Below are 43,258 nucleotides of genomic sequence, written 5' to 3'. Positions count from 1 at the left end.
GGGTCCGGGTCGCCGGTCGCCGGGCTGCCGGGGGTTCTGCCGCCGCGGACCGGGTTTCTGCGCGACCGGCTGCTGCGGGTTCGAGGGCTGCGGGTTCGGCTGCTGCGGGTTCGACTGCTGCGGACTCGGCGGCTGCGTACTCGACTGCTGGGGGTTCGCCGACTGCGAGCTCGGCGGCTGCGTACTCGACTGCTGGGGGTTCGGCGACTGCGAGCTCGGCGACTGCGAGCTCGGCGGCTGCGTACTCGACTGCTGGGGGTTCGTCGGCTGCGAGTTCGGCGATGGCGAGCTCGGCTGCTGCGGAGTCGACCGCTGGGAGCTCGCCGACCGCGGGTTCGCCCGCCGCGGGGCCGATCGCGGGGTGCTCGGCCGCAGCGGGTTCGAGTACCGAGCGGTCCGCCCCTCCGGATCCGAAGGCTGCGGCGAACCTCCCGCCCCCGCACCCGGCCGTCCGCCGGACGCCACCGTCCGCATCTTCCGCGTGCGCAAGGCCGCGAGCGGCCCGGGCGGCGGCGGAGGCGGCGTCGGGGCGGGCCGGTACACCGGCATCCGCGTCGTCGCCAGCTCCGACGTGCGGAAGAAGCCGGACTGGTGCGCCCCGGCCCACGGCGGCGGCGCCACCTGCGGCAGCGGCCGGCGCTGGAAGAACGCGTTCCGCGCCACCCGCATCAGCCCGAGGATCGCGTCCCGCCGCGAGTGGAACAGCTCCACCGGGATCGTCGCCCGCGTCGCGTGGTCGTGCAGCAGCGCGAGTTCCGTGGCCGCCAGCTGGTAGTCCGCCATCGCCCGCGCCCCGGGCAGGCCCGCCTGCATCCGCGCCCAAGTGCGCGCCCGCCTGCGCCCGTTCATCGTCGCCAGCATCCGCACGTCCACGTCGTGCACCAGCCCGCTCGGGATGTAGGGCGGCAGGTGGGTGCCGATCAGCCCGATGAGCCGCTGCCGGTCCCGGATCACGACCAGGACCAGCGCCACCAGCACGCCGAGCTCCACCAGGTACGCCAGCGCCAACCCGCCGTAGCCGAACGTCGAGGAGAAGTTCCACAGCGCGTGCAGCAGCACCGCCGCCACCCAGCCGCCGACCACGGCGAACCCGCGACCGGCTCCCCTGCTGCGCGCCGCGTAGGCCACGCCGAGCCCGGTCATCGCCGTGTAGATCGGGTGCCCCAGCGGCGCGATCACCCCGCGCACCAGCACCGTGCCCGCCACCGCGGACCCGTTCTCCAGCAACCCGGTCTGGTAGTAGAGAACGTTCTCCACGAACGCGAAGCCGAGCGCGCACAGCCCCGCGTACACCAGCCCGTCGGTCGGCCCGTCGATCTCGAACCGGCGGAACCACAGCATCAGCAGCAGGAAGAAGCCCTTGAAGCTCTCCTCCACCACCGGCGCGATCACCGAGGCGGTCAGCACCCGGCCCAGTTCCGGCCCGTACACCGGGTGCAGCAGCGACCCGCCGAGCGTGTTCACCAGGAACGAGCCGACGATGGCGACTCCGGCGCCCCACGCGAACGCGAGCAGCAGGTTCACCCGCGGTTCCGGTTCCAGCCGGTCCATCAGCAGCACCAGCGCCACCAGCACCACCACCGTCGGCAACGCCAGCAACCCGCTCAGCACCGTGCTGAGCACGCCGCCGGTGAGCAGGTAGTAGGCGACCGCCAGCAGCGTGCACAGGCCGCACCCGATCAACCCGATGATGAACGGGAGCGGGACGCGGTCGCTGCTGCGGCCTTCGAGGATCGACCTGGGACTCAGCGCGGGCATGTCCGGCAGAGTAGAAGATCGTCGCGTTCGGGGTGGCCCGCACCCGCTGATCGGGCGCGGTCGTTCAACCGCGGTGCACCGCGCTCTGCCGGGGGATTTCGACGGGGCCCGGTTCTCCGCCGCCCTGCTCGCCCGTCCCGCGGCCCGCGGTGAGAGCCTTGACGGCGGCGGAGGTGCGGTCGGCGACCTCCAGCTTGGTGAACACGGCCCGCAGGTGGTTCTTCACGGTCCGCTCGGAGATGCCCAGCGACCGGGCGATCTGCCGGTTGGAGCTGCCGCGGACCAGGTGCCCCAGCACTTCGTGCTCGCGCGGGGTGAGGCGCTGCAGCAGCGGTGCCGCCTGCGAGCGCGGCTCGCCGCCGACCCCGGCGCCGGCCGCGCGCTGCAGCGCGTCCCGGTAGACCTCGCCCGCGACGAGCCCGTTGTGGCCCAGGCGCACCCGCAGGGTCACCAGCTGGTTCACCTGCCCGAGCACCTGCTCCAGCGCCGCGGAGTGCTCGATCGCCTCCCGCATCATCGCGGTGATCGCGGTGTCCAAGGCTCGCCGGTACGAACTGGCCATCAGGTGACTCCCACAGGTTCGGTGACATCGGCCGCGCCACCGGGCACACGGGTGCCCCGGACGACGCGAGATCGTTCCGGCGCAGGACCGGGACATCGCGGCGCACCACCGCCATGACCAGGTCTTCTTCGAGCACCGTCGCAGGCCGACGCTTCACCACCGGGCAAGGCCTTCCCACCTGCACCGGACCGGTCGCTGCCTCCACTGGCTATGTCGTCAGGAGCCCCCGCAGAAGTGACCGACCGGCCACCGATTTCCCCCGGATGCCGCAATCAAGGACACGTTCGAGCGACCGCGGAGGTGCCATTCGGAGGACCAGGTCCGGCGGAGCAGGCCTTTGTGACCATGTTTGCCGCCGCCGAGCGGGGCCTAGGTTTCGAAACGTCGCACGTCCCAATCCCTCCCGCTGCACTCGGCTGCGAGGCCACCTGAGTTCGCAGCCCCCAGTGAAACCACGTCGCAGTCCCCCTCAAGGAGGTCTTCGCCATGTCGTGTCCGCAGGCGGCAAGCCGGGCGAGCGCACCACCCACGACGACCGCGCGACCGCCGGGAGCGATGCCCAGCAAGGGCTGGACCGCCTCGGCGGCGGCCAACGCGGTCCGGATCAAGCTCCGGGAGGACATCGCCCCGGCGTCGAACCTGGCCACGTTCCTGACCAGCTCCGTCGAACCGGAGGCCGAACGGCTCTTCAGCGACTACCTGCCGTACAACCTCATCGACCGGGACCAGTACCCGGGCGCCACCGAGCTGGAGCGGCACTGCGTGCAGACCCTGGCGGGGCTGTGGAACGCGGACCTGTCCACCGCCGTCGGCACCGCCACCACCGGGTCCAGCGAGGCCGCGCTGCTGGCCGGCACCTCGCTGCTGCGGCGGTGGCGGCACCGCGGGGACACCGGCGGGCGGAAGCCGAACCTGGTGCTGGGCTCGAACGCGCACGTGTGCTGGCACAAGTTCTGCCGCTACTGGGAGGTGGAGCCGCGCATCGCCCCCGCGCAGCAGGACCGGCTGCACCTGACCGCGCAGCAGGCGGCGGAACGCTGCGACGAGGACACCATCGGCGTGGTCAGCATCCTGGGGTCCACGATCGACGGCAGCTACGAGCCGATCGCCGAGATAGCCGCCGCCCTCGACGATCTCGCGGCGGAGTCCGGTGTGGACGTTCCGATCCACGTGGACGCCGCCTCCGGCGGTTTCATCGCGCCCTTCCTGGATCCGGGGCTGGCGTGGGACTTCCGGCTGCCGCGGGTGCACTCGATCAACGCGTCGGGGCACAAGTACGGCATGGTCCCGGCCGGGCTCGGGTGGATCGTGTGGCGGGACCCTGAGGCGCGCACGAACTGGCTCAGCTTCGACACGAACTACCTGGGCAGCACGCGCGCCAACCACGAGCTGAGCTTCTCCCGCTCGGCGGCGCCGGTGGTGCTGCAGTACTACAACTTCCTGCGGCTCGGCTTCGACGGCTTCCGCGAGCTGCACGCCCGCAGCCGCGCCACCGCCACCGCGCTGGCCGACGCGCTCGGCGGCATGGGCCCGTTCCAGGTGCTCGGCGACGGCCGCGAACTCCCCGTCGTCGTGCTGGCCCAGCGCGAAGGCGCGCACCGCTGGACGTTGCGGGAGCTGGCCGCGCACCTGGGCACGCACGGCTGGTCGGTCCCGGTCTACTCGCTGCCACCGGACCGCCAGCAGACCGACGTGCTGCGCATCGTGGTGCGCACCGAACTCACCGCGCGGCACGCCGAGGACCTGCTCGACGCGGTGCGCGGCTACCTGTCCGGCGCCATCGCCACCCCCGCGTGAAACCCGTTCCCCACCCCTGCAGAGAGGACGAACCGTTGCGCCCCATCCGCATCGCCAGCAAGCTCACCAAGCCCGAACCCCCGCAGCCCGGCACCGGCGTGCGCCTCGCGCTGTTCCAAGGCGAGAACCCGGTGGGCACCCCGGAAGCGGTGACCGCGAACCTCTCCCGGATGCGGGAGGTCGTCGAGGTCGCCGCCCGCTACCAGGCCCAGCTGTGCGCCTTCCCCGAGTGCTACACCACCGGCTACTCGCTCGGCGCCGCCGAAGCCCGCGCCCTCGCCCAGCCTTCGGACGGCACCGCCGTGCAGGCCGCCCGGGAGCTCTCGGCCGCGCACGACGTGGGGATCGTGGTGCCCTACGTGGAGCTCGACCGGGACGCGGGCACCGTGCACGACTCCATCGCGCTGGTCCTCGGCGGTGAACTGGCCGCGAACTACCGCAAGACCCACCTGTACGGGGCGGCGGAGCGGATCAACTTCACGGCGGGCACCGAGCTGCCGCCGGTGGTGAAGGTGAACCAGTTCCCGGTGGGCCTGCTCAACTGCTACGAGTGCGAGTTCCCGCCGCTCTACCAGAGCCTGGTGGGCCGCGGGGCTCGGCTCGTGGTGGGTCCGACCGCCGCCGACCACCACTTCACGCTGCACGACGGCAACCCCACCCAGGTGCCGTACCCGGACGCGACCGAGCACATCATCCCGGCGATGGCCTCGGTGTGGCGGGTGTTCGTGGCGTACGTGAACCGGCGCGGCTGGGAGACCTCGGAGCGCGGGCAGTGGCAGTACCGCGGCAACTCCGGGGTGTGGGCGCCGGACGGCACGCCGATGATCGCCGCCGGGCCGGACGAGCGCAGCGACGACACGCTGCTCGTCGCCGACTGCGTGCCGGACGAGGTGGCGCCGTTCAGCCCGGAGGGCGACCACTTCACCGACAACCGTGTCGCGCTGCGCGAGGAGCTGCTGCCCGTGAACTGACCCGGGTGCCGGGCCGGAGCACCTCGTCCGGTCCGGCCCCGATCACGCCGGTGCGGTCGCCGCCTTCCCCATCGCGGGGGCCGCACCGGTTCCCCGCGCCGCCAGGACGTCCCGCATCGGGGCGAGCCGCACGCCCGCCGCGCTCAGCGCGTCCCGCACCGCGCGCGCCACCTCCACCGCGTTCGGGCGGTCGCCGTGCAGGCAGATCGAGTCGGCCGCCACCGGGACGTCGGTGCCGCGCACCGAGGTCACCGAGCCGCGCAGCACCGCCAGCGCCTGCTCCGCGCAGGCCAGCGGATCCTTCGCGACCGGGTTCGGTTCGATGATGATCCGCCCGGTCTCGTCGTAGTCCAGGTCGGCGAACGCCTCCCGCACCACCGGCACGCCCCGTTCGGCCACCCGGTCGGCGGTCGCACCGGCCAGCAGCACCACCGGCACGCCCGGCGCCGCGGCGGCGACGGCCTCGCCGACCGCCGCGGCCACGTCCGGTTCCCGCGAGGTGAGCCCGTAGAACGCGCCGTGCGGCTTCACGTGGGTGATCGGCACGCCCAGCTCGTCGGCCAGCGCCCGCAGCGCGCCGAACTGGTACAGGCACGCGTCCGCCGCCTCCCGCGGGCTCAGCGCGAGCGCGCGCCGCCCGAACCCGGTCAGGTCGGGGAATCCGGGGTGCGCGCCTGCGGCCACGCCCGCGTCGCGTGCGATGCGCAGCGACTCCCGCATCGTCGCCGGGTCGCCCGCGTGCCAGCCGCAGGCGATGTTCACCGACGTGACCAACGGGATCACCCGTTCGTCGTCACCGAGCTTCCACCGGCCGAAGCTCTCCCCCGCGTCCGCGTTGAGATCCACCAGTTCCTGCACCGGACCCACCTCCCGCAGCTGCCGACCGCGACCCGACGGGGTGTGCCCTGCGGTGATCCCCGGCCGCGCGCCGATGGTCAGAGCCATGTTCCCGCACGCCCCCGGACCGCGCAGTGCTCCTTTCGGTTGTCCTCGCCGTTCCTTTCCCGATCTACGCGGGTCCTTTCGGCCCATTCCGGTGCGTGCGTTCGCGCGTACCGATCTTCGTGGTGCGCGGGCTATGGTGACCCGAACGTGCGATTTTTTTCGTGCCGTCCAACGAGTTCTCAGCTCAGGTTCTGCGCCGGGAATCACTTCGGCGCATGCTCTGGTCCACGGCAGATCACCTCCGTAACCGGTTGAGGAGGTCGACATGGCAGCGACTACCACGCACCTGCCTCCCGCTCGGTACGAGTTCGGCGGCGATGAATTCGTCTTCGTCGAACTCGATCAGGAAATGAGCCTGGAAGCGAATTTCAAGGCGATGGCGATCACCGGCGCGCTGCGCGAGCAGGGCATCGACGGCGTCGTCGACATCTGCCCGTCCAACGCCTCCTACATGGTCCGGCTCGACCCGGACCGCCTGCACCCGGCGGAACTGGTCGACGAGCTGCGCAGGCTGGAGATCACCGCGGGCGACCTGCCGGAAGACCACGTGGTGCCGACCCGGATCGTGGACGTGCCGATCCTCTTCGACGACCCGTGGACCCGGGAGACCCTGCTGCGCTTCCGGGACCACCACCAGGACCCGTCCGGCACCGATCTCGACTACGCGGCGCGGATCAACGGGTTCCGCGGCGTCCCGGAACTGATCGACGCGATCACCGGTGCGCCGTTCATCGTCACCATGCTCGGATTCGTGCCCGGATTGCCGTTCTGCTATCAGATGGTCCCGCGCGAACGGCAGATCGAAGTTCCCAAGTACGTGCGGCCGCGCACCGATACTCCGGAACGCGCCTTCGGATACGGCGGTGCGTTCTCGGTGATCTACCCGGTTCGCGGCGCGGGCGGATATCAACTCTTCGGGATCGCGCCCGCGCCGGTGTTCGACCTCGCGCAATCGCTGCCGGATTTCGCCGATCACATCGCGTTCCCGAAACCGAGCGACATCCTGCACTACCGCGCGATCGACCGCGCCGAGTACGACCGCATCCGGGCCGACGTGGAAGCGGGCACCTTCCGCTACCGCACCGCCGAGGTCGAGTTCTCCCCCACCGCGTTCCTCGCGGACCCGGACGGCTTCAACCGGAACCTGCTGGAGGTGCTGTGATGAGCGAGGTCATCGTGCGCTCCGGAGGGCTGTACACGACGGTGCAGGACGCCGGGCGCGACGGCTGGTACGCCATCGGGATGCCGCCCTCCGGCGCGCTCGACCAGTACTCCTTCCGCGTGGCCAACCTGCTGGTGGGCAACCCGGAGGGGGCCGCCGCGCTGGAGGCCACCTACATCGGGCCGGAGCTGGAGTTCACCGACGAGCGCCGCATCGCCGTCACCGGCGCCGACGCCCCGGCCCGCGTCAACGGCGAACCCGTCCCGCTGTGGGAGGCGATCGCGGTGCGCGCCGGGGACGTCCTGTCCTTCGAGATGCTCACCGCGGGCGCCCGCCCGTACGTGGCCGTCAGCGGTGGGATCGCGGTACCGGAGTACCTGGGTTCGCGCTCCACCTACACGCTCACCGGCATCGGCGGCTTCCACGGCAGGGCGCTGCGCGCGGACGACCGGTTGCCGCTGGGTTCGCCGCCGGTGTCCGGGCCCTCCCCCGGTACCTCGGTGCCCGCGGGGCTGCGGCCGGCCCTCGGCGGACCGGCGCAGCTGCGGCTCGTGGTGGGGCTGTGCTCCTACCGGCTCACCGAGACCGCGATGGAGTCCTTCGTGGACACCGAGTGGAAGGTGACCAAGGACGCCGACCGCGTCGGCTACCGGTTGCGCGGCGGCACCATCGACTTCGTCGACCGCGAGCCACCGTTCGGCGCGGGCAGCGACCCGGCGAACGTCGTCGACCTCGGGTACCCCATCGGCTCGGTCCAGGTTCCCGGCGGGGACGAACCGATCGTGCTGCTCGGCGACGCGGTCACCGGCGGCGGCTACGCCACCGTCGGCACCGTGATCTCCGTCGACCGGGACCGCATCGCGCAGGCCCGCACCGGCGACCGGGTGGCGTTCACCTCGGTCGACGTCGACGCCGCGATCGCCGCCCGCCGGGACCGCGGGATCCGGCTGGAGAAGGTCCGCGCCGCCGTCAGCTAGTCCCGCACCCCCAAGTTACGGAGGAGGCCACCATGTCGACCGTCAACGCCGCGCTCCCCGGCGTCTTCTACCGACGTCCCGCGCCGGACCAGGAACCCTTCGTGGAAGTCGGCGCGATGGTCCAGGAAGGGCAGACCATCGCGCTCATCGAGGTGATGAAGACCTTCAGCGAGGTGAAGGCCGAACAGGCGGGCACCCTCGGCCGGTTCCTGCTCGACGAGGGCGACGAGGTGGAGGCCGGTCAAGGCGTCGCCGAGGTCGTGGCACCATGACCGGCCCGAGCAGAGTCCTCGTCGCCAACCGGGGCGAGATCGCGGTGCGCATCATCCGCGCCTGCCACGCGGCCGGGGTCGAGGCGGTGGCGGTGTACTCCGACGCCGACAAGAACTCCCGCTGGGTGCAGCTCGCCGATCACGCGGTGCACATCGGCGCCTCCCCCGCATCGAAGTCCTACCTGAACGCGGCCGCGGTGCTGGAGGCGGCGCGCAGCACCCACGCCGACGCGATCCACCCGGGGTACGGCTTCCTCTCGGAGAACTCGCGGTTCGCGCGGGCCGTGCAGGACGCCGGGCTGGTGCTGGTCGGCCCGCCGCCCTCCGCGATCGAGCTGATGGGCGACAAGGCGACCGCGCGCGCCACCGCGCAGGCCGCCGGCGTCCCGGTGATCCCGGGCAGCGCGCCGGTCACCGACCTGGCGTCCGCGCAGGCGGCGGCGGACCAGCTCGGCTACCCGGTGCTGGTCAAGGCCGCCGCGGGTGGTGGTGGGCGCGGCATCCGCCCGGTGTCCTCGGCGGCCGAGCTGGCCGACGTGCTGCCCGCCGCACAGGCCGAAGCGCGATCCGCGTTCGGCGACGGCACGTCCTACCTGGAGCGGGCGCTGGCCCGGCCGCGGCACGTCGAAGTGCAGCTGCTGGCCGACGACCACGGCGGCGCGGTGCACCTGTTCGAACGGGACTGCTCGGTGCAGCGGCGCAGGCAGAAGCTGCTGGAGGAGGCCCCGGCGCCGGGCCTGCACGAGGAGACCCGGCAGCGCATCGGCGAGGCCGCGGTCCGGCTCGCCCGCCACGTCGGCTACCGCAACGCCGGGACCGTGGAGTTCCTCGTCGACGAGGACCAGCACTTCTACTTCATGGAGATGAACACCCGCATCCAGGTCGAGCACCCGATCACCGAGGTGATCAGCGGCGTGGACCTGGTCGCCGAGCAGCTGCGCATCGCCGCGGGCACACCGCTGTCCTTCACCCAAGACGACCTGGTGCCCACCGGCGCGGCCATCGAACTGCGGATCAACGCCGAGGACCCGGACCGCGGGTTCGCCCCGTCCCCCGGCGAGGTCACCACGTTCGACCTGCCCGGCGGCCCGGGCGTGCGGGTGGACACCGGACTGGCCCGCGGCGACCGGATCAGCCCGTTCTACGACTCGATGATCGCGAAGCTGATCTGCTGGGGCACCGACCGCGACCAGGCGTACGCGCGGGCCGAGCAGGCGCTGCGGGAGTTCCGCATCGAAGGCGTGGCGAGCACGATCCCGCTGCACCGGCGGCTGGTCGGCAACGACAAGCTGCGCAGCGGCCCGGTGCACACCACTTGGCTGGAGGAGCAGCTGGAGTGACTCAGCGGCCGACGACCTCGTCGCGCAGCACGCTGTAGCGCACGCAGTCCCGCCACCGCCCGTCGCGGAACAACCAGCCGCGCAGCACGCCCTCCCGGGTGAACCCGGCCTTGGTGAGGGCGCGCTGCTCGGCGAGGTTGTCCACCTCGGTGCCCGCCTCCACCCGGTTCACCTGGGTGTGGGCGAACAGGTACGCGACGAGCTGCCGCTGCGCGTCGGTGCCGTGACCGCGGCCGCGCGCCTCCGGCAGCAGCGTGATCCCGATGTTCCAGCAGTACGAGGTCTGCCCGGTCGGGTTCTTCGCCCACGACACGAATCCGAGCCGGCGCTGCGGGTCCTGCTCGGCGACGACCAGCAACACGCCCTCGTCCCGGTCCAGCAGCCCGGATTCCGCCCAGCGGCGCCGGAAATGCCCCGCTCCGTGGTAGCCGAACCAGTTGTAGGGATGGGTGGCCTCGCGGGTGTTGAGCATCCGGTCGAGATCGGTCAGGTCGTCTTCGAGCACCGGCCTCAGCAGCACAATGGTCCCCACATCGCGACCGTAGACCGATCACGCTCCGCTGCACATGCTCTGTTCCGGTGGTCGGGGCCGGTCCGGATCGGTCAGGAGATCGGGCGGCGGCAGGTGTAGATCCGCGCGGGCGGCACGTTGCGCCACACCGTCCGGCTGGTGAGGACCTCGTCGAAGGCGAGGTCCAGGCGGTTGCGGAACGCGCGCGCGCCGGACATGCCGAGCGCGTGCACGTAGGCGAACGTGGTGAACGCGCCACCGGGGACGAGCACCTGGCCGACCTCCGCGAGGATGTCGCGCTGCAGCTCGCCGGGGAAGATCGACCACGGGAGCCCGCTGATCACCGCGTCGACCCGGTCCACCCCGTGGTCCACCAGCAGGGTCCGCAGCTTCGCCGCGTCGCCCTGCACGACCTCCAGCCAGGGCAGGTCGGCGCGCAGGTGCTCCACCATGCCGCTGTCGAGTTCGATCGCCAGGTGCCTGCCGCCTTCGGGCAGCCGGTCGCGGACGGCGCGGCTGAGCGCGCCCGTGCCAGGGCCGAGTTCCACGACGACCGGTCCGGTCTCGGACGCGGTGCGGGGAACGATCGAGGCCATCTCGCGGGCGAGGTGCGGCGAGCTCGGCGCCACCGCCCCCACCAGTCCGGGCTTGCGCGCCGCGCGGGCGGCGAACTTCCGGTAGTCCGCGAACACCGATGCGGGCCGTCCGGTCTGGGGCCGTTGCCGGGATGTGGTCACAGCTGCCTTCCGCGTTCGTCGGGCGAGGTCCCGGTCACCCTATCGGTCGCGGGCGGGCAGCCGTCGTCGCCCGAGCCGCCGAGGCCGGGTGCGCGTGCAGGTGATTTCACCGCCGCGGACGCCGCTCGGGCCGTTCCGCGGTCCCGGGGGACAGCCATTCGACAGCGGCACGATAAAGCGCGCGGCAATTCACTCGAACAATGTGTAACGCGGTGAGAAAGTGCGGCGATAAGGGTCGGCACATGCGCAGGGCTTGTCCGGTCCGGACAAGCCCGTTGCGCCGCGTTCAGGCAGGTTGCTGGACCATCGCACCCGTCGGTTCCACCGCCGGGACCTGCTCAGCGGGCTGAGCGGGAGTGTTCAGCGCAGGCTTGTTCACCCACCTGACCGCCACGCCTGCCACCGCCAGCAGCACGATCGCCTCAATTGCGAGAGCCACCCACACCATTGCCACTTTCCTTGCCTCCTTTCTGCTGACCTCCCCGTCTTCCGAGCGCGCGAACGGGCGCACGCGCTTGCCCGCGCTTGGTCTCGCGATCGAAAGAGGTTCGGGGCCGAACACCCACTTGCACCCCGATACTAGGACCTCGTTTCCGATGCGTTAAGGAGGGGTCGCGGTGGTGTGCGTCGCACCCTTGCGGACCAATCCCCGGGTGTTCGACACCACAGCCGGTGAGGGACGTCCGCGGCGGCCGCGGGCGTTCCCACCGGTGTGGAGCACGAGGTCGACGTGGTCGTGATCGGGGCCGGGCAGGCCGGGCTGAGCAGCGCGCACCACCTGCGGCGCACCGGGACCGGGTTCGTCGTGCTGGACGCGGGCACCGGCACGGGCGGCGCGTGGCGGCACCGCTGGCCGTCGCTGCGGCTGGGCGGGGTGCACGGGATCCACGACCTGCCTGGCCTGGCGCTGGCGGAGAAGGACGGGGCGCGGCCCGCCTCCGAGGTGCTCGCCGAGCACTTCGCCCGGTATGAAGACGAATTCGAGCTGCCGGTGCGGCGGCCGGTGCAGGTGCGGTCGGTGCGGCGCGGACCCGACGAGCGGCTGCTGGTGGAATCCGGCGCGGACACCTGGGCGGCGCGGGCGGTGATCAACGCGACCGGGACGTGGACCAAGCCGTTCGTACCGCACTACCCCGGCCAGGAGTCGTTCACCGGCAGGCAGCTGCACGTCGCGGACTACCGCGGCGCCGAGGAGTTCCACGGGCGCCGGGTCGCGGTGGTCGGCGGCGGGATCTCCGCGGTGGAACTGCTCACCGAGATCGCCGAGGTGGCCACCACGACGTGGGTGACGCGCCGCCCGCCGGTGTTCGGCGACGCCGAGTTCACCCCGGACGCGGGGCGGCGCGCGGTGGCCGAAGTGGACCGCCGGGTCCGCGCCGGGCTGCCCCCGGGCAGCGTGGTGAGCGCGACCGGGCTGCCGCCGACGCGGGCGGTGCTGCGCGCGCGGGATTCCGGGGTGCTCGACCGGCACCCGATGTTCGAGCGGATCACGCCCGGCGGCCTGCGGTGGGCCGACGGCACCGAGGTCGAGGTGGACGTGATCCTCTGGGCCACCGGGTTCCGCGCCGCCTTGGACCACCTGGCACCGCTGGGCGTGCGCGAACCGGGCGGCGGCATCCGGATGGACGGCACCCGGGTCGTCGCGGAACCGCGGCTGCACCTGGTCGGCTACGGCCCGTCCGCCAGCACCATCGGCGCGAACCGCGCCGGCCGCGCCGCCGCCCGCGAGGTCCACCGCCTCCTGCGGTCGTCCACCACGTCCCGCTGAAGCGGCCGCGGCTCCCGCGGCGACCCCGACGGCGGTCAGTCCCGGGCGGGGGCGAAGGCGCGGAGCAGGTGGTAGCCGATCAGGACGATCAGGGTGCCGAGGGAGATGCCGCTGAGGCTCAGGCTCGGCGTGAAGGTCAGCGACACCCCGCCGATGCCGGCGATCACCCCGGCGGCGACCGGGAGCAGGTTCACCGGATCGGCGAAGTCGACGCGGTTCTGCACCCAGATCTTCACACCCAGCAACCCGACCATGCCGTACAGCACGACGGTGATCCCGCCGAGCACCCCACCGGGCACGGCGGCCACGATCGCACCGAACTTCGGGCACAGGCCGAATCCGATGGCCACCAGCGCCGCCACCCAGTACGCCGCGGTCGAGTACACCCGGGTGGCCGCCATGACGCCGATGTTCTCCGCGTAGGTGGTGGTCGGCGGGCCGCCGAGCGCGCTGGAGAGCGTGGTGGCGAACCCGTCGGCGAACACCGCCCGACCGAGGCTGCCCTGCAGGTCGGTGCCGGTCATCTCCTCGACGGCCTTGACGTGCCCGGTGTTCTCGGCCAGCAGCGCGATCACCGCGGGCAGCACCACGATGATCGCCGAGGCGGAGAAGGACGGCGCGTGCACCTCGGGCAGCCCGAACCAGGCCGCGTCCGCGACGCCGCTGAGGTCCACCCGCGGGTGGGTGCTGACCACCCCGTCGGAGCCGGGCGCGGTGATCGGGCCGAGCAGCACGTCGAACGCCCAGGACAGCAGGTAACCGCCGGCGAGCCCGAGGAACACCGCGATGCGGCCCCAGAACCCGGGCAGCAGCACGCTGCCCGCCACCACGATGATCATCGTGAGCAGCGCGGTCCACTGGTCCTGCGGCCAGTACGTCTCGGCCACCACCGGCGCGAGGTTGAACCCGATCAGCAGCACCACCGCCCCGGACAGCACCGGCGGCAGCAACCGCTGCACCACCCCCGGCCCGGCGAAGTGCACCACCACTCCGACGGCGGCGAGCACCGCGCCGGATACCAGGATCGCGCCGGTGACGGTCGCGGTGTCCCCGCCGCCCGCGCGGATCGCGGTGACGGCGCCGACGAACGAGGCGCTGCTGCCCAGGTAGCTGGGGATCTTGCCCTGCACCACGAGCAAGAAGAGGATCGTCGCCCCACCGGACACCATGATCGCGAGGTTCGGGTCCAGTCCCATCAGGACCGGGAACACGAAGGTGGCGCCGAACATCGCCACCACGTGCTGGGCGCCGAACCCGATGGTGCGGCCCCAGGTGAGCCGTTCGTGCGGGGCCACCGACTCGCCGGGGCGCGGCGTGCTGCCGTCACCGTGCAGTGCCCACCCGAAACCCGTTCGCCCTCGCATGGCGGACAGTCTGCCCCGGCGGCGGCCCGGTCGTCCGTGGTGGTCGCGCCGATGTGACCTGGTCGGCGCGCCGGCGCGGAGCGGGTCCGGGTTCACCCAGCCGGTGCGGTGGGCCTACGCGTTAGCGCGTGGCGAACTCCGGAGCGGTGGCGCGCGGGATGATCGCCCGGCCGTACTCCTCCACCGTGGACTCGACGGCGTCGTGCATGGCGTAGGCGGCGAACTGGTGCACGCCCGCCGCGCGCAGTTCGGCGAGCTTGTCCAGGTGCGCCTCGGGCGGCCCGAGCAGGCAGAACCGGTCCACGATCTCGTCGGGCACGAAGTCGGTGCTGGGATTGCCCGCGCGCCCATGGTGGGAGTAGTCGTAGCCCGCGCGGCCGCGGATGTAGTCGGTGAGCTCCGCGGGGATCTCCGCCGAGCCCGAACCGTAGCGGCGCACCAGGTCGGCCACGTGGTTGCCGACCATGCCGCCGAACCACCGGCACTGCTCGCGGGCGTGCGCGAGGTCCGCGCCGACGTAGGCGGGTGCGGCCGCGCACACGGTGATCGCGTCCGGGTCGCGCCCCGCGGCCTCGGCCGCGTCGCGGACGTGCCGGACCATCCACCGGACCAGCAGCGGGTCGGCGAGCTGCAGGATCACGCCGTCGCCGACCCGACCTGCCAGATCGAGGGCCTTCGGCCCGTACGCGCCGATCCACACCGGCAGGCGCCCGCCGCGCACCCACGGGAGCCGGACGGCGGTGCCGTCCACCTCGGTCTCGCGCCCTTCCGCGAGGTCCCGGATCACGCCGACCGCGCGTTCCAGCACCGCGAGGGTGTTCGGCTTGCCACCGGTGACGCGCAGCGCCGAGTCGCCGCGCCCGATGCCGCAGACGGTGCGGTCGCCGAACATCTCGTTGAGCGTGGCGAAGGTGGACGCGGTGACGCTCCAGTCCCGGGTGGCCGGGTTGGTGACCATCGGCCCGACGACCATCCGCTCGGTCGCGGCGAGGATCTGGCTGTGGATCACGAACGGCTCCTGCCACAGCACGCAGGAGTCGAAGGTCCAGCCGTGGTCGAAGCCGAGCGCTTCGGCGCGCCGCATCAGTTCCACGACCGACCAGGCCGGGGGGTCGGTTTGGAGCACGAGCCCGAACCGCATGCGCACCTCCGTGGTGTCAGGTCAGGTATCCGCAGGTGTCCCGCCGCAGGAAGCGCCCGTGGCCGGGACGGCCGCGGTACTCGTCCCCGTCGAGGATCACCCGGCCGCGGGAGAGCACGGTGCGCACCGCACCGGTGACGGTCCGGCCCTCGTAGGGGTTGTAGTCGACGTTCATGTGGTGCGTCCCGGCGGACAGCACGTGTTCGGCGCGCGGGTCGTAGAGCACGACGTCCGCGTCGGATCCGGGCGCGATGGTGCCCTTGCGCGGGTGCAGGCCGAACATCCGCGCCGGGGTCGTGCTGGCCAGTTCCACCCAGCGGCGGCGGGTGAGGCGGCCGTCCACCACCCCTTGGTGCAGCAGGTCCAGCCGATGCTCCACCCCGGGCATGCCGTTCGGGATCTTCGAGAAGTCGCCGAGCCCGAGTTCCTTCTGCGAGACGAAGCAGAACGGGCAGTGGTCGGTGGCCACGACCGACAGGTCGTCGGTGCGCAGACCGCGCCACAGCTCCCGCTGGTGCTCCTCGGGCCGCAGCGGCGTGGAGCAGACGTACTTGGCCCCTTCGAACCCGGGCCGGGACAGCTCGTCGACGGTGAGGAACAGGTACTGCGGGCAGGTCTCGCCGAACACCGGGATCCCGGTGTCGCGGGCGCGGACGAGTTCGTCGAGCGCTTCGGCCGCCGAGACGTGCACGACGTAGAGCGGGGCTCCCGCGACGCGGGCGAGCTGGATCGCGCGGTGGGTGGCCTCGGCCTCCAGCAGCGGGTGGCGCACCCGGCCGTGCTCGCGGGGGTCGGTGCGCCCGGCGGCGAGGGCCTGCTGGACGAGCACGTCGATGGCGATGCCGTTCTCGGCGTGCACCATGGTCAGCGCCCCGTTGCCCGCGGCCCGCTGCATGGCGCGCAGGATCCGCCCGTCGTCGCTGTAGAACACGCCGGGGTAGGCCATGAACAGCTTGAAGCTGGTGACTCCTTCGCCGACCAGCCCGTCCAGCTCGGCCAGCGAGCCGTCGTGCACGTCGGACAGGATCAGGTGGAACCCGTAGTCCACCGCGCAGTTCCCCTCGGCCTTCGCGTGCCAGGTGTCGAGCCCTTCCCGCGCGGATCCGCCGATGGACTGGATGGCGAAGTCGATGATCGTGGTGGTGCCGCCCCACGCGGCCGCCCGGGTGCCGGTCTCGAAGGTGTCGGCGGAGGAGGTGCCGCCGAACGGCATCTCCATGTGGGTGTGCCCGTCGACGCCGCCGGGGATGACGTAGAGCCCCTCCGCGTCGAGGACCGCGTCGGCGCCGGGCAGCCACTGCTCGGCGAGTTCGGGGGTGCCGAGCGCGGCGACCTGCTCGTCGACCACGAGCACGTCGGCTTCGACCTCCTCGGTCGCGGTGATCACCAGTCCGCCGCGGATCACCGTCCTGGTCATGGCCGCTCCCCCGCTCTGCCCAGCGCGTCGACCAGGATCGCGGCGCCCTCGCGGGCCTCCTGCTCGGTGAGGCTCAGCGGCGGGGCGATGCGCAGCACGTTGCCGTCCAGCCCGCCCTTGCCGATGAGCAGCCCGTCGCGGCGGGTGTGCTCCAGCACCGCGGTGGCGGCGGCCGGGTCGGGGGCGCCGGTGCCGGGGTCGGCGAGTTCCACGCCGAGCATCAGCCCCTTGCCGCGCACGTCGGCGACGAGCGGCAGTCGCGGCCGGGCCTCGTCGATGGCCGCGCGCAGCACGGCGCCGACGCGCAGCGCGTTGCCCTGCAGGTCGTGCTGGAGCAGGTGTTCCAGATTCGCCAGCGCCCCGGCGGTCGTGACCGGGCTGCCGCCGAAGGTGGACAGCGAGTTCACCCCGATGCTGTTCATGATCTCGGCGCGGGCCACGACGCCGCCGATGGACAGCCCGTTGCCGAGCCCCTTGGCGAAGGTCACGATGTCCGGCGCTCCGCTGCCGCCGTGCGCCTGCCAGCCCCAGAAGTGCTCGCCGGTGCGGCCCCAGCCGGTCTGCACCTCGTCGCTGATCCACAGGATGCCGTGCCGGTCCAGCACCTCCTTGAACCGGGCGAACAGCCCGTCCGGTGGGACGGCGAACCCGCCGACGCCCTGGATCGGTTCGGCGATCAGGCAGGCCACGTTGCCGTGCAGCTGCCCGAGCACGTCCTCCAGGTCCTGCACGCAGGCGTCGGTGAACTCCGCGTCGGGCAGGTCGGCGAGCGGGGTGCCGCGCCGCCTGCTGCCGTGCACGTAGCTGGTCTGCACCGGGGACAGGCTGGTCGGCGACCACGCCCGGTTCCCGGTGATGGCCAGCGCCGAGAAGGACCGGCCGTGGTAGCTGTTGCGCAGCGCCAGCACCTGGTTGGAGCCGCGGTACCCGGTGGCCAGCAGCAGCGCGGTGTCGTTGGCCTCGGTGCCGCTCGCGGTGAAGAACACCCGCGGGTCGTCGATGCCGGACAGCTCGGCGACGCGTTCGGCCAGCTCGACCATCGGCCGGTTCAGGTACAGCGTGGAGGAGTGCAGGATGCGCCCGGCCTGCTCGGAGACGGCGGCGGTGACCTCGGGCAGCGCGTGCGCGGTCATCGTGGTGAGGATCCCGCCGAAGAAGTCCAGGTACCGGTTCCCCTCGGCGTCCTGGACGTGGCGGCCCTCGCCGCTGACCAGGTCGATCGGCTGCTCGTAGTAGGTGGACAGCCAGTCCGGCAGCACCGCCCTGCGCCGCTTCGCCAGCTCTTCGTGCATGCCCTCGTCGGTCATGGCCGTCCTTCCTCTCCAGCGGGTCCGGAACGGGTGTCGGTCAGGGCGCGGTGAGCGGCCCGTAGGCGTCCGGGCGGCGGTCCCGGTAGAAGGCCCACTTGGCGCGGACCTCGTCGATCAGGTCGAGGTCGAGGTCGCGCACCACGAGTTCCTCGTCGCGGTCGCCGGCGACGTCGCCGACGAACCGGCCGTACGGGTCGACGAAGTAGCTGCTGCCGTAGAAGTCGTTGTCCCCGTACTCCTCCACGCCGACCCGGTTGATCGCGGCGACGAAGTACTCGTTGGCGACCGCGGCGGCCGGCTGCTCCAGCCGCCACAGGTAGGAGGACAGGCCCCGGCTGGTCGCGGACGGGTTGTAGACGATCTGCGCCCCGGCGAGCCCGAGGGCCCGCCAGCCCTCCGGGAAGTGCCGGTCGTAGCAGATGTAGACGCCGACCTTGCCGACCGCGGTGTCGAACACCGGCCAGCCGAGGTTGCCGGGGCGGAAGTAGAACTTCTCCCAGAACCCGGGCAGGTGCGGTAGGTGGTGCTTGCGGTACTTGCCGAGGTATTCGCCGTCGGCGTCGATGACGGCGGCGGTGTTGTAGCAGAAGCCGGGACCGTCCACCTCGAAGATCGGCACGACGATCACCATCCGCAGCTCGCGGGCCAGCGCGCGCATCCGCTCGGTGGTGGGGCCGTCGGGGACGGCTTCGGCCCACCGCTGGTGCTCGGTGTTCTGCACCTGGCAGAAGTAGGGGGCGTTGAACACCTCCTGGAACCCGATCACTTGCGCGCCCTGCGCGGCGGCGGCGCGGGTGTGCTGCTCGTGGACGTCGATCATGGACCGGGCGTCGCCGGTCCACTTCGCCTGGACCAGTGCGGCGCGAACCAGGTTCGGCATGGCGGCACCTCTCGGACTGTGACCGGCCGGGGACGCTCCGAACATATGGCGCGGTACCGGGACCTGCAATGACCGCGCGGCCCAGGATCACCGGCGCTGAGCACCACCGGCGCCGCGGGCGCGGTCGCTCGCTGCGGGAACGGGTGCGGCGGGCTCCCGGCGCGGGGCCGCGGGTTCGCTCGGAAGGAGGAAGCGCCGGTGTGTCGGCACCGGTGGACGCGGTGCGGCGGACGGCGGTCCGGCGGCCGCCGGGCGGGCGATCAACTCCCGAGGCCGATCCCGTGCCGGTCCAGCAGCCGCAGCCACCACCCGCGCCGGCCCGCGGTGGCGTCGGCGCGGGCCAGCGCCCGGTGGGTCAGCCGCACCAGCGGCCAACGCAGCGGTTCCGGCGGGTACAGCAGTGGCCGGGTCCGCGCCAGGGCGGAGCGGGTGCGCCGCGTCTCGGCGCCCGCCAGCAGGTCCAGCGCGACCTGCGCGCCGAACCGGGAGGCGGCCACGCCGAGCCCGGTGAAGCCGGTGGCGTAGGCGACGCGGCCCGCGCAGGCCGTGCCGAACACCGGGGTCGAGCGGGTGGTGGCGTCGATGGGCCCGCCCCAGCGGTGGGTGAACCGGGTGCCCTCCAGCTGCGGGAACGTCGCGAAGAACCGGGCCGCGAGCCTGCGGTGCACCTCCGGCCGGTCGGCGAAGCGGCCGGAGGTGCGCCCGCCGAAGAAGTACTCCGGCGCGCCGCCGCCCCACAGGACCCGGCCGTCCGGGGTGGGGCGGAAGTAGTGGAACAGGTTGTGCGAGTCGGTGACGCCCTGGCGTTCGCGCCAGCCCAGGGAGTCCCACGCCGCCGCGGACAGCGGTTCGGTGACCAGCACGTGGTCCCAGACGGGCAGCACCCGGCGGCGCAGCCCGCGCAGCGGGGCGGGGAACGCGTTGGTCGCGAGCACCACCCGCCCGGCCTCGACAGTCCCTTGTGGACACCGAAGTCGCACGGCCGCCGAACCGGCGCGCACCGAGCGGACCGGGCTGCCCTCGTGCACCCGCACCCCGGCCCGCTCGGCGGCCGCGAGCAGGCCGCCGACGAGCTTCACCGGGTCGACCAGTCCCCCGGCCTCCGGCAGGCGCAGTCCGGCGCGGAACGAGTCGGAGCGCAGGTCCGCCCGGACGCCGCCGGCGCCCTGGAAGAGCGCGGTGAACCCGTGCTCGCGGTAGAGGTCGGCCTCGTCCCGCAGCTCGCCGACCTGGTGCGGTTCGGTGGCCACGGCGGTCTTGCCGCACCAGCTCAGGTCGGCGTCGATGCCCTCCGCGTCGAGGAACTCCCCGATCTCGCGCAGGTTCCGCCTGCCCAGCTCCACCAGCCCGCCGATCTCGGCCGGCCACAGCCAGGTGCCGTGGGCGAGGCCGTGGGTGAGGGACTCGGACAGGAATCCGCCGCTGCGGGCGCTGCCGCCGGACCCGGCGCGGCCCGCGTCCAGCACGAGCACGTCGAGGCCCGGGTCGCGCTGCTTGGCCAGCACCGCCGTCCACAACCCGGTGAGCCCGGCGCCGACCACGGCGAGGTCGGCCCGGCTCGGACCGGGCAGCGGCGGGCGCGGCGCGATCGGCGAGCGCTGCGGCCAGAACGCGACCGGTTCCGCGTCGGCGAGCGCGGAACGCGGGACGGTCAGTGCCACCACGGGCGGAACCCGGTGCCGTGCTTGCCGGCCCGCTCCACGTCCTTGCGCACCTGCCGGGTCTCGCGGGCCAGGCCGGGCGGATGGCCGTGCTTGATCGACCGGTGCTCGCACGCCTCCCCCATCAGGTACAGCGAGCAGAACAGCCCCACGAACAACCCCATCCCGATCGTGCTGAGCCGCAGGTCCAGCGGCCCGGGCAGCAACAGCAGCAGCAGGCAGAACGGCGCGAGCTGGGTCAGCGCGCGGGCCACGTGCCGCAGCGCCCAGGTCCGGCAGGTCACGTCGTGCAGCACCCATTCCGCGCAGCGCGCGGGCAACCGGCCGCCGAACGCGTACCAAACCCACTGCGCCGGGTTGGGCCGCCCGGAGACCGGCCGCGGTGAAGGTGGCCGAGGTGTCCGCACCCGCCTAGATTAGTGGTCCCGGCGGAACTCCCGAAGGGTGCGGGTGACCGCGTCGCGCGCGTCACCCGGACGCCCCGTAACGATCATGGCCGGTCGACGATGATCCAGGTGAAAGGGGTTGTGTCGATATGTTCGCTGTTGTCGTGGTGATGTTGTTCGTTCTCGTGGTGGGCGCGGTGATGTTCACCGACGTCCTGGACGACGGTTTCCGGGGCGCCGGTGCCGCTCTGGTGCAGCGGCTGCGCGGGCCGCGCACGCATCCCTGACCGTCCTCAGTGGACTGATCCGGTCGTGGACCCGGCCGGATCGGTCCCCGTGCCTCCCGATGCGGCCCACCCCGCTCCCCGGTTCCGGCGCCGAGCGCTCCTAGAGTGGACGCCGTGAGCGAAGCGGACCCGAAGACCTCCGAGCGGCACGACGGCTGCTGCGCGCCCGGGCGCACCCGCGAAGCCGGCGACGCCCCGGCCGTGGCGCCGGGCGCCGCGGCCGAGACCGTCGAGCACCGGTGGATCGCGCTCGACGGCGGCGCGTTCCTGATGGGCACCGCCGACGCGGACGGGTTCCCGCAGGACGGCGAAGGCCCGGTGCGCGAAGTGCGGGTGAGCCCGTTCGAGATCAGCGCGCTCGCCGTCACCAACGCCGAGTTCGCCCGCTTCGTCGCCGACACCGGGTTCACCACCGACGCCGAGCGCTTCGGCTGGTCCTACGTCTTCGCCTCGTTCCTGCCCGGTTCGCTGCGGCGCTCGGCGCCCCGGCCGGAGCAGACCCCCTGGTGGTGCGGTGTGGAAGGCGCGACCTGGAACCGGCCGGAAGGCCCCGGTTCCGACGTCGACGACCGCGCCGACCACCCGGTGGTGCACGTGTCCTGGCACGACGCGGTCGCGTACTGCCGGTGGGCGGGGGCGCGGCTGCCCACCGAGGCGGAGTGGGAGTTCGCGGCGCGCGGCGGCCTGGAGCAGCGCCGCTACCCGTGGGGCGACGAGCTCACCCCGGACGGCGAGCACCGCTGCAACATCTGGCAGGGCTCGTTCCCGGTGAAGAATCTCGCCGAGGACGGCCACCGGGGCACCGCGCCCGCCGACGCGTTCCCGCCGAACGGCTTCGGTCTGCACAACGCGGCGGGCAACGTGTGGGAGTGGTGCGCGGACCGCTGGGGCACCGAGCACGCCGCGGCGGGCGCCACCGATCCGCAGGGGCCCGCCGAGGGCGAGAACCGGGTGATGCGCGGCGGTTCCTACCTGTGCCACGACTCGTACTGCAACCGCTACCGCGTCGCGGCCCGCACCTCCAACACCCCGGACAGCTCCGTCGGCAACCTCGGGTTCCGCTGCGTACGGCACTCAGGACACGCTGGGTGACCGGCCTTGCTCCCGAATGGTGAACGTTCTGTTGCTCCGGGTGGTGCAACGGTTAGGCTCGCCGCCATGATCCGCTTAGTGGAGCGCCGCCACGTCGACCTCGTGCGCGTGACCGCGTCCGCTTGTCGCACTCGCTGATCTCCTCGCGAGGCCGTTGAACCGCGGCCACCCTCCTCTCGGCCCGCCGCCGCGCATCCGCCGCGGGGGCCTCGTCCGCACGCTCGATCTCGACGCGTCCGCGTCGTCACACCGTGGAGTACTCATGTCCGCTGACGTCCCCGCCCAGAACGAGTCGCCCGAGGCGAACTGGTCGTTCGACACGCTCCAGATCCACGCCGGGGCGCAGCCCGACCCGGCGACCGGCGCCCGCGCGACGCCGATCTACCAGACCACCTCGTACGTCTTCCGCGACACCCAGCACGCGCAGGACCTCTTCAGCCTGGCCGAGCCCGGCAACATCTACACCCGCATCACCAACCCCACCCAGGACGTGCTGGAGCAGCGCGTCGCCAAGCTGGAGGGCGGGGTCGGCGCCGTCGCGGTGTCCTCCGGGCAGGCCGCGGAGACGCTGACGGTGCTGACCCTGGCGCAGGCCGGGGACCACCTGGTCTCCAGCTCCTCGCTGTACGGCGGCACCTACAACCTGTTCCACCACACGCTGCCGAAGCTGGGCATCGAGGTCACCTTCGTCGACGACTTCGACAACCCGGAAGCCTGGCGGGCCGCGATCCGCCCGAACACGAAGCTGCTGTTCGCGGAATCGCTGGGCAACCCGCGCAGCAACGTGCTCGACGTGCGGGCGATCGCCGACATCGCGCACGAGGCCGGGGTGCCGCTGGTCGTGGACAACACGGTCACCACCCCGTACGTGCTGCGACCGCTGGAGCACGGCGCGGACATCGTGGTGCACTCGGCGACCAAGTACCTCGGCGGCCACGGCACCGCGGTCGGCGGCATCGTGGTGGACGGCGGCACCTTCGACTTCGGCGCCGACCCGGAGCGCTTCCCCGGCTTCAACGAGCCGGACCCGAGCTACCACGGCCTGCGCTACTGGCCCGCGCTCGGGCACGGCGCGTTCGCCGCGAAGCTGCGGGTGCAGGGGCTGCGGGACCTCGGTCCGGCGATCTCGCCGTTCAACGCGTTCCTGATCTTGCAGGGCCTGGAGACGCTGTCGCTGCGCATCGAGCGGCACGGCGCGAACGCCCTGGAGCTGGCCCGCTGGCTGGAGGAGCGGGACGAGGTGGCGAAGGTGCACTTCGCGGGCCTGCCGTCGAGCCCATGGCACGAGCTGGGCAACCGCTACCTGAACAACGGCTTCGGCGCCATCGTGTCCTTCGAGCTGCGCGGCGGGGTGTCGGCCGGCCGGAAGTTCGTGGAGGGCGTGTCGCTGTTCAGCCACCTGGTCAACATCGGTGACGTGCGCAGCCTCATCGCCCACCCGGCGAGCACCACGCACAGCCAGCTGACCGAGCAGGAGCAGTTGGACGCGGGCGTGACGCCCGGCCTGGTGCGCCTGTCCGTCGGCATCGAGAACGTCGACGACCTGAAGGCGGACCTGGAGTCGGCGTTCCGCGCGGCGAAGGCCGAGCTGGAGAGCTGAGCGGATGAACACGCGGTCCCTTCCCGCCACCGGTGCCTGGCGGGAAGGGGATCCGCCGGGGCGGCGGCGGTTCCTGCACCTCGATCGGCCACGGCTGGAGTCGGGTGCGGTGCTGCCCGGCGCGCGCCTGGCGTACGAGACGTGGGGTTCCCTCGACCCCGACGGCGGCAATGCGGTGCTGGTGCTGCACGCGCTCACCGGTGACGCGCACCTGCGCGGACCCGCCGGGCCGGGGCATCCGGCCGCGGGCTGGTGGGAAGGCGTGGTCGGGCCCGGCCTGGCGCTGGACACCGACCGCTGGTTCGTCGTGGCGCCGAACGCGCTCGGCGGCTGCCAGGGCAGCACCGGCCCGGCCGACCCGGCACCGGACGGGCGACCGTGGGGCGGCCGGTTCCCGTCGCTGACCGTGCGGGACCTGGTGCGTTCGGAGGTCGCGCTCGCGGAGGCCCTGGGCGTGCCCCGGTGGGCGGCGGTGATCGGCGGTTCGCTGGGCGGGATGCGCGCCTTGGAGTGGGCCGTGGACCAGCCGGACCGGGTCGGTTCCGCACTGGTGCTGTGCTGCGGGGCGGCCGCGACGGCGGAGCAGATCGCCTGGTCGTCGACGCAGCTGCACGCGATCCGCGCCGATCCGGACTGGCTGGGCGGTGACTTCCACGAGCTGCCCGACGGGCGCGGACCGCACGCCGGGCTCGGCCTGGCGCGGCGGATCGCGCACCTGACCTACCGCAGCCCGCAGGAGCTCGAAGCCCGGTTCGGTTCGGCTCCCCAGGACGGTGAGGATCCGGCGGCGGGCGGGCGCTACGCGGTGGAGTCGTACCTGGACCACCACGCGGCGAAGCTGGTGCGGCGCTTCGACGCCGCCAGCTACGTGCGGCTCACCGAGGCGATGAGCGGGCACGACGTGGGGCGCGACCGCGGCGGGCTGGCGGCGGCGCTGGGCCGGGTCCGGGCGCGGACGCTGGTCGCCGGGGTGGACAGCGACCGGCTGTTCCCGCCCGCCGACCAGCACGCCCTCGCGGAGGGGCTGGGGACCAGCGCGCGGATCATCCGGTCCGCGCACGGCCACGACGGGTTCCTGGTGGAGACCGAGCAGGTCGCCGAACTGGTCGCCGAGCTGCTCAAGGGAGCTTGACGCGGAGCTCGGCGGGGCCAACGGTGGTCGCATGGCCGCCCACGAGGAGCACCCCGGCACGACGCGGCGCAGCACGACCTGGCGCCGCCCCACTCCCGGCGCTCCGAGGCCGAGCCCCCGAACGCGGTGGCCGCGTTCGCCGACGCGGTGCGCCGGTGCCCGGACGCCCCGCTGATCCGCTACTTCGACGCGACGATCACCACCACCGAGCTCGACGAGCTCACCGACGCGTTCGCCGCCGCGCTGCAGGACCGCGGGGTGGTACCGGGCGAGCGGGTGGCGCTGTACCTGCAGAGCACGCCGCAGTTCGCCATCGCGCTGCTCGGCGCATGGAAGGCCGGCTGCACCGCGGTGCCGGTCAACCCGATGAACAAGCGGCGGGAGCTCGCGCTGCTGCTGGCCGATTCGGGAGCGGCGGTGCTGGTGGCGCTGCGCGGGCTGCACGAGTCGGTGGCCGCCGAGGTGCTCCCGGACACCGCGGTGCGGCTGGTGATCACCACCGCCGAACGCGCCTTCCAGGGCCGCGACGACGCGCGGGTGCTGCCGGAACCGGACGGGCCGGTGCCCGCGGGCACCACCGATCTCGGCGAGCTGCTCGCGGCGCACCGCGGACGCCGGCCGGAGCCGGTGGAACCGGGCCCGGAGGACGTGGCGGCGCTGAGCTACACCTCCGGCACCACCGGCCCGCCGAAGGGCGCGATGAACACCCACCGCAACGTGGTGTTCGACGCGCGGGTGTGGCGGGACCTGGCCGGGCTCGGCGCGGACGGCTCGGTGCTCGGCGTGGCGCCGCTGTTCCACATCACCGGCCTGGTGGGGCACGTGGCGCTGGCGCTGCTCACGCCGGTGCCGCTGGTGCTCACCCACCGGTTCGAGCCGGAGGTGGTGCTGGACGCGATCCGCGAGCACCGGCCCACCTTCGCGGTCGGGGCGATCACCGCGTTCATCGCGTTGCTCGGTACCGAGGGCACGGCGGCGGACCTGGCGAGCCTGCGCCGCGTCTACTCCGGTGGCGCGCCGATCCCGCCGAGCACGGTGCGGGACTTCGAGCGGCGGTTCGGGCAGCGCATCCACAACGTCTACGGCCTCACCGAGACCACCTCGGCCGCGTTCGCGCAGCCGTGGGGCGTGGCGGGCCGGGTCGAGGGGGGCTCGGGCGCGCTGTCGGTGGGCGTGCCGGTGGGCTCGACGCGCGCCCGCGTCCTCGGCGAGGACGGCCGCGAGCTGCCGCCCGGCGAGATCGGCGAACTGGCGATCTCCGGTCCGCAGGTGGTGCCCGGCTACTGGGGCAGGCCCGCGGAGACCGAGGCGGCGCTGCCCGGCGGCGAGCTGCGCACCGGCGACGTCGCGCACCGGGACGCCGACGGCTGGTTCTACCTGGTGGATCGCAAGAAGGACCAGATCAACGCGGGCGGCTACAAGGTGTGGCCGCGGGAGGTGGAGGACGTGCTCTACGAACACCCCGCCGTCCGCGAGGCCGCCGTCGTCGGCGTGCCGGACCCGTACCGCGGCGAGACGGTGCGGGCGTACGTGAGCCTCCGCGCCGGGCAGCGCGCCGATCCCGCGGAGCTGGTGGAGTTCTGCCGCGCGCGGCTGGCGGCCTACAAGTACCCGCGGCAGGTCGAGGTGCTGCCCGAGCTGCCGAAGACCGCCACCGGCAAGCTGCTGCGCCGCGCCCTGCGGGACCGCTGACTACAGCGGGAGGCCCGCGTAGTTCTCGGCCAGCGAGGTGGCGGCCGCGGCCGAGTCGACGAGGTGGTCCAGCTGCGCGCGCTGCAACCGGCGGCCGAACTCGTCGGCCGCCGGATCGGCGTGCAGCAGCGTCGTCATCGAGTACGAGAAGTGCTCGGCCCGCCACACCCGCCGCAGCGCGGTGTCCGAATAGGACTCCAACGGGCGCGGGTCGCCGTGCTGCACCGCCGCGGCCAGCGCCCGGTCCAGCAGCACCACGTCGGCGACCGCGAGGTTCAGCCCCTTCGCCCCGGTGGGCGGCACGATGTGCGCGGCGTCCCCGGCCAGCAGCAGCCTGCCGTGACGCATCGGTTCGGCGACGAAGCTGCGCATCGGCGTGATGGAGCGGTCGGTGATCGGTCCGCGCCGCAGCCGCCACCCGTCGGCGGCGAAGCGCACGTCCAGCTCGTCCCAGATCCGCTCGTCCGGCCAGTCGGCCAGGTCGGCGTCCGGCGGGACCTGCAGGTACAGCCTGCTCACCTGCGGCCCGCGCATGCTGTGCAGCGCGAATCCCCTCTCGTGGCAGGCGTAGACGAGCTCGTCGGTGGACGGCGGCACGTCGGCGAGCACGCCCAGCCAGGCGAACGGGTAGCTGCGCTCGTAGGTGCGGATGCGGTCGGCGGGGATGGATCTCCGCGCCACGCCGTGGAACCCGTCCGCGCCGACCACGTGGTCGGCGGTGAGCTCGTGCTCGGCGCCGCCGTGGCGGTAGCGGACCCGCGGCCGCTCGGTCTCGGCGTCGTGCACCGCGAGCACGTCGGCGTCGAACAGCAGCGGCGCGCCCGAGTCGAGGCGCAGCGCCACCAGGTCGCGCACGACCTCGGTCTGCGCGTAGACCATCACCCGGCGCCCGCAGGTGAGCGCGGCGAGGTCGATGCGGTGGGCGGCGCCGCCGAAGCGCAGTTCGATGCCGTCGTGCACCAGGCCTTCGCGGTCCATCCGCTCCCCCGCACCGCAGGCGCGCAGCACGTCGACGGTGCCCTGCTCCAGGATCCCGGCGCGCTGCCGGTGCTCGACGTGGTCGCGGGAGCGGGATTCCAGCACGACCGACTCGATGCCCCGCTGCTGCAGCAGCCGCGCGAGCAGCAGGCCCGCCGGTCCCGCTCCGATGATGGCCACGCTGGTCCGCATCGACCGCTCCTCCGGGCTCGATTCGATCCGTGCACGGATCAATTGGGTTGCACGTTCCACCCGGAAGGACCGCTTGTCAACGAGTTCGCGCCGCCTTGCTCGATGCAGATCTGCTCCGTGCCCGGATCGTTCTGCGGGCGGGGCACAATGGCGCGGTGGTTTCCATCGATCTGAACGGTCATCCCGGGCACCTGATCCGCCGGGTCCAGCAGGTGCACACGATGCTGTGGACGGCCGCGGTGTCCGAGGAGATCACGCCGCCGCAGTTCGCCGTGCTCAACGGGCTCGCCGACGAATCCGGGCTGGACCAGCGCACCCTCGCGGGGCGGGTCGCGCTGGACCGCTCCACCGCGGCCGACGTGATCGCGCGGCTGGTGCGGCGCGGGCTGGTCGAGCGCGCCAGGGACAGCGCGGACGGCAGGCGCAACGTGCTGCGGCTGACCGGCACCGGCCGCGAGGCGCACGCCGGTCTGCTGCGGCGCACCGAGCGGATGATCGAGATCCTGCTGACCCCGCTGGACGGCGCGGAGCGCGAGCAGCTGCTCGGCCTGCTGGAGCGGGTCGCGCAGGCCGGGGAACGCATCCGCGACCCCGGCTGATCCACCTCCCGCAGCGGGACGGACCGCGGGTCAGAAACCGGGGTCCGCGGGCGGTTCGGTGCCGTGCAGCCAGCCGGCGAAGAACTCGGCCAGGGAACGACCGGCGATCTCCTCGGCCAGCGCGGTGAACTCGGCGGTGCGCACCGTGCCGTGCCGGTGCTCGGCGGCCCAGCGGCGCAGCAGGCCGATGAACGGTTCGTCGCCGAGCTCGACGCGCAGCGCGTGCAGCGCCAACGCTCCCCGCTTGTACACGCCCTCGTCGAACAGCCGCGCCACGCCCGGATCGGCCACCCGCAGTCCGGGTTCGGCCTGCCGCATCCGCCGGTGCCAGTCGCGGGCGTGCTCGGCGGCGGTGCGCTCGCCGACGGCCTCCGCGAACAGCCACTCCGCGTAGGTCGCGAAGCCCTCGTTGAGCCAGATGTCGCGCCAGTCGCCGATGGTGAGGCTGTTGCCGAACCACTGGTGCGCCAGCTCGTGCACCACCAGCCGCTCGTGGGTGCGAGTGCCGTCGAGCAGGTTCCGGCCGAACACCGCCATGCCCTGCGCCTCGATCGGCTCGTCCAGCTCGTCGTCGGTGATCACCACGACGTACTCGGTGAACGGGTACGGGCCGAACAGGCCGCACAGCACCCGCATGATCTCGTCGTGGCGGCCGAACATCTCCCGGAACGACGCCACCAGGTGCGGCGGCACCGCGGCGCGCTGCGGCACCGGGCCGGTGGCCAGCGGCACCTCCCGGTAGCGGCCGGTGTGCACGCCCATCAGGTAGGTCGGGGTCGGTTCGGTCCGCTCGTAGACCCACCGCTCGGTGCCCGCGCCCGCCGCGCGCCGGGACACCAGGTCTCCGGTGACCAGCACCTCGAACCCGGTGTCGGCGGTGACCGCGACCCGGTAGGCGGCCTTGTCGGACGGGTGGTCGTTGCACGGGAACCAGGACGGCGCCCCGACCGGCTGGCCGGCCACCAGCGAGCCCTCGGTCAGCTCGTCCCAGCCGATGTCGCCCCACCGGCCGCGGATCGGGCTCGGGTTGCCGGCGTACCGCACCCGCACCCGGAACCGGGCGCCGTCGGCGATGGGCGCCGCCGGCCGGATGCGCAGCTTGCCCGCGCGGTGGGTGAACTTCGCGGGACGGTCGTCGACGGTCACCCGGCGCACCCGCAGGTCCGCGAGGTCCAGGCTCAACGCGGACAGCGCCTGCCCGGCCACCGCGGTGAGCACCGCCTCCCCGGACAGCCGGTTCGGGCCGACCCGGTAGTCCAGGTCCAGGTCGTAGTGCTCCACCCGGTAACCGCCGTTGCCGTGCTCCGGCAGGTACGAGTCCGTCGAGCGGTCCGCTCCCGGCGCGGCCGTCATGCCCGCCACGCCGAGATCGGGTTGCCGCACCAGCGCGAGTCCGCGGGCACCGCGTCGCCGCGGGTGATCAGCGAGCCCGGCCCGACGGTGGTGCGCGCCCCGATGCCCGCACCGGGCAGCACGATGCCGTGCGGGCCCAGCGTCGCGCCCTGCTCCAGCGCCACCTCGTCCATGCTCATGATCCGATCATGGAACAGGTGGGTCTGCACCACGCACCCCCGGTTGACCGCGGCGCCCGCGCCGATGCGCACCAGGTCCGCCTCGGGCAGCCAGTAGGTCTCCACCCAGGTGCCGCGCCCGATGCGCGCCCCCATGGTGCGCAACCACATCGACAGCAGCGGCGTCCCGGTCGCCGGGCCCGCCAGCCACGGCACCGCGAGCACCTCGACGAAGGTGTCGGCGAGTTCGCCGCGCCACACGAAGGAGCTCCACAGCGGGCGCTGCCGCACCCGGAACCGGCCGATCAGCAGCCACTTCGCCGCCGTCGTCACCGCGCACGCCAGCACACCCGCCACCAGCAGCACGATCCCGGACAGCGCCGCGGCCGCCCACGGACCCGCGACCAGCCACACCTCGGCGAGGGCGCCGAGCACCAGCACGGCCAGCGCCGCCGACACCATCACCGGCACGAGGCGGCACAGCTCCACCAGCGCCCGGGCGAACACCAGCCGCAGCGGCGGGTCGAAGGTGCGCTCGGCGTCCGCGGCGACCTGCGCGCGCCGCAGCGGCATCGGCGGCAGGCCCAGGTACGAGGAACCCTTCTTCGCCTTCCGCGGCGTCGAGGACAGCACCCCGACCAGCCCCCGCTTCGGCACCGAGCGGCCCGGCGCCGTCATCCCCGAGTTGCCGAGGAACGCTCCCTTGCCGATGCGGGCCGGGGCGACGTGCAGCCAGCCGCGGGAGAGCTCGTAGGTGGCGACCATCGTGTCGTCGGCGAGGAACGCGCCGTCGGCGACCTTCGTCATCTTCGGCACCGCGAGCACCGTCGAGATCTCCGTGCCGCGCCCCACCTTCGCGCCGAGCAGCCGCAGCCACGTCGGCGTGAACGTGCTGGCGTACAGCGGGAACAGCGCGGTGCGCGCCATGCCCATCAGGCGTTCCGAAGCCCACACCTGCCAGCCGATCCGGCCGTGCACCGGGTGGTGCCCCTCGCGCAGCCCGATGCCGAGGACGCGGACCGCCACCAGCACCAGCAGCGCGTAGCCGCCGAAGCAGGCGACCGTGGCGGCCGGGACCAGCGGTAGCACCCGCCGCACCGCGTCCTGCGCGGTGGCCGACGCCACCAGCTCGGGGACGACGACGGGCAGCGCGGGCAGCACCGCCAGCACCGGCACCAGCGCGAACAGCACCGAGGTCAGCCCGTACACCGCGCTCCACCGGCGGGAGCGCGGCGCCCGCCGCGCCGGCCACTTCGCCGGGGAACCGGAGGTGCGGGCCGCGGGCGAACCGGACCAGCGCTGCCGGGCGGGGATCACGCCGTGCACGGTCGATCCGGCCGCGGCCTCCGCGCCCTTGCCGACGTGCGCGCCCGGCAGCAGGGTGCTGCGCGCGCCGACCCGCGCCCCCGCGCCCACCTTGATCCGTCCGATGTGGACGACGTCGCCGTCGACCCAGTGCCCGGACAGGTCCACCTCGGGTTCGATCGCCGCCCCGCGACCGATCTTGAGCAGGCCGGTGACCGGCGGCGGCGAGTGCAGGTCGACGTCGTCGCCGATCTTCGCGCCCAGCGCCTTCGCGTAGTGCGTCGTCCAGAACGCGCCGGAGACCGCGCTCGCCCCGCACCGCTGATCCCACTGCTGCGCGGCCCACAACCGCAGGTGCACGCCACCGCCGCGCGGGTAGGTACCCGGCCGGACCCGGTGCAGCAGCAGCCGGATCCCGCTGACCGCCAGCGCGATCCGGCCCGGCGGGCTGAACAGCACCAGCCACGCCACCAGCAGCAGCCACCAGGACACCCGCGGCGCCCACGGCGCTCCCGCCGCCGCCAGCAGCGTGCCGCCCGCGGCCAGCACCGCGGTCCAGCGCAGCCCGGTGAGCGTGCTCAGCGGCACCAGCATCGCGAGCTGCGCCCACCCCGTCCGCTGCGGCACCTCGGCGATCTCGCGCCGGTCGGCGGTGACCGCGTCCAGCTCGTCGAGCTGCGCGGCCAGCTCGCCGAGGCGCGGGTGCTGGTAGACGTCGGCGACGGACACCTGCGGGTGCCGGGTGCGCAACCTGGTGACCAGCTGCGCGGCGGCGAGGCTGCCGCCGCCGAGGGCGAAGAAGTCGGCACGCGGGCCGTCGGGGCGCATGCCCAGGACCTCCGCCCACTCCCCCGCCAGCCACGACTCGGTGACCGACAGCGAGCCGTCCGCCGCGGGTTCCCGGCTCGGCAGCGGCCAGGGCAGCGCGGCCCGATCGACCTTGCCGGAGGTGCGGATCGGCAGCTCGGCCACGACCGCGAGCAGCGGCACCAGCGAAGCGGGCAGCACCTCGCGCAGCCGCCGCACCGCGTCGTCGGTGTCGAACGAGTCCTCCGCCGCCAGGTAGCCGACGAGCAGCTCGCCACCCGCCTTCGTGCGGCGCACCGCCGCGGCGGCGCCCGCCACCCCGGGCAGGGCCTGCAGCGCGGCGTCGACCTCGCCGAGCTCGATGCGCCTGCCGCCGAGCTTGACCTGCTCGTCGGCTCGACCGACGAACACCAGCCCTTCCGGGTCGGCGCGGACCAGGTCACCGCTGCGGTAGGCCCGCTCCCAGCCCAGCGAGGGCAGCGGCGCGAACTTCTCCGCGTCCTTGGCCGCGTCCAGGTAGCGGGCCAGCCCGACGCCGCCGATGACCAGTTCGCCCTGCTCGCCCGGCCGGACCGGGCTTCCCGCGGCGTCCACGACGGCGAGCCGCCACCCGTCCAGGGGCAACCCGATCCGCACCGGTCCCGCGCCGTCGAGGCGCGCCGCGCAGGCCACCACCGTCGCCTCGGTCGGGCCGTAGGTGTTCCACACCTCGCGGCCGTCGGCGACGAGCCGCTCGGCGAGCTCCGGCGGGCACGCCTCCCCGCCGAAGATCAGCAACCGCACCTCGGCCAGCGCCTCCGGCGGCCACAGCGCCGCGAGCGTCGGCACGGTGGAGACCACGCTGATCCGCCGCCGCACCAGCCACGGCCCCAGGTCCGCGCCGGTGCGGACCAGGGACCGCGGCGCGGGCACCAGGCAGGCGCCGCGCCGCCACGCCAGCCACATCTCCTCGCAGGACGCGTCGAACGCCACCGACAGCCCCGCCAGCACCCGGTCGCCCGGCCCGATCGGGTCGTCGGGGAGGAACAGCCGGGCCTCGGCGTCCGCGAACGCCGCCGCCGCGCGGTGCGGCACCGCCACGCCCTTCGGGGTGCCGGTGGAACCGGAGGTGAAGATGATCCACGCGTCGTCGTCCGGGGCCGGCGCGCCACCGCGGCCACCCGGCGTGCCGAGCAGTTCCGGGGCACCGCCGGTCAGCACCGCGCACACCCCGGCCTCGCCGAACACCAGGTCCGCGCGCTCCTGCGGGTCGTCGGCGTCCACCGGCACGTAGGCCGCGCCCGCGGCGAGCACCGCCAGCACCGCCAGGTACAGCTCGGCGGTGCCGGATTCGACGCGGACGCCGACCCGGTCGCCGCGGCCGACGCCGAGGTCGGTGAGCTCGAGCGCCGCGACCCGGACCCGCTCCGCCAGCTCCCGGTAGGTGAGGGTCCGCTCGCCCGCGTCCAGCGCGAGCGCGTCCGGGTGGGCGCGCGCGGTCGCGGCGAACACGTCGAGCAGGGTGCGTTCCGGCGCGGCCGGCCCAGAGTCGAACACGGCGACGGGCGCGGCACCGGCGGCCTGCTCCGGTTCCGTTCGCCCGTCGGCCACGGCCTCCGGGACGGCCGGTTCTCCCGCTGCTCCCGGGCCGGGCCGGGTGGCCGTCCGATCGGGCTCCAGCAGGGCTCGGGCCAGCGCCGCCGCCGCGGCCGTCGACCCCGGCGAGTGCGCGAGCAGATCGGTGATGGGGGTGGTGCCCGCGGCCGGCCCGGTCCCGCGGTTCATCGACACCGTCAACGGAGCGTCCTTCCGCCCGGGTCTCCCGCAGCCGGAACTCGATCACCGTTGACGCCCATGTCCCACCCTTTTCCGCCGCCGCCCGCGGACCCCACCTCCGCGGCCGCTGAGAACGATCACATTACCCCTGGTGAGCGGCACGATCGGCGGCAGCGCCCACCGGACGTGTCCCGCTTCACCGCGTTCCGGACCGGCCGGTCAATACTCGGTGAACGTTCCTACCCGGGCAGGTGACCAGCCCGCGGCGCACTTCACCCGATGTGCGGGGGCTCGACGGCGGGCCGACCACGCACCGGACTCGGGCTCGCCCCCGAGGTGGCAGCGGATCACCGGCGCGCCAGCACGTTGAGGCGAACCTCGGATTCGATTCAGCACCGAGCGTCCCGACCCGCGCCACCACCTCGTTCCCGCACCCAGCGGTGGGCCCGGACCGATCTCACCATGGCTGGCAGCCCACCGGAACGGCTCCGGCGCGGCGGACCGGGCGCGGAAACCCGGAGCGGAACGGCGGGGAGGGGCGATGCGAGGTCGAGACCGGCACGGCACGAGCACCATCGCGCGCCCGGTGCTGGCGGACGCGCTCGCCACCGCCACCCGCAACCGGGTCTGCCTGGTGATCGCGGCGGCGGGCTGGGGCAAGACCACCGCGGTCCGCGCCTGGGCCGCGTCCGCGCGCGGCACCGCCTGGTGGTCTCCCGAGGGCGCCGGGGACGACGCGGGACGGCTGCTGGCGACGCTCGTCGACGCCGCGCGCCCGCACCTGCCCGGTCCCGCCCCGGAACCCGACCGCGGTGCCGTCCGAGAGTGGCTGCGCGAGCTGGCGGTGGACCTGCACCTGGTCGTCGATGACCTGCACGAGGCCGGGGAGCACGCGGCGGCGCTGCTCGCCGACCTGTGCCGGAGCGCTCCCCCGCGGCTGCGGATCGTGCTGCTGTCCCGGCACGAACCGCCGTTCTCGCTGGAACGGCTGCGCGGACAGGGCAAGGTCAGCGAGATCGACGCCGGGCTGCTCGCCTTCGACGCCGACGAGATCGCCGAGCTCATCGAGCGCTGCCTCGGCACCGCGGACATCGCGCTGGCCCACGAGCTCGGCGAACGCACCGGCGGCTGGCCCGCCGCGGTGTGCCGGGCCATCGACTCGCTGCGCGCCGTGCCCGAACCGCGCGGCGGCGGGTTGCCACCCGCCACCCGGTTCCACCCGTACCTCGCCGAAGAAGTCCTCGACCGCGAACCGGAGCGGGCGCGGCACGCGCTGCACCGGCTGGCCGTGCTCGGCGACGTCACCCACGAGGAGCAGGGCGGGGTGTTCACGGACCTGGCCCGGCGAGGACTCCTGCGGCCCGCCTCGACCGGGCGGTGGGCGCTGGTGCCACCGCTCGCGGAGTTCCTGGCCGAACCGCGCACCGTCACCCCCGAGGTCCGCACCGCGCTGCACCGGCAGGCCGCCGACGAGCACCACCGCGCGGGCAGGCACGAACGCGCGCTGCGGCACCTCGTCGCGGCCCGCGAGACCGAGCGCTGCGCCGCGCTGCTGGTGGAGGCGGGCGCCCGGCTGCTCGACGACGGGCACGTGGACGTCGTGCTCGACGCCGCCACCCTCCTCGGCGAGCAGCACGACCAGCGGATCGCCCGCGTGGTCGGGCAGGCGCACCGGCTGCGCGGACGGTGGCCGGAAGCCGCCGCGCACTGGGCCCGCGCCGGTGACCCCGCCGAACCCGGCCTGGCGTGGCGGATCGCCGACGCCGCGCTCGCCAGGGCCGAACCCGCCGAGGCGCTCGCCGCCTGCGCCGCCGCCGCGGGCACCGCGGGCGATCCGGCCGACGAAGTGCGGCTGCACGCGACCGCCGCGCTGGCGCACCGGCTCACCGGCGACACCGCCCGCGGCGAGCGGGAGGCGCGGCGGGCCGCCGACATCGCCGAGCAGCGCGGTCACCCGCGCACCGCACCGGTCGCCGCGCTCGCCGGTGCCGTGCTCGCCGCGGCCCGCGGCGACCAGCGCGCGGCGCGCACCGCGTGGTTCGCCGCCGCGGACAACGCCGCCGACGCGCACCTCGGCAGGCTGCACGTGCTGCGCGCGCTGCACCGCACCGAATCCGGCGAACCCGGCGCGGCGCTGGCGCAGGCCGACGCGGCGCTGCGAACGGCGGAGCAGCACCACGACCCGCTGCTGCGCGCGCACGCGCTCACCCAGCGCGCCCACGCGCTGACCAGGCTCGGCAGGTTCGACGAGGCGACCGTCGCGGTGGACGCGGCCTGCGAGGTGTTCGGCCGCTTCGGCACCGGGTTCCTCGCGTGGCCGCTGTGCGTGCGCGGCGACGTGCACCGCCTGCGCGGCAGGCTCGAACGCGCCCGCTCCGCCTACGAGGAGGCGCTGTCGCTGGCCGAACCGGCGCGCGACGTGCTCGCGACGAGCTCCGCGCTGGTCGGGCTCGCCCGCACCCGCGCCGCCGACGACCCGGCGCGCGCCCGGCTGCTCGCCCAGCGCGCCATCGACCTCGGCGAACACCTGCACGAGGTGCGCGCGCTGCTCACCCGCGGCTGGATCTCCTGGGAGGCGGGGGACGCGGAACCGGCCAGGGCGGACGCGGCGCTCGCCGCCGAGCAGGCCCGCGCCCGCGGGGACGAGCCGGGGCTGGCCGAAGCGCTCGCGCTCACCGCCGTCACCGCCACCGATCCGCTGGTGCACGGGCCCGCGCTGGACGAAGCGGTGCAGATCTGGCGCGACGGCGGCTTCGCCTTCGACGAGGCGCAGGCCCTGCTGCTGCGCCACCGCCTGGCCCCGGCGCCCGGCGGGGCGGGCGCGGTGGCCGAGCTCGCCGAACGCACCTTGCTGGAGCACGGTGCCGCCCCCGACGCCCGCGCCGCCGCCGGCCCGCTGGCCGCGGTCGCCCGGCTGGCGCCGCCGGTCCTGCTGCGCGCGCTCGGCGTGTTCCGGATCGAGCACGCGGGGGTGCCGGTGCCGCGCGCGGCCTGGCAGTCCCGCAAGGCCCGCGACCTGCTGAAGATCCTCGTCGCCAAGCGGCGCCCGATGCGCCGCGAAGAGTTGATGGAACTGCTGTGGCCGGAGGTGGACCCGGTACGCGCGGGCAACCGGCTCTCGGTGCTGCTGTCCACCGTGCGCGACGTGCTGGCCACGTCCGGCCCGGCCGCGGGATCGGTGCTGCGCACCAGCGAGACCGGCACGGTCGGTCTCGACCCGAGGTGCGTGCGCATCGACGTCGAATCGTTCCTCGCCCTCGCCGACAGGGCGTTGCAGGCCGACCGCGAGGACTCCCCCGCCGCGACCGCGCTGTTGCTGGACGCCGAGGCCGCCTACACCGGCGACTTCCTGGAGGACGACCCGTACCAGGAGTGGGCGGACGCGCTGGCCGACGAGCTGCGCACCACGCACGCCGCGCTGCTGCGGGCGCTGACCCGGCGCTCCCGCGACGAGGGCGACACCGACCGGGTGGCGCGGTTCGCGCTGCGGCTGCTGCGCGACGACCAGTACGACGAGGAGGCGCACCTCGACCTGGTCGCCACCCTGCTGCGCGCGGAACGCTTCGGCGAGGCGCGGCGGCGCTACGAGCTCTACCGCAAGCGGATGGAGGAGATCTCCATCGATCCGCGCCCGTTCCCCGGCGTTCCCGGAACTCGCCGCCCGGCTGACACCTCCGAGTGAGGATCCTGCCCGGGACGGGTGATACAGGCTCACCTCTAAGGAAACCCTAAACCGCCCTGAACTGCGGTTTCCTACTCTCGCGGAGTGCAATCCGCCCTCCCGGGGTGCTCATGAGCGCACCCGCACCGATCCGGCCGGCCACGTCCGCCGTGTCCAGGTCGAACTTCGGCTTCTCCCCGGATGGCCGGGAGATCGCGTGCATCCGCACCAGCGCCGAGGTCTCGACCTTGGAGCTGTGGTCGTTCGCCCCGCGCGGCCCCCGGCCGCACTCGCTGCGCGCCCGCCGCTTCGGCCAGCTGCCCGGGAAGGTCCGCGGCGAACCGGAACTCATCCACACCGACTCCGGTGTCGACCCGCGTGCCCAGGTGCTGCCGCTCGGTGACGGCCGGGTGCTGCTGCTGGTGAACCGCGGCGGCGGACTCGCCGAACTGGAACTCGTCGACCCGTCCGCACCGCGCGCGCACATCGTCGGCCAGGTGCGCGCCGCGGACGGCTACCTGCTGCCGAGCCCGTCGGCGGCGCAACTGGGCTTCCTGGTCGCGCAGGAGGACCCGGAACGAACGGCCGTCTGGCGACTCACCGACGGCCCGCCCGGTGTCGAGCCACTCGTGCGGCTGCCCGGTGCCGCCACTGGGGGTGTGTGGCTCGACACCGACGCGGATCTGCTGGCGCTGAACCTGACCCGGCCCGGGCAGGCCGTGGAAGGGGTGCTGGCCGATCTGCGGCGCGGCTCGTGGCAACCGCTGTTCTCGCTGTCCCCCAGCAGCGACGACCGGATCCTGCTGCACCACCAGCGGTCCAAGCTGCTGCTGGTGCGCTCCACCTCCAGCGGCGCGGACCGGGTCGGCTGGGTGCTGCTGGACGGGGCGGGCAGCGTCCGGTTCCCGGACCGGCTGTGCCCGACGCACATCCCGCTGACCGTCGACGACGGCGGGCAGCGGGTGCTGCTGCGGCGGGAATCGGGCGCGCTGTCGGCGCTCGACCTCTACGCGCCGCGGGAGGACAAGCTGACCGCGCTGACCCTGCCGCCGGGCCGCACCGGCGACCGGGCGCACCTGAACGGCAAGACGGTGCGGGTGCCGTTCTCCTCGCCCGCGCGGCCGCCGACGCTGGTCACGGTGTCGCCGAGCGGTTCCTGCTCGGCGCTGCCCGAGGAGGCCGGCCCGGAGCTGCCGCCGTGGGCCTCCGCGGACCTGCTGCGCCTCGGCGGCGGCATCGAGGCCGTCGTCTACGGCGGCACCAAGTGGCGGACCTGCGACCACGTGGTGCTCGCGCTGCACCACACCGAAGGCGAGCTGTGGCGCTGGGAGTTCCACCCGCTGTTCCAGGACCTGGCGTCGGTCGGGGTGGCCGTGATCGCGCCGAACCGCCGGTCCGACGGCGGCCGGTGGGGCGGGCCGGACCTCGCCGGGGTGATCTCGCTCGGGCACCACCTGCGCTCGCAGCGCGCCGGGCTGCCCGGGCCGGTCCTGCTCGGCGGCGGGCACGGCGGGCGGCTCGCCCTGCAGGCCGCGGGCAGCACCCCCGGCCTGTGGTCGGCGTGCGCGGCGCTGGCGCCGCTGCTGGTGGAAGGCGACGAACTGGCACGCGCCTCCGCGGCGAACACGGCACCGGTGCTGCTGGTGCACGGCACCGGTGACGAGCTGGTGCCGGTGGACCGGGCCAGGTCGCTGCGCCACCAGCTGGCCGGACCGGCGCTGTCCGGGCCCGCGCTGCGGTACCTCGAGGTGGACGCCGGGCACGACGCCGTGGCCGCCGTGTCCGACGGTGCGCTGCGGGAGAAGGTCGTGGCGTTCTGCCGCGGCGGCCTCACCCCCTCACCCGAGCTGCGCTGAACCCCTCGGGCACACTGATCGGCCATGAGCTCCACGGTTCTGGTCCTCGGCGGCCGCAGCGAGATCGGTGTCGAACTGGCCGCCCGCCTCGTCGGCGACGGCAACCGCGAAGTGGTCCTGGCCGCGCGCCGCAGCGGCGACCTCGACGAGCAGGAGGCGCGGCTGCGCGAAGCGGGTGCGGTGGCGGTGGAACGCGTCGAGTTCGACGCCGACGACCTCGGATCGCACCGCCCGCTGCTGGACGAGCTCACCGCGCGGCACGGCTCGCTCGACGAGGTGATCGTCTCCTTCGGCATCCTCGGCGACCAGGAGCGGGCCGAGCAGGACGCCGAGCACGCGGTGTCGATCGTGCACACCGACTACGTCGCGCACGTCTCCGTGCTCACCCACCTCGCGAACCTGATGCGCGCCCAGGGCCGCGGCCGCCTGGTCGTGTTCTCCTCCGTCGCCGGGGTGCGGGTGCGGCGGGCCAACTACGTGTACGGGTCGGCGAAGGCCGGGCTCGACGGGTTCGCCGCCGGCCTCGCCGACGCACTGGCCGGCAGCGGCGTCCACCTGCTGGTGGTGCGGCCCGGGTTCGTCGTCGGGCGGATGACCGAGGGCATGTCCCCGGCACCGTTCTCCAGCACGCCCGGCCAGGTCGCCGACGCCGCCGCGAAGGCGCTGCGCCGGGGCCGGGTGGAGGTGTGGGTGCCGTTCGCGCTGCGGGTGCTGTTCGGGGTGCTGCGCTACGTACCGCGCCCGATCTGGCGCAGGATGCCCCGCTAGACCGCCGCGGCCACTGGACGGATACCGCTGTTCTCGCCACACTGGAACCTCATCGGGTTCCGGGCCTGAGGTGCCGGCCCGGACCGGCGTCCAGGTGTTGGAGTGAAGGTGCCCTCATGACGACCGATCGCAACGTTCTCGGTGGCGAGCTGGAGCCCTGCGGCACCGACCCGCTCACCGGTTTCTACCGCGACGGATGCTGCTCGACCGGGCCGGAGGACGTCGGCGAGCACACGGTGTGCGCCGTGGTCTCCACCGAATTCCTGGTGCAGCAGCAGGAAACGGGCAACGACCTGGTGACGCCGCGCCCCGAGCACGGGTTCGCCGGGTTGCAGCCGGGTGACCGCTGGTGCGTGTGCGCGTCGCGCTGGCTGGAGGCGTACTCGGCGGGAGCGGCGCCGCCGGTGCTGCTGGCCGCCACGCACGCGAAGGCCATCGAGGTGGTGCCGCTGAGCGCGCTGCGCGAGCACGCGGTGGACGTGCCCGCGGATCCGAGCGCGCTGACCTGATCGCGGAGGTCGGCGTCCGCACTCGTTGCGGCGCTCCCGAGGGTTCGGGGGTGCCGCGGCTCCCCCTTGCGCGCCGCGCCGGTCCGCCGGGCCCCGTCACGGGCCGCGGCAGCGTCCGGCGGTGAGGAATTTCCCCACGATCGCCGTGCAGCGGTGGGTCCACTGTGCACCGCACCCGGGCGGGACGATCATCGCTCGGACGAACCGTCCACGGCGGCGGACCGTCCACATCGCGCACCGGCGCGTGCGGATTCCGGCCACGAGCCACGTGTTCCCCGGGCCGGGACCGCGCCACTAAGGTGGTGCCGATCTTCGGCGGGCCCGCTCCGCACCGCGCGGAACCGACGCGGACGCGTCGCCGATCGGCCGGGTCCCGAGTGGAGAGGCACCGATGATCAGCACCGTCCGCCGGACGTTCGGCGGCCTCGGATGGCCGGGTTATCTGATCGGCTGCGCGCTGGTCGCGCTGGTCTACTTCGCGCTCGCGGGCGTCGACGGCACCGGTGCGCTGCGCATCGTGTTGTACTGCGGGATCAGCGCCTCCGCCGTTCCGGCGCTGCTGCTGGGCGTGCGCCGGTACCGGCCGCGGTGGCAGCTGGCGTGGCTGCTGATCGCCGCCAGCCAGACCGTGTACTTCTTCGCCGACGCGAGCTTCTACACCGCGCACTACCTGCTGGGCATCACCACGTTCCCGTTCGTGGCCGACGTGCTGTACCTGTCGCACTACCCGCTGATCGTCGCCGGGGTGCTGCTGCTGATCCGGGCCCGCGCGCCGCGGCGCGACCTGCCGAGCCTGATCGACGCGACCGTGCTGGGCGTGGCGGCGGCGCTGCTGTCCTGGCTGTACCTGATCCAGCCGTTGACCAGTGCGGACGAGTCGACGCTGACGACCTCGGCGTACGTGGCGTACCCGGTGCTGGACCTGGCGCTGCTGGCGGTGGGGCTGCGGCTGCTGCTCGACCCCGGGCCGCGGCCGCCGGCGTTCTTCCTGCTGGTCGCCAACCTGCTGGCGTTCCTCGGTGCCGACTCGATCTACGTGCTGCAACGCATCGACGGAAGCTACGCGGCAGGCAACTTCCTGGACGTGCTGTGGCTGGCAGGCAACATCGCGCTCGGCGCCGCCGGGCTGCACCCGACGATGGCGGCGGTGGCCCAGGCCGGACCCGGCAAGGACCTGAACCTGAGCCCGCTGCGGGTCACGATGCTCGCGGCCGCCTCGCTCATCGCACCGGGCGTGCTGGTGCTGGAGAACTCGCGGGTGTCCGAAGGTTCGGTGAACGCGATCGCGGTGGCGTGCGCGGTGCTGTTCCTGCTCACCCTCGGCAGGCTCGTGGTGATGGTCTCCGAGCAGCGCAGGCTCGCGGTGACCGACTCGCTCACCGGGCTGCACACCCGCCGGTACTTCGAGGCGGAACTGCCGAAAGCACTGGCGCGGGCGGGGCGCACCCGCACCCGGCTCGCCGTGTTCATCGCCGACATCGACCACTTCAAGGCCATCAACGACCGGTACGGGCACCCCGTCGGGGACCGGGTGCTGCTGGAGGTCTCGGCGCGGCTGCGCGCGGTGGTCCGCGAAGGTGACGTGCTGGCCCGCTACGGGGGCGAGGAGTTCGCGCTGCTGGCCACCGACGTCGCACCGGAGGACGTGCCCGCGATCGCCGAACGGCTGCGGAACGCGATCGCCCGCGAACCCGTCGCCCGCGCCGAACGGGCGAGCATCGCGGTCACCACCTCCGTCGGAGCCGCCCTCGCCGACGGCCACCAGGACGACCCGGTGCGCATCGTCGCCGCCGCCGACCGCGCGCTGTACGCGGCGAAGGCCGAAGGCCGCGACCGGATCTCCGTCGGCGACCGGCCCGGCTCGGCGTCGGAGCACACCGCCTCGCTGGGCTACCTGCACGCCGTCAGCGACCTGGTCGACCGGCACCTGTCCTCGCACTCGCACGGCCGCGCCGTCGGCTCCTACGCCCGGATCGTGTGCGAGGCCATGGGTGCGGCGGCGGGCACCGTGCAGGACGCGGAACTCGCGGGACGGCTGCACGACGTCGGCAAGATCGTGATCCCGGCGTCGGTGCTGGGCAAACCCGCCGCGCTCGACGACGCCGAATGGGCGCTGCTGCGCGAGCACCCCGACCACGGCTACCGGCTGGTGCGCGCGGTGCCTGACCTGGACGACATCGCCGAGATCGTGCGCCAGCACCACGAGCGCTGGGACGGCAAGGGCTATCCGCTGGGGCTGCGCGGCGAGGAGATCCGCTTGGAGGCGCGGATCGTGTCGGTGTGCGACGCGTGGGCGACGATGCTCGCCGATCGGCCGTACCGGCGCACCCTCACCGTGGACGAGGCGGTGCAGGAGCTGCGCGACGGCAGCGGCACGCAGTTCGACCCCGGCGTGGTGGACGCCTTCCTGCGCCTGCACGAGGCGGGCGAGATCCACCAGCTGCCGCCGCTCCCCGCCGTCGTCGACTAGCGCGGCGACCCAGCTCCTGGTGCAGGTGCCGGACGATGGTGTGGACGGCGCGTTCGAGGTCTTCGGGTGGCGGTGGGGAGGTGGG

The 43,258-nt window shown here is 73.8% G+C and carries 34 protein-coding genes; 18 read left to right on the top strand and 16 right to left on the bottom strand.

The annotated features are described in order from the left end of the window. Together LCD33_RS29215 and LCD33_RS18360 are read right to left on the bottom strand one after the other, a co-directional pair. A partial coding sequence (locus LCD33_RS29215) for a PrsW family intramembrane metalloprotease (protein ID WP_304612905.1) occupies nt 1-1,758 on the bottom strand: 1,758 nt, incomplete at its 3' end. A gap of 64 nt (nt 1,759-1,822) precedes the next feature. After that, nucleotides 1,823-2,320 (bottom strand): LuxR C-terminal-related transcriptional regulator, encoded by a 498-nt coding sequence (locus tag LCD33_RS18360; protein ID WP_224978081.1) that lies wholly within the window; start codon nt 2,318-2,320, stop codon nt 1,823-1,825. A 555-nt stretch (nt 2,321-2,875) separates the two neighbouring features. Here LCD33_RS18360 and LCD33_RS18355 point away from each other — a divergent pair. Beyond that, nucleotides 2,876-4,117 carry a glutamate decarboxylase gene (locus tag LCD33_RS18355; RefSeq protein WP_224959094.1) on the top strand — a complete coding sequence of 414 codons (1,242 nt, stop codon included), beginning with the start codon at nt 2,876-2,878 and terminating at the stop codon, nt 4,115-4,117. Between the two features lie 35 nt (nt 4,118-4,152). Further along, entirely contained in the window at nt 4,153-5,088 is a 936-nt protein-coding gene (locus LCD33_RS18350; RefSeq protein WP_224959095.1) for a nitrilase-related carbon-nitrogen hydrolase, read from the top strand. Nucleotides 5,089-5,130: 42 nt separating this feature from the next. Here the strand turns inward: LCD33_RS18350 and LCD33_RS18345 are convergent, their stop codons facing one another. Further along, entirely contained in the window at nt 5,131-5,946 is an 816-nt protein-coding gene (locus LCD33_RS18345; RefSeq protein WP_224959096.1) for a LamB/YcsF family protein, read from the bottom strand. Nucleotides 5,947-6,298: 352 nt separating this feature from the next. Here LCD33_RS18345 and LCD33_RS18340 point away from each other — a divergent pair, with 352 nt between their 5' ends. From LCD33_RS18340 to LCD33_RS18325, 4 genes are read left to right on the top strand one after another with little or no spacing between them, the layout of a single operon-like run. Then, nucleotides 6,299-7,195: an allophanate hydrolase subunit 1 gene (locus LCD33_RS18340; RefSeq protein ID WP_224959097.1), complete on the top strand. Its 897-nt coding sequence runs from the start codon at nt 6,299-6,301 to the stop codon at nt 7,193-7,195. Then, entirely contained in the window at nt 7,195-8,172 is a 978-nt protein-coding gene (locus LCD33_RS18335) for a biotin-dependent carboxyltransferase family protein (RefSeq protein WP_224959099.1), read from the top strand. The genes LCD33_RS18340 and LCD33_RS18335 overlap by 1 nt, the downstream gene beginning before the upstream one ends. Nucleotides 8,173-8,204: 32 nt before the next feature. Then, on the top strand, nt 8,205-8,444 hold the full coding sequence (locus tag LCD33_RS18330; protein WP_224959101.1) for an acetyl-CoA carboxylase: 240 nt from the start codon (nt 8,205-8,207) through the stop codon (nt 8,442-8,444). Continuing rightward, nucleotides 8,441-9,784: an acetyl/propionyl/methylcrotonyl-CoA carboxylase subunit alpha gene (locus LCD33_RS18325; RefSeq protein ID WP_224978079.1), complete on the top strand. Its 1,344-nt coding sequence runs from the start codon at nt 8,441-8,443 to the stop codon at nt 9,782-9,784. The genes LCD33_RS18330 and LCD33_RS18325 overlap by 4 nt, the downstream gene beginning before the upstream one ends. Nucleotide 9,785: 1 nt before the next feature. On the opposite strand, the gene LCD33_RS18320 is transcribed toward LCD33_RS18325, so the two are convergent. From LCD33_RS18320 to LCD33_RS18310, 3 genes are all read right to left on the bottom strand, one after another. Then, complete coding sequence (locus LCD33_RS18320; RefSeq protein WP_224959103.1) at nt 9,786-10,316, bottom strand: GNAT family N-acetyltransferase; 531 nt, start codon at nt 10,314-10,316, stop codon at nt 9,786-9,788. Nucleotides 10,317-10,387: 71 nt separating this feature from the next. Then, on the bottom strand, nt 10,388-11,032 hold the full coding sequence (locus LCD33_RS18315; protein WP_224959104.1) for a methyltransferase domain-containing protein: 645 nt from the start codon (nt 11,030-11,032) through the stop codon (nt 10,388-10,390). Between the two features lie 286 nt (nt 11,033-11,318). Continuing rightward, nucleotides 11,319-11,594 carry a hypothetical protein gene (locus LCD33_RS18310; RefSeq protein WP_224959105.1) on the bottom strand — a complete coding sequence of 92 codons (276 nt, stop codon included), beginning with the start codon at nt 11,592-11,594 and terminating at the stop codon, nt 11,319-11,321. A 150-nt stretch (nt 11,595-11,744) separates the two neighbouring features. Between LCD33_RS18310 and LCD33_RS18305 the strand changes: the two genes are divergently transcribed. Continuing rightward, nucleotides 11,745-12,800: an NAD(P)-binding domain-containing protein gene (locus LCD33_RS18305; protein ID WP_224978078.1), complete on the top strand. Its 1,056-nt coding sequence runs from the start codon at nt 11,745-11,747 to the stop codon at nt 12,798-12,800. A gap of 35 nt (nt 12,801-12,835) precedes the next feature. On the opposite strand, the gene LCD33_RS18300 is transcribed toward LCD33_RS18305, so the two are convergent. The 7 genes from LCD33_RS18300 to LCD33_RS18270 all read right to left on the bottom strand — a co-directional run bounded on the left by LCD33_RS18300 (nt 12,836) and on the right by LCD33_RS18270 (nt 20,980). After that, the gene (locus LCD33_RS18300) at nt 12,836-14,164 is read right to left on the bottom strand and encodes a uracil-xanthine permease family protein (protein WP_224959107.1); all 1,329 of its coding nucleotides are present in this window, start codon (nt 14,162-14,164) and stop codon (nt 12,836-12,838) included. Between the two features lie 121 nt (nt 14,165-14,285). Beyond that, entirely contained in the window at nt 14,286-15,305 is a 1,020-nt protein-coding gene (locus LCD33_RS18295; protein WP_224966529.1) for a TIGR03842 family LLM class F420-dependent oxidoreductase, read from the bottom strand. Nucleotides 15,306-15,321: 16 nt separating this feature from the next. After that, nucleotides 15,322-16,722 (bottom strand): dihydropyrimidinase, encoded by a 1,401-nt coding sequence (gene hydA / locus LCD33_RS18290; protein ID WP_224966530.1) that lies wholly within the window; start codon nt 16,720-16,722, stop codon nt 15,322-15,324. Continuing rightward, nucleotides 16,719-18,014: an aspartate aminotransferase family protein gene (locus LCD33_RS18285; protein ID WP_374108048.1), complete on the bottom strand. Its 1,296-nt coding sequence runs from the start codon at nt 18,012-18,014 to the stop codon at nt 16,719-16,721. Before LCD33_RS18285 ends, hydA begins: the two co-directional genes overlap by 4 nt. Nucleotides 18,015-18,069: 55 nt before the next feature. Continuing rightward, nucleotides 18,070-18,912, bottom strand: a complete 843-nt coding sequence (locus tag LCD33_RS18280) for a nitrilase-related carbon-nitrogen hydrolase (RefSeq protein WP_224959111.1) — start codon at nt 18,910-18,912, stop codon at nt 18,070-18,072. Nucleotides 18,913-19,172: 260 nt separating this feature from the next. Continuing rightward, entirely contained in the window at nt 19,173-20,576 is a 1,404-nt protein-coding gene (locus tag LCD33_RS18275) for an FAD-binding oxidoreductase (RefSeq protein ID WP_224978077.1), read from the bottom strand. Continuing rightward, nucleotides 20,564-20,980: a DUF5313 family protein gene (locus LCD33_RS18270; RefSeq protein ID WP_224959115.1), complete on the bottom strand. Its 417-nt coding sequence runs from the start codon at nt 20,978-20,980 to the stop codon at nt 20,564-20,566. The genes LCD33_RS18275 and LCD33_RS18270 overlap by 13 nt, the downstream gene beginning before the upstream one ends. Before the next feature lie 380 nt (nt 20,981-21,360). Here LCD33_RS18270 and LCD33_RS18265 point away from each other — a divergent pair, with 380 nt between their 5' ends. From LCD33_RS18265 to LCD33_RS18250, 5 genes are all read left to right on the top strand, one after another. Then, a complete protein-coding gene (locus LCD33_RS18265) occupies nt 21,361-22,338 on the top strand; it encodes a formylglycine-generating enzyme family protein (RefSeq protein ID WP_224978076.1) in 978 nt (325 codons plus the stop codon). 66 nt (nt 22,339-22,404) lie between these two features. Beyond that, on the top strand, nt 22,405-22,476 hold the full coding sequence (locus LCD33_RS29630; RefSeq protein WP_373690076.1) for a putative leader peptide: 72 nt from the start codon (nt 22,405-22,407) through the stop codon (nt 22,474-22,476). Nucleotides 22,477-22,600: 124 nt separating this feature from the next. Beyond that, the gene (locus LCD33_RS18260; protein ID WP_224978075.1) at nt 22,601-23,938 is read left to right on the top strand and encodes a bifunctional o-acetylhomoserine/o-acetylserine sulfhydrylase; all 1,338 of its coding nucleotides are present in this window, start codon (nt 22,601-22,603) and stop codon (nt 23,936-23,938) included. Nucleotides 23,939-23,942: 4 nt separating this feature from the next. Beyond that, the gene (locus tag LCD33_RS18255) at nt 23,943-25,070 is read left to right on the top strand and encodes a homoserine O-acetyltransferase (protein ID WP_224959121.1); all 1,128 of its coding nucleotides are present in this window, start codon (nt 23,943-23,945) and stop codon (nt 25,068-25,070) included. A gap of 126 nt (nt 25,071-25,196) precedes the next feature. After that, the gene (locus LCD33_RS18250) at nt 25,197-26,762 is read left to right on the top strand and encodes a class I adenylate-forming enzyme family protein (RefSeq protein WP_224978074.1); all 1,566 of its coding nucleotides are present in this window, start codon (nt 25,197-25,199) and stop codon (nt 26,760-26,762) included. Here the strand turns inward: LCD33_RS18250 and LCD33_RS18245 are convergent, their stop codons facing one another. Next, nucleotides 26,763-27,932 (bottom strand): 4-hydroxybenzoate 3-monooxygenase, encoded by a 1,170-nt coding sequence (locus LCD33_RS18245; protein WP_224978073.1) that lies wholly within the window; start codon nt 27,930-27,932, stop codon nt 26,763-26,765. 155 nt (nt 27,933-28,087) lie between these two features. Here LCD33_RS18245 and LCD33_RS18240 point away from each other — a divergent pair, with 155 nt between their 5' ends. Then, nucleotides 28,088-28,531 carry a MarR family winged helix-turn-helix transcriptional regulator gene (locus LCD33_RS18240; protein WP_224966538.1) on the top strand — a complete coding sequence of 148 codons (444 nt, stop codon included), beginning with the start codon at nt 28,088-28,090 and terminating at the stop codon, nt 28,529-28,531. A gap of 30 nt (nt 28,532-28,561) precedes the next feature. Here the strand turns inward: LCD33_RS18240 and LCD33_RS18235 are convergent, their stop codons facing one another. Both LCD33_RS18235 and LCD33_RS18230 read right to left on the bottom strand, forming a co-directional pair. Beyond that, on the bottom strand, nt 28,562-29,884 hold the full coding sequence (locus LCD33_RS18235; protein WP_224966548.1) for a M1 family metallopeptidase: 1,323 nt from the start codon (nt 29,882-29,884) through the stop codon (nt 28,562-28,564). Then, nucleotides 29,881-33,924 carry a Pls/PosA family non-ribosomal peptide synthetase gene (locus LCD33_RS18230; protein ID WP_224978082.1) on the bottom strand — a complete coding sequence of 1,348 codons (4,044 nt, stop codon included), beginning with the start codon at nt 33,922-33,924 and terminating at the stop codon, nt 29,881-29,883. Before LCD33_RS18230 ends, LCD33_RS18235 begins: the two co-directional genes overlap by 4 nt. 526 nt (nt 33,925-34,450) lie before the next feature. On the opposite strand from LCD33_RS18230, the gene LCD33_RS18225 reads away from it, so the two are divergent. The 5 genes from LCD33_RS18225 (at nt 34,451) to LCD33_RS18205 (ending at nt 43,173) form a co-directional block, all read left to right on the top strand. Further along, the gene (locus LCD33_RS18225; protein ID WP_224978072.1) at nt 34,451-37,591 is read left to right on the top strand and encodes a BTAD domain-containing putative transcriptional regulator; all 3,141 of its coding nucleotides are present in this window, start codon (nt 34,451-34,453) and stop codon (nt 37,589-37,591) included. 110 nt (nt 37,592-37,701) lie between these two features. Further along, nucleotides 37,702-39,426: an alpha/beta hydrolase gene (locus LCD33_RS18220; protein WP_224966540.1), complete on the top strand. Its 1,725-nt coding sequence runs from the start codon at nt 37,702-37,704 to the stop codon at nt 39,424-39,426. A gap of 24 nt (nt 39,427-39,450) precedes the next feature. Then, nucleotides 39,451-40,194: an SDR family NAD(P)-dependent oxidoreductase gene (locus LCD33_RS18215; RefSeq protein ID WP_224966541.1), complete on the top strand. Its 744-nt coding sequence runs from the start codon at nt 39,451-39,453 to the stop codon at nt 40,192-40,194. Nucleotides 40,195-40,310: 116 nt separating this feature from the next. Next, nucleotides 40,311-40,703 carry a DUF2237 family protein gene (locus LCD33_RS18210; RefSeq protein WP_224959131.1) on the top strand — a complete coding sequence of 131 codons (393 nt, stop codon included), beginning with the start codon at nt 40,311-40,313 and terminating at the stop codon, nt 40,701-40,703. A gap of 391 nt (nt 40,704-41,094) precedes the next feature. Next, nucleotides 41,095-43,173 (top strand): diguanylate cyclase, encoded by a 2,079-nt coding sequence (locus tag LCD33_RS18205; protein WP_224959132.1) that lies wholly within the window; start codon nt 41,095-41,097, stop codon nt 43,171-43,173. Nucleotides 43,174-43,258 lie beyond the last annotated feature (85 nt).

This window comes from Saccharopolyspora sp. 7B, assembly GCF_020177435.1.
Classification (GTDB): domain Bacteria; phylum Actinomycetota; class Actinomycetes; order Mycobacteriales; family Pseudonocardiaceae; genus Saccharopolyspora_C; species Saccharopolyspora_C gregorii.
This window is presented reverse-complemented; position numbering and strand designations above follow the sequence as displayed.

Coding starts and splice junctions, on each gene's coding strand:
- LCD33_RS18225 (WP_224978072.1), top strand. CDS start 34,451: ATGCGAGGTCGAGACCGGCACGGCACGAGCACCATCGCGCGCCCGGTG.
- LCD33_RS18340 (WP_224959097.1), top strand. CDS start 6,299: ATGGCAGCGACTACCACGCACCTGCCTCCCGCTCGGTACGAGTTCGGC.
- LCD33_RS18295 (WP_224966529.1), bottom strand. CDS start 15,305: ATGCGGTTCGGGCTCGTGCTCCAAACCGACCCCCCGGCCTGGTCGGTC.
- LCD33_RS18220 (WP_224966540.1), top strand. CDS start 37,702: ATGAGCGCACCCGCACCGATCCGGCCGGCCACGTCCGCCGTGTCCAGG.
- LCD33_RS18205 (WP_224959132.1), top strand. CDS start 41,095: ATGATCAGCACCGTCCGCCGGACGTTCGGCGGCCTCGGATGGCCGGGT.
- LCD33_RS18280 (WP_224959111.1), bottom strand. CDS start 18,912: ATGCCGAACCTGGTTCGCGCCGCACTGGTCCAGGCGAAGTGGACCGGC.
- LCD33_RS18255 (WP_224959121.1), top strand. CDS start 23,943: ATGAACACGCGGTCCCTTCCCGCCACCGGTGCCTGGCGGGAAGGGGAT.
- hydA (WP_224966530.1), bottom strand. CDS start 16,722: ATGACCAGGACGGTGATCCGCGGCGGACTGGTGATCACCGCGACCGAG.
- LCD33_RS18215 (WP_224966541.1), top strand. CDS start 39,451: ATGAGCTCCACGGTTCTGGTCCTCGGCGGCCGCAGCGAGATCGGTGTC.
- LCD33_RS18335 (WP_224959099.1), top strand. CDS start 7,195: ATGAGCGAGGTCATCGTGCGCTCCGGAGGGCTGTACACGACGGTGCAG.
- LCD33_RS18360 (WP_224978081.1), bottom strand. CDS start 2,320: ATGGCCAGTTCGTACCGGCGAGCCTTGGACACCGCGATCACCGCGATG.
- LCD33_RS18300 (WP_224959107.1), bottom strand. CDS start 14,164: ATGCGAGGGCGAACGGGTTTCGGGTGGGCACTGCACGGTGACGGCAGC.
- LCD33_RS18210 (WP_224959131.1), top strand. CDS start 40,311: ATGACGACCGATCGCAACGTTCTCGGTGGCGAGCTGGAGCCCTGCGGC.
- LCD33_RS18245 (WP_224978073.1), bottom strand. CDS start 27,932: ATGCGGACCAGCGTGGCCATCATCGGAGCGGGACCGGCGGGCCTGCTG.
- LCD33_RS18235 (WP_224966548.1), bottom strand. CDS start 29,884: ATGACGGCCGCGCCGGGAGCGGACCGCTCGACGGACTCGTACCTGCCG.
- LCD33_RS18355 (WP_224959094.1), top strand. CDS start 2,876: ATGCCCAGCAAGGGCTGGACCGCCTCGGCGGCGGCCAACGCGGTCCGG.
- LCD33_RS18260 (WP_224978075.1), top strand. CDS start 22,601: ATGTCCGCTGACGTCCCCGCCCAGAACGAGTCGCCCGAGGCGAACTGG.
- LCD33_RS18285 (WP_374108048.1), bottom strand. CDS start 18,014: ATGCACGAAGAGCTGGCGAAGCGGCGCAGGGCGGTGCTGCCGGACTGG.
- LCD33_RS18330 (WP_224959101.1), top strand. CDS start 8,205: ATGTCGACCGTCAACGCCGCGCTCCCCGGCGTCTTCTACCGACGTCCC.
- LCD33_RS18325 (WP_224978079.1), top strand. CDS start 8,441: ATGACCGGCCCGAGCAGAGTCCTCGTCGCCAACCGGGGCGAGATCGCG.